Genomic DNA, 56,630 nt, shown 5'->3' with positions numbered 1-56,630 from the left:
GCGCATCGTCGTCGTCGCGCGCCAAGAAGCCGGAACCGGCACCCAAGAAGTACGTCGGCGACTCCGACCGGCCGCCCGTGATCGTGCGCGCCTGGCTCGGCCTCGCCCATGCGACGGGAGGGCTCTTCCGCGCCTTCGGCCCCGAGACGCTCGAGAAGGACCAGCGCCGCGACGGCTTCCCGTTCCTGCTCGTCCTGCTCGCGATCGCGGGCGCCGTCAACGAGTGGTTCTTCATCGGCAACGAGGTCGCCGCGACCATCAGCGCGTACACCGTCGGCGGTCTCATCGGCCGCGAGGCGTTCATCCTGCCGGTCCTGCTGCTGTTCCTCGCAGGGTGGATGTTCCGCCACCCGTCGTCCGTGCACGACAACGGGCGCATCGGCATCGGATTCGGTCTGCTCGTCCTCACGATCGCGGGCTTCTGCCACGTCGCCGGCGGCCGTCCGCAGCCCAGCGAGGGTCTGCCTGCGCTGAGCGAAGCGGGCGGCCTGTTCGGCTGGATGCTCGCCGAGCCGCTGGCGATCGTCCTCACCGACGTCGGCGCGTACATCGTGCTGTCGCTCCTGGCCGTCCTCAGCATCCTGATCATCACCAAGACGCCCCCCAATCGCATCGGCCGCCGCCTCGGCGAGCTCTACGCGTGGATGTTCGGCGCCGAACCGCGCCCCGAGCAGACGCCGGCGGATGCCGCGACTCCGGCTGCGGCCGACGACGGCGACCCCGCGCTGCCGTGGTGGCGTCGCAACAGGACGGGCCGGGAGGAGGATCCCGACGGCGGCCTCGCCTCCGACGACCTCACGTCGCTGCTGCCCCCGGGCTCCGTCGTGGGCGGGTTCGACCAGGTGCTCGAGCCGCCGACGCCCCCGGCGCCGGTCGCGACGGACGCGCTGACCGAGATCATCGACCCGACCGTCCTGACGGCTGCGAAGGCGGCGACGTCGTCGGGCACCTCGCTGCGCGACGACAGCGAGGATCCGCTGGAAGACGGGCTGCTGCCCGGACTGTCCGGCATCGGATCGGATGCCGCGCACTCGGCGCCGACGGCCCCGTACCGACTGCCCTCGGTGACCGCGCTCGCCCAGGGCACGCCGCATGTCGCGCGGTCACAGGCGAACGACGACACCGTCAAGGCCATCACCAGCGTGCTCGACCAGTTCTCGGTCGACGCCCGCGTCACCGGCTTCTCGCGCGGTCCGACCGTCACCCAGTACGAGATCTCGCTGGGCCCCGGTGTCAAGGTCGAGCGCATCACGGCGCTCACGAACAACATCGCGTACGCGGTCGCCTCGAACGAGGTGCGCATCCTCGCGCCGATCCCGGGCAAGAGCGCCATCGGCGTCGAGATCCCGAACACCGACCGCGAGATCGTCACGCTCGGCGACGTCCTGCGCTCGCAGAACGCCCAGCAGTCGACACATCCGATGACGATCGGGGTCGGCAAGGACGTCGGCGGCGGCTACGTGGTTGCGAACCTCGCGAAGATGCCTCACCTGCTCGTCGCCGGATCCACCGGATCGGGCAAGTCGAGCTTCGTCAACTCGATGATCACGAGCCTCCTGATGCGCGCGAAGCCGGCCGACGTGCGCATGGTGCTCATCGACCCCAAGCGCGTCGAGCTCACGTCGTACGCCGGCGTGCCCCATCTGATCACGCCCATCATCACGAACCCGAAGAAGGCCGCTGAGGCGCTCCAGTGGGTCGTGAAGGAGATGGACATGAGGTACGACGACCTCGCGTCCTTCGGCTTCCGGCACATCGACGACTTCAACCGCGCGGTCGTCGCCGGAGAGGTCAAGCTGCCGGTCGGCAGCGAGCGGGTCCTCAAGCCCTACCCCTACCTGCTCGTCGTCGTCGACGAGCTCGCCGACCTCATGATGGTCGCTCCGCGCGATGTCGAGGACTCGATCGTGCGCATCACCCAGCTGGCCCGAGCGAGCGGCATCCATCTGGTCCTCGCCACCCAGCGACCGTCGGTCGACGTCGTGACGGGCCTCATCAAGGCGAACGTCCCGTCGCGCCTCGCCTTCGCGGTGACGAGCGTCACCGACTCCCGAGTCATCCTCGACCAGCCGGGCGCCGATCGGCTCATCGGCCAGGGCGACGCCCTCTTCCTGCCCATGGGCGCCTCCAAGGCGCTGCGTGTCCAGGGCGCGTGGGTGAGCGAGCAGGAGATCGAGAAGGTCGTCAAGCACGTCACCGCCCAAGCCCGGCCGGAGTACCGGCCAGACGTGGCCGTCGCCGCCGAGAAGAAGGAGATCGACGCCGACATCGGCGACGACCTGGAGCTGCTCCTCGCCGCGACCGAACTCGTCGTGTCGACGCAGTTCGGCTCCACCTCGATGCTGCAGCGCAAGCTGCGCGTGGGCTTCGCGAAGGCCGGACGCCTCATGGATCTCCTCGAGTCGCGCGAGATCGTCGGCCCCTCCGAGGGCTCGAAGGCCCGCGACGTCCTGGTGACGGTCGAGCAGCTTCCCGCGATCCTGGCCCGCCTGCGCGGCGAGGACGTGCCCGGCGACGCGTCGACGGGCGGCGACCCGTACGGCGCCGACGCGGTCGACTCCCAGTTCGACGGCTACCCCGTGGTCGAGAGCGAGGGAGACGAGGACGCCTGGGGCTTGACGGGCCGCGACTGACCGCAGCCCAGCGATAGGCTCGGGCGCATGGCGATCCCGCGGCAGCTCCCCAACATCATCACCGTCGTGCGCATCCTCTGCGCGCCGGTGTTCCTGTGGATGCTGCTCGCCGACGGCGGAGCCGACGGACCGCTGCGATGGTGGGCGGCGGTGCTGTTCATCGTCGCGATCGCGACCGACGGGATCGACGGCTGGCTGGCCCGGCGCTACGAGATCGTCACCGACCTCGGCAAGCTGCTCGACCCGCTGGCCGACAAGATCCTGACCGGCTTCGCGTTCATCGGGCTGTCGATCCTCGGCGAGCTGGACTGGTGGATCACGATCATCGTGCTCGTCCGCGAGGTCGGCATCACCGTCCACCGTTTCGTCGTCGCGAGCGACCACGTGGTCGCGGCGGCCTGGATGGGGAAGCTCAAGACCCTGGCGCAGGGCGTCGCGCTCTCGCTCGCGCTGCTTCCGCTCTGGACGATCGTCGGCGACTGGATCTTCTGGGTGAACGGCGTCACGATGACGATCGCCGTCGTGCTGACGATCGCGAGCGGCATCGACTACGTCGTCACCGCGGTCCGCGCCGCGCGCAAGGCCAAGGGACCGGTGTGACCCTCGCCGCCGATGTCCTCGAGGCCCTCGGAAGCCGTGGCTGGACGATCGGCACAGCGGAATCCCTCACCGGGGGCCTGGTGATCGCGACGCTCGTCGACGTTCCCGGGGCATCGGCCCACGTCCGGGGAGGAGTGGTCGCGTACGCGACCGATCTGAAGGCGGCCGCGCTCGGCGTCGATCAGGACCTCCTCGACCGAGCCGGATCCGTCGACGCCACCGTGGCCCAGCAGATGGCGGAGGGTGCGCGGCGGGTGCTGGGCGCCGACGTCGGCGTCTCGACGACCGGCGTGGCGGGCCCGGACCCGCAGGACGGGCTGCCGGTCGGCACGGTCTTCATCGCGGTGTCCACGCCGTCGGGTGGTGCCGTCCGGGCGCTGCGACTGGCCGGCTCTCGCGGCGCGATCCGCGCATCGACGGTCGACAGCGCGCTTGAACTGGTTCTGGGCGAACTCCGAGCCGCGGCCGTGTGACGGCGGGAACAGACCGTGTTTCTTCTCGGTTACATTCGGTGATTCCCACCCATTCCCCAGTTCTCGGGATTAGATTGGCATCAACCGGTGCTGTACTGTTGTCCACCCGGACAGCGGCGGAATCAGAAGTGAGGAGGGGGCCCACAATGATCCTGGTACGTCAAGAAATCGGCGAAGTGCTTCGTGATTTCCGCCAGCAGAAGGGTCGCACCCTCCGTCAGGTCGCGAGCCGCGCGAGTGTCGCCCTCGGCTATCTGAGCGAGGTGGAGCGCGGCCAGAAGGAAGCGTCCAGCGAGATCCTCGCGTCAGTCGCAGAGGCGCTCGATGTGCCGATCTCGATCATCATGCGTGAGGTCGGCGACCGCATCTCGGTGCTCGAGGGGCTGCAGACCTTCCCCGATGTCGTCCCCGACGACCTCGTGGCCTCCGTCGACGCCGAGCTGTCGCTGCGCTGACACGCGGTTCCGACTTCCCATCGCTATGAGGCGCAGTGAGTTCGATCGCGCCGTGCGCGATGAGTTCGGAGCCGGCGCGGGAGGCCTCATCGTAGACCTCGTGCTGGCGAGTCTCGGTTCGCGAACGGCCGCTCAGGCGCTGGACGGCGGGGTTCCGCCGCGCGATGTCTGGCTCGCGCTGTGCGAGGAGATGGATGTCCCGGCCGAGCGTCGCTACGGCGCAGGACGCCTCGAGCCCAAGCGCGGCTGACGCCTTTTCGGTCCGGCGTGTCGTCGAAGATCTGTTCGACTACCGCGTAGGCTCCTGCACAGCAGGTGTCGAGAGCGTGTCTCTCCACGACGGGAGCGGAGCGAAGACGGATGTCGGAGCCCGCCCCTAGCGTGATCCACGTCGAACGACACCTCACGCCTTGTCGCAGCATCCGTCCCACCGGGGTCGGAGCGCGACAGCCTACAGGCGACGGAACGCGAGCATTAGGAGCACGTCATGCCCTCAGCAGTTGACCGCGAGAAGGCCCTGGAGTCGGCCCTCGCCCAGATCGACCGTCAGTTCGGAAAGGGCTCGGTCATGCGGCTGGGCAGCGATGAGCGTGCACCCGTCGAGGTCGTCCCCACCGGGTCGATCGCGCTGGACGTCGCCCTCGGCATCGGAGGCCTTCCCCGTGGCCGCATCATCGAGATCTACGGCCCGGAGTCGTCGGGTAAGACGACGCTCACCCTGCATGCGATCGCCAACGCGCAGCGCGCCGGCGGCATCGCCGCGTTCATCGACGCCGAGCACGCGCTCGACCCCGATTACGCGCAGAAGCTCGGCGTCGACATCGATGCCCTGCTCGTGTCGCAGCCCGACACCGGTGAGCAGGCGCTCGAGATCGCCGACATGCTCGTGCGCTCCGGCGCGATCGACCTCATCGTGATCGACTCGGTCGCCGCCCTGGTGCCCAAGGCCGAGATCGAGGGCGAGATGGGCGACTCGCACGTCGGTCTGCAGGCGCGCCTCATGTCACAGGCGCTCCGCAAGCTCACGGGTGGTCTCAACCAGACCAACACCACGATGATCTTCATCAACCAGCTGCGCGAGAAGATCGGCGTGTTCTTCGGCTCGCCCGAGACCACGGCCGGTGGAAAGGCGCTGAAGTTCTATGCGTCCGTGCGCCTCGACATCCGTCGCATCGAGACGCTCAAGGACGGCACCGACGCGGTCGGAAACCGCACGCGCGTCAAGGTCGTCAAGAACAAGATGGCGCCGCCGTTCAAGCAGGCCGAGTTCGACATCCTCTACGGGGTCGGCATCTCGCGCGAAGGAAGCCTCATCGACTTCGGCGTCGAGCACGGCATCGTGAAGAAGTCCGGCGCCTGGTACACCTACGACGGAGAGCAGCTCGGCCAGGGCAAGGAGAACGCCCGCAACTTCCTCCTCAAGAACGCAGATGTCGCGGCCGACATCGAGTCGAAGATCAAGGTCAAGCTCGGCATCGGGCAGCCCAAGGTCGTCGAGGTCCCGGCCTCCGACGAGCTGGCCGCGCGCCGCCCGGCCTGACATGAGCACGGAGAACGGGGGCGAGCGGGATCGCCTCGCCCCCGTCATCCCGCTGTTCGGCGGACCGGTGCCCGAGCGGCCGGAGACCGCGGCGCGGGCGCTGGAGACGCCCTACTCCAGGCCCCCGGAGTCCGTCCGGGACGACGATCCCGTTGTCGAGGCAGCCGTCGCCGAGATCACCGCGGCCATCGATCGGGCGCGCGAGCGTCGATCCGCCGCGCCCGACAGAGCGTCGCGCACAGGCGGCGAGGTCACGGCGCTCGCGTCCGATCACCTGTCCGCCGACCGGTCAGCGGACGAGCGGTGGCATCCGACCTGGGCCACGGATCGACGGGGAATCACAGACGACGCTGTCGCTGAAGCTCCGAACGTCGAGCTCGCGGAGAAGGCGCTCCTCAAGAAGCTGCGCACCCGATCGCTGTCGGTGTCCGAAGCGCGCGGCGTCCTGCGCGAGTTCGACCTCGATGCCGGCGCGACCGAGCACGTGATCGCGTCGATGGACGAGTACGGCTACCTCGACGACGCGGCGCTGGCCGATCAGCTCATCCACGCCGGCGTCGACCGCAAAGGTCAGGGCCGCCAGGTGATCGCACAGACCCTGGCGAAGCGCGGCATCCCGCGAGACATCGCCGACGCGGCATTGGCCTCGCTGCCCGACGACGACTTCGAGCGCGCCCTCGAGTTCGCACGCGGCAAGGCGCGTTCGCTTCGGAGCCTCGACCGCGACACGGCGCTGCGGCGCCTGAGCGGACAGCTCGCGCGTCGCGGGTACGGCGGATCGATCGCATCGTCGGCCGCGCGCGCGGCGCTCGACGAGAGCCCCGGCGGATCGAGCGGGGTCAGATTCCGCTGAGCGGACCGCCGCGGCGCAGGGAATCGCCCCGCGGTGCGGGCGCCACAGGCGTCCCGGTATGGCGCCGGGGCAGGCTGACGATATGGTCGGATCGGGAGCGGAGGGAGCCGGCATGGCGATCGAGGTCCAGGGTCTGACCAAGCGCTACCGCGAGAAGGTCGCCGTCGACGACATCTCGTTCTCGGTGGCGGACGGAGGTGTCTTCGCATTCGTCGGAACCAACGGCGCGGGCAAGTCGACGACGATCGGATGCCTCACGACCGTGCTGCCCTTCGACGCGGGGACCGTCGTCGTGAACGGCCACGACGTCCGCCATGATGGCGACCGCGTGCGCGAGTCGATCGGCGTCGTGTTCCAGGAGTCACTGCTCGATCCGCTGCTGACCGCGCGCGAGAATCTGCGGTTGCGCGGCCGCCTGTCGCGCATCGCGCGCGAGCCGCTCGACACCCGGATCGGCAGCGTGTCCGCGCTCATCGGGCTCGACGGACTCCTCGACCAACGGTACGGGCGGCTGTCCGGTGGTCAGCGCCGGCGCGTCGACATCGCACGCGCACTCCTCCACGAGCCCGCCGTGCTGTTCCTCGACGAGCCCACCGCGGGGCTCGACCCCGGCAGCCGTGCGCTCGTCTGGCGGACGCTCCACGAGCTGAGTGCCCGGGGCGATCTCACGATCTTCCTGACCACGCACTATCTCGAAGAGACCGAGGAGGCTGCCCGCGTCTGCATCATCGACGAGGGCCGCATCGTCGCCGATGACACCCCCGCACGACTGCGGGCTCGTCACAGCCGCAGCATCCTGAGCATCACCACGAACGATCCCGAGACGCTCGCCGCATCGGCCCATGCGGTCGGCGCCGACCCTGTGCGCCACCGCGACGTCGTGGTGATCGGCGTCCCCGATGCCGATGTGGCTCGCGCGCTGCTCGCCGCCCACGGTGACCGAGTCCGCGACTTCGAGTTCCGGCACGGTCGCATGGACGATGTCTTCCTGACATTGACGGGAAAGTCGACCGCGGCAGAGGACGCGGCATGAGCGTCGTCTGGGCGATCGTCCATCGCAATCTGCAGCTCTTCTTCCGCGATCGACTCAACGTCTTCTTCTCCCTCCTGGGCGCGGTCATCCTGTTCGGCCTCTACACGCTGTTCCTCGGCAACCTCCAGACCGCGGGCCTCGCCGACTCGCTGCCCGGCGCGTCGACGGCCGAGGTGCAGGCTTTCGTCGACAGCTGGATGTTCGCGGGCATCGTGCTCATCACGACCGTGACGACGGGGCTCGGCGGGCTCGCCGTGCTCGTCGACGACGACCAGTCCGGGCGATTCCGCGACTTCCTCGTCTCGCCGCTCCGGCGCAGTCAGCTCGTGCTCGGCTACCTGCTGTCCGCCGTCGCCGTCGCCCTCGTGCTGTCGGTGTTCGTCCTGGCGGTCAGCATCCTCTATCTCGGCGTGCTGCGCGGAACGTGGCTCGGCCCAGCGGCGATCGTGCGCAGCCTTGCGATCGTCGTGCTCTCGTGCGTCGCTTTCACGGCGATCTCGGCGCTGATCGTCTCCTTCGTCCGCACCAACGGCGCGTTCTCGGGGCTGGCTACGATCGTCGGCACGGTGCTCGGCTTCGTCGCGGCGGCGTACATCCCGATCGGCGTCTTCCCCGAGGGCGTCGCCAACGTGGTCGCGGCGCTGCCGTTCGCGCAGGCGGGGATGCTGCTGCGCCGAGAGTTCTCGGACCAGACGATGGCCGTGATCACCGCCGATGCCCCAGGCGCCGAAGAACCCCTGCGCGCCATGTACGGACTGGACCTCTCCATCGGCGACTGGGGTGTCCCGGGGTGGTTCGTGATCGTCGTGCTGGTCGGCATCTCCCTCGTGTGCACCGCACTGTCCGCCGGACGCATGCGCGGCCGCATCCGGTGAGACCGCGGACGGCGCGGGCCGGTCTCCCATCGTCGGCTCGTAGAATGACACTCATCATGACCACCCCGTCCAACATCCCGACGCTCATTGCGCCGTCCGAGGCCGCCGTCGGCGCCGACGGCCGGGCCCGCACCTACGAGGTGCGCACCTTCGGCTGCCAGATGAACGTGCACGACTCCGAGCGTCTCTCGGGATCGCTCGAGAGCGCAGGCTACGTCCGCGTCGAAGCCGGCGCCGAAGCCGATGTCGTCGTCATCAACACCTGCGCCGTACGCGACAACGCCGCGGGCAAGCTCTACGGCACGCTCGGCCACCTGAAGTCCCGCAAGGACAAGCACGACGGCATGCAGATCGCCGTCGGCGGCTGCCTCGCGCAGATGGACAAGGACGCGGTCCTCGACAAAGCGCCCTGGGTCGACGTCGTGTTCGGCACGCACAACATGGGTTCGCTGCCGAGCCTTCTCGAGCGCGCGCGCCACAACGGCGACGCGGAGCTCGAGATCCTCGAGTCGCTCGAGGTCTTCCCTTCGACGCTGCCGACCAAGCGCGACAGCATCTACAGCGGCTGGGTGTCGATCTCCGTCGGCTGCAACAACACGTGCACGTTCTGCATCGTTCCGAGTCTGCGCGGCAAGGAGAAGGATCGCCGGCCCGGCGACATCCTGAACGAGATCCGCCTGCTCGTCGACGACGGCGCGATGGAGGTCACCCTCCTCGGGCAGAACGTCAACTCCTACGGTGTCGAGTTCGGCGACCGTCAGGCGTTCGGCAAACTGCTGCGCGCCGCCGGCGAGATCCCGGGCCTCGAGCGCATCCGCTTCACGAGCCCCCACCCCGCCGCCTTCACCGACGACGTCATCGACGCCATGGCGGAGACCCCCGCCGTCATGCCTCAGCTGCACATGCCGCTCCAGTCGGGCAGCGACCGCATCCTCAAGGCCATGCGCCGGTCGTACCGCAGCGAGCGGTTCCTCGGCATCCTCGATCGCGTCCGCGACAGGATCCCGAACGCCGCGATCTCGACCGACATCATCGTGGGCTTCCCCGGCGAGACCGAAGAGGACTTCGAAGAGACGATGCGGGTCGTCGAGCAGGCCCGTTTCGCCAGCGCGTTCACCTTCCAGTACTCGATCCGCGAGGGCACTCCGGCAGCGACGATGCCGGATCAGGTTCCCAAGGCCGTCGTGCAGGCCCGCTATGAGAGGCTCGTCGCCCTTCAAGAGCGCATCTCGCTCGAAGAGAACCAGAAGCAGCTGGGCCGTGAGGTCCGGGTGCTCGTCTCCACGGGTGAGGGCAAGAAGGATGCCGAGACCCACCGGCTGACGGGTCGCGCCGAAGACAACCGCCTCGTGCACTTCGAAGTTCCCGAGGGGTCCGACCTGCCGCGTCCCGGTGACATCGTGTCGGTCGTCGTCACCCACGCGGCGCCCTTCCATCTGCTCGCCGACAGCGTCGACGGCGCACCGCTCCGCATCCGCCGCACGCGGTCGGGCGATGCCTGGGACCGCACGCAGGCCGAGTCCTGCGGCGTTCCCTCGCCCGCCGGCAAGGCCGGCGCACCTCGCGCTGTCTCGCTCGGCCTCCCGACGCTGCGCATCGGGGTGTGACCGCGTCCGTCCCGTCCCGGCCGCCCCGGCTGTGGGCGGTCGTCGGCGCGACCGGGACCGGCAAGACCGCCCTCTCGCTCGATCTCGCCGAGGCGCTCGGCGCCGCCGGGCGACCGGCCGAGATCGTCAACGCGGACGCCATGCAGCTGTACCGCGGCATGGACATCGGCACGGCGAAGCTCCCGGAGGGCCAGAGGCGAGGCATCCCGCACCATCTCTTCGACGCGCTCGACGTCACAGACGACGCCGCCGTCGCGTGGTATCAGGATGCCGCGCGCCGCACGATCGCCGAGATCCACGCGCGCGGAGCCGACGCCGTACTGGTCGGCGGCTCGGGCCTGTACGTGTCGAGCGTGCTCTTCGACTTCCGCTTCCCGCCGCGCGACGCCGAAGTGCGCGCGCGACTCGAGGCCGAACTCGACGAGCACGGTCCCGGTACCCTGTTCGCGCGCCTGCGCGACCGTGATCCGGTGACCGCCGCACGGGTCGACCCGCGCAACGGGCGCCGCGTCGTGCGCGCGCTCGAGGTGCTGGAGCTGGGGGAGCGGACGCACGGCGCCGTCCTGCCCGAGGTGCCGGTGCTCTGGCACGACCCGACCACGGTGATCGGCGTCGCCGTCGCGCGTGAGGAGCTCGTCGCGCGCCTCGACGAGCGCGTGACCGGGATGTGGCGCGACGGACTGCTGGCCGAGGTCGAGGCGCTTCGCAGTGCGGGCATCGAGGACGGCGTCACCGCGCGCCGGGCGATCGGGTACGCCCAGGCGCTCGCCCAGCTCCGGGGCGCGCAGACCGAGGCCGAGGCGATCGCCGAGACCCAGGCGCTCACGCGGCGCTATGCCCGTCGTCAGGTCTCGTGGTTCAAGCGCTACGACGATGTCACCTGGGTGGCGCCGGGGCATCCCGTGGCCGAACTGCCGGACGTGCTCTGAGATCCGCTCCGAGCTCGTCGTAGACGGGTACACGCCTGATCCCGGACGGATCGGACGCCTCTAGACTGTGGGGATGCCGCAGACCGTCTCCTTCACGAAAGGGCACGGCACGGGCAACGACTTCGTGATCGTGCCCGACCCCGACGGCGAACTCGACCTCTCCAACGACCAGGTCGCGGTGCTGTGCGATCGCCGCTTCGGAATCGGCGGCGACGGGATCCTCCGTGTGGTGCGCACGACCGCGATCGACGAGGGAGCGGATGCCGCGGCATCCGGTGTCGAGTGGTTCATGGACTACCGCAACGCCGACGGCTCGCGCGCAGAGATGTGCGGCAACGGCATCCGTGTGTTCGCCCGCTACCTCGCGGACGTCGGCTGGGCCTCGCTCGACGGCGAGCCGCTCGCGATCGGCACGCGCGCCGGTGTGAAGACGATCACCCGCAGCGATCTCGGCTTCGAGGTCGACCTGGGCCCCTGGCGCGTCGAACAGGACGACGTGCTCGTGCGCGCACGGGGCATCGGCGCTCCGCGGCCCGGGCTCGGCATCGACGTCGGCAATCCGCACATCGTCGTCGCCCTGCCCGATCACCGCGAGCTCGAGGGCCTCGACCTCTCGGTGCTGGCGCAGCTGCATCCGGAGCCCGTGAACGGCGCGAACGTGGAGTTCGTCGTGCCGAGCGATCCGCTGGTGCACGAGGGCGTCGGATCGATCCGCATGCGGGTCTTCGAACGGGGCGTCGGCGAGACGCTCAGCTGCGGCACCGGCGTCGCGGCGGCCGCGCTCGCGGTGCGTCACTGGGCCGGTCCGGCCGCGCCCGATCATTGGAGCGTCGAGGTCCCCGGCGGGGTCCTCGGGGTGCGGATGCCGGAGGTCGGCGGCGAGCGGCACGTGCTGCTCTCCGGCCCGGCGACGCTGGTCTACTCGGGCGAGGTCACTCTCGCCTGACGCCCCCGGCCGATCAGGGCAGGTCGATCGGCTCGCTGCGCGGAGAGCCGTGGCGTCGCACCTTCAGCACGCGGAAGCCTCGACCGGTCGCGGCGCGATGGACGCTGTAGCCGTGCTCGAACGTCGCCGCGAGCCATCGCTGCAGCGAGTCCGAGCCGAGGTTGCGCTGCACGACGAGCCAGGCGTCGGCGCGTTCGTCGAGTCGCGGGATCCAGCGCTCGAGCAGACCGTGCAGCTCGTTCTTGCCGACGCGGATCGGCGGATTCGAGCGGATGCCGCGGAACACGACGTCGTCGGGAACATCGTCGGGCAGGGCGGCGTTGACATTGTCGAGCCCGAGCGCGGCCGCGTTGCGGCGGACGAGGTCGAGTGCACGCTCGTTGACGTCCACCGCCCAGACGGTCGCGTGCGGCGATTCGATCGCGAGTGTGAGCGCGATCGGCCCCCAACCAGAGCCGAGGTCGAGCAGGTTCCCGCCGGGTGGCGGCGGGGGAGTGTTGGCGAAGAGCACCGCGGTGCCCGTGTCGACATGATCGGGGCTGAACACCCCGCCTGCGGTCGTCACCTCGACGTCACGCCCCGCAAGGGTGACACGGATGCGACGCAGATTCTCGGCGCTTGCGGGGGAAGCGCTGAAGTAGTGGTCGCTTCCCATGGCTGTCGAGCGTAGCGGAGGTCCTCCCCGTGTGGGGAGCACGTCGGCATGCCGGAGTTCGGGGCAGGGGCGCATCGAGCAGGACTAGAATTCACGGATGCCTCGGAAGCCGCAGATCACTCGCGGAAACGAGGATCTCGAAAGGAACACATGACGGATACGACAACACCCCAGAGCACGGACGAGACGCCGGTCGACCAGGTCGACCCGGTGGATCGCGTGCTGGCGCGCGCCGAAGCGCGCTCCGGGGTGCGCGTGTTCGGCGCCGCTCAGGCGCTGCAGGACGACGCCACGATCGGACGCGCCGAGACCGACGGCGACCAGTGGGACCGCGAGGAGCGTGCCGCGCTGCGTCGCGTGCCCGGCCTCTCGACCGAGCTCGAAGACGTCACCGAGGTCGAGTACCGGCAGCTGCGGCTCGAGAACGTCGTCCTCGTCGGCGTCCACCCGCAGGGTGCGCAGGAGGACGCGGAGAACTCGCTCCGCGAGCTCGCCGCCCTCGCCGAGACCGCCGGCGCCGTCGTCCTCGACGGTGTGCTGCAGCGACGGCCCCACCCCGATGCCGCGACGTACGTCGGCCGGGGCAAGGCGCAGGAGCTGAAGGACATCGTCGCGGCGGTCGGCGCCGACACCGTGATCGCCGACACCGAGCTCGCACCCAGTCAGCGCCGTGCGCTCGAAGACGTCGTGAAGGTCAAGGTGATCGACCGCACGACCGTGATCCTCGACATCTTCAGCCAGCACGCCAAGAGCCGCGAGGGCAAAGCCCAGGTCGAGCTCGCCCAGCTCGAATACCTCCTCCCGCGCCTGCGCGGCTGGGGCGACTCGATGAGCCGCCAGGCCGGCGGCCAGGTGGGCGCCGGCGGCGCGGGCATGGGCTCGCGCGGACCCGGTGAGACCAAGATCGAACTGGACCGCCGTCGCATCCGCACGAAGATGGCCCTGCTGCGCCGTCAGATCCGCGACTTCGCGCCCGCGCGCGACGCCAAGCGCGCCGAGCGCAAGCGCAACACGATCCCGTCCGTCGCGATCGCCGGCTACACGAACGCCGGCAAGTCGAGCCTGCTCAATCGCCTCACGAGCGCGGGCGTGCTGGTCGAGAACGCGCTGTTCGCGACGCTGGATGCCACGGTCCGCCGGTCCGAGACGACCGACGGCCGGGTCTACACCCTGACCGACACGGTCGGCTTCGTCCGCAACCTGCCGCACCAGCTCGTCGAGGCGTTCCGCTCCACTCTGGAGGAGGTCGGCGGCTCCGACGTCATCGTCCATGTGGTCGACGGCTCGCACCCCGACCCCGCCGCCCAGCTGGCCACGGTTCGCGATGTCATCGGCGACGTCGGGGGACGCGACATCCCGGAGCTGGTGGTCTTCAACAAGGCCGACCTCGTCGACGAGGACACCCGCCTGCTGCTGCGCGGTCTCGAGCCGAAGGCGCTCTTCGCCTCGTCCCGCACAGGCGAGGGCATCGACGAGCTGCGCGCGGCGATCGAGGCGGCGCTGCCGCTTCCGGCCGTCGAGGTCGACGTTCTCGTCCCCTACGACCGCGGCGACCTCGTCTCGGCCATCCACGAGCACGGCATGATCCTGTCGCAGGCGCACGAGGAGGGCGGCACGGCGGTGCACGCCCGCGTCGGCGAGCACCTCGCCGCGCGTCTCGCGCCGTTCGCGCGCTGACGGCGGGGCCTAGTCGAGCTCGAGCGTCGGGATTCCCGGCGGCTCGAACCCGAACACCCGTCCGAGGAAGGCCACTTCCGCTTCGAGCTGGCGCACCACGGTCTCGGCACGGCGGAACCCGTGCCCCTCGCCCTCGAACGCGAGGTACGCGTGGGGAATGCCGTTCGCGGCCAGGGCGTCGCGCAGCGCCTCGGCCTGCGAGGGCGGCACCACGAGGTCGTCGAGACCCTGCTCGATGAGAAGCGGCGTGCGCAGCCGATCCAGCCGTGACAGCGGAGAGCGCGCGACGTAGAGCGCCTCGGCCTCGGGCAGCGGCCCGACCATGCTGTCGAGGTAGCGTGCCTCGAAGTCGTGCGTGTCCTCGGCGAGTCGCCGGAGGTCGGCCACGCCGTAGCGGCTGATGCCGGCGGCGAAGGCATCCGACAGCGTCAGCGCGCACAGCACCGTCCAGCCGCCGGCCGACCCGCCCGCGACCGCGAGCCGTTCGGGGTCTGCGGCGCCGGCGGCGGCGTGCCCCTGCGCGGCGGCGATCACGTCGTCGACGTCGACCACGCCCCACTGGCCGAGCAGGCGTTCGCGATACGCGCGGCCGTAGCCGCTCGACCCGCCGTAGTTCACGTCGAGCACGCCGATCCCTCGGCTGGTGAAGTACGCGATCTTCGCGGATGCCGCGCCTCCGACATGGGTGGTCGGGCCACCGTGCACGAACACGACGTACGGCGGAAGCTCCCCGTCGGGCCCGGTGGCGTCGGGGTTCGTCGGAGGATAGTCGAAGGCGTGAACGGCTCCGCGCGGTCCGTCGACGGTCACCGCGCGTGCCCGGGGCATCCACTCGGAACCCCAGGGCGATATCCCGCCGACCACCGGCTCGGCCCCGGACGGATCGTCGACGTCGACCGCCCAGAGGCCGGTGCCGTCGGCCCCGGCGCCGCTCAGCAGCAGGCGGGTGCCGCGGACATCCTGGATCGACAGCCCCCAGAAGGGCTCCACGGGCACCGGGGTGACCGAGCCGTCGGTGTCGATCACGACGAGCTCGTCCGTTCCGTTGGTGCGCACCGCGGCGGTCCGGCCGTCGTCGAGCCGCGCGAACCAGCGATCGCCGAGCACCCACAGCGGTCCGCCGGTGTCGGCGTCGGCGGGCGCGACCGCGTCGTGGCGCAGGTCTGCGGTGAGACGGAGTCGCGTCAGGTTCCACCGTCCTGTCGGATCGTCGCTGTAGAGGATGTCGACGTCGTCGATCCAGACGGGCTGCAGCGGGGCGGTGGTGCCGCCTGCGACGGTGGTCCACTCGGCGACGAGCCCGCCCTCCAGCCGGCCGACCCGCAGCTCTGAGCGGTCCCACGGCATGTCGGGATGGTTCCACGAGATCCAGGCGAGGTGAGAGCCGTCAGGCGACAGCGCGAGGTGGGCGAAGAAGTCGCTGTCCTCGACGAGCGACGGGAGGGTCGCGGCATCCCACGCGCCCGCCCCGTCGATGGGGATCTCGACGATGTCCCGGTGCGGGGGCGCGTCGTCGCGATGCGTCTCGCGGACAGCGAGGAGGCGTCCGCCCTGCCACGTCAGACCGCCGAAGCGCATGTCGCCCGCCATCGGGGTCAGCGGTCGCGGCTTCTCACCCGGCTCCACCCGCCACACGCGCTGGTCGGCCTTCTCGACGAAGACGAGGGCGTCGCCCGCGACCGTCGTCCACGCGCCGCCGCCGTACTCGTGCACCCGGGACCGTGCGCTCCACGGCGCCGGAATGACATCGACGACTTCGCCGGATGACGTTCTCCGGCGCACCGTGGTGCGGCCGCCCTCCTCGGGCACCGACTCGCCCCACCACACCTCGTCGCCGACGAATCGCGCCCCCTCGAGTCGCAGCGATGCCGCCGACACCGCCTCGGCGGAGAGCGGGGAGGGCCAGGTTCCGTACGGGAGCGAGGTCGTCACGACACCAAGGTACGGCGAAACACAAGGTCACAGGGAGGGGGTTGCGGACGGGCCTCCGCTAGCTTGGACCCATCGTCGCCCGGTTGTCCCACGCGGACGGTCCTCGAGAGCAATCCCGGGGCCGGGCAGGGAGCGACAGCCGAGCCCGGCACCCGCCCGCGATGACACCGCGCCGCCGGTTACCCCGTGCGCGCGCCGTCCGCGGCCGCCCGGCCATTCGTCCGTACCCGATCCGAGAATCACGACATGTCGATCGACCTCAGTACCCCTCCGGTGCCGTTCTCGTTCGAGGTCTACCCGCCCAAGTCCGAAGCGGGGGACCTCGCCCTCCACGAGACGATCCGGCAGCTCGCCGCGGCCCGGCCGCGCTTCATCTCGGTCACCTACGGGGCCGGCGGATCGACCGGCGGGCGCTCGCTCGACCTTCTGCGCCACATCCTCCGTGAGACCGATGTGGCGCCGCTGGCCCACCTCACATGCGTCGGGAGCACGTACGCCGGTGCGAACGCGCTGATCCGAGAGTTCCTGGATGCCGGGATCACGAGCTTCCTCGCCCTCCGTGGCGACCCGCCGGCGGGAGCGTCCGAGGGCGAGCAGTTCCTCGGCGACCTCGAGAGCTCGGCCCAGCTCGTCCAGCTGATCGACCGGGTGCAGGCGGAGCGCGCGCCCTACAGCGAACGCACGATCCCCGGTGTCCCGGGCGCTGTGCAGGTGGAACCGCGCCCGAAGGTCGACATCGCGGTGGCGGCGTTCCCCAACGGGCATCCCCGATCGCGGCATCCGCGCGAGCACATCGACGCGCTGCTGGCGAAGCAGGCCGCCGGCGCGACCCTCGCGATCACGCAGCTGTTCTTCCACGCCGACGACTATCTCGCCTTCGTGCAGCGCTCGCGCGAGGCAGGCGTGAGCATCCCGATCCTCCCCGGCATCATGCCGATCACCTCGCCCTCGCGTCTTCGTCGCGTGCTCGAGCTCAGCGGCGAGGAGCTGCCCGCCGAGCTCGCCATCGCACTCGAGGTCGAGCCCACCCCGGAGGGCCAGCGTGCGCTCGGCATCGAGTACGCGGCCGAATTGGCCCGCGACGTCGTCGCCGGCGGTGCACCGGGGGTCCATCTGTACGCGTTCAACAGCCATGAGACGGTGCTCGCGGTCCTCCGCGACGCCGGAATCCTCACCCACCCCCTCGAGAAGGAAGCCGCACGATGACCGAAAACACCCCCGACTTCCCCCGCGGAACGATCCTCGGCTACCCCCGCATCGGACGTCGCCGCGAGCTCAAGCGCGCCGTCGAGTCGCACTGGGCAGGACGTTCCGACGAAGCCACCCTCGAGGCGACCGCGGCCGACCTCCGCCGTGCGACGCGTGAGCGCCTGGCCGAGCTCGGCCTCGGTCGCACGGACTCGTCGATCCCCGAGTCGTTCTCGTACTACGACCAGGTGCTCGACGCGGCCGTCGCCGTCGGCGCGCTGCCCGAGCGGTTCGCCGATCTCCGTGACGAGGACGGCACCGTCGGACTCGGCGCCTCCTTCACCGCTGCACGCGGCGCGGGCGAGAACGCCCCGCTCGAGATGACGAAGTGGTTCGACACGAACTACCACTACCTCGTGCCCGAGATCGGCCCCGAGACGTCCTTCGCGCTGTCGAGCGACCGCTTCGCCCGCCAGGTCGCCGAGGCGAAGGCCGACGGCTTCACGGTCCGCCCGGTCGTCGTGGGCCCGGTCACGCTCCTCGCCCTCGCGAAGGCGACGGATGCCGCACCGGAAGGGTTCGACCCGCTCAGCCGTCTGGACGACCTGCTGCCCGTGTACGCCGAGCTCCTCGCCTCGCTGCGCGCCGCCGGTGCCGAGTGGGTGCAGCTCGACGAGCCCGCCCTCGTGAGCGAGAGCCTCCCCGCGACGGCTGCGTCGCTGGCGGAGGCTGCTTCGCGCGCCTACGCCGCGCTCGGCGGAGCGGCCGACCGCCCCTCGATCCTCGTGACGGCCGGCTATGCACAGCTGTCGGCCGAGGCCTGGGCGGCGCTCGCCGCCGCTCCGGTCGAGGCGCTCGCGATCGACCTCACGCGCGGTTCGGTGCCTGCGGCCGCTGAGGGCCTCGCGACCAAGACGCTCGTCGGCGGCGTGATCGACGGACGCAACATCTGGCGCGGCGACCTCGCCGGCGCGTGGGCGAAGCTCGAGGCGCTCGAGGAGCTCGGTGCGGCGAGCATCTCCGCCGGCACGTCGACGTCGCTGCAGCACGTGCCGCACGACGTCGCCGACGAGAGCGAGCTCGACCCCCGCCTGGCCTCGTGGCTGGCGTTCGCCGACCAGAAGACCGCCCAGGTCGTCACGCTCGCCCGCGGCCTGGAGGCCGGCGCATCGGCCATCGAGACGGAGGTGGCCGCGGCATCCGCTGCTCTCGCCGACCGCCAGAGCGCGCCCGGTGTCCGCGACGGCGCTGTGCGCGAGCGCGCGGCGGCGCTGACCTCGGACGACTTCGACCGCGGGGACTACGAAGCCCGCGTCGCTGCGCAGGAGCTCGCCCTCGGGCTCCCGGTGCTGCCGACCACGACGATCGGGTCGTTCCCGCAGACGGGCGACATCCGCCGTGCGCGCGCCCGCCACGGCAAGGGCGAGATCACGACCGAGGAGTACGAGCAGTTCCTCCGCGACGAGATCGCGCGCGTCGTGACGCTGCAGGAGGACCTCGGACTCGACGTCCTGGTGCACGGCGAGGCCGAGCGCAACGACATGGTGCAGTACTTCGCCGAGAACCTCGACGGATTCGACGTGACGCAGAACGGATGGGTGCAGTCCTACGGCTCGCGCGCGACGCGCCCGTCGATCCTGTGGGGCGACGTGTCGCGCCCGGCGCCGATCACGGTCGCCTGGTCGACGTTCGCGCAGTCTCTCACCGAGAAGCCCATGAAGGGCATGCTCACGGGACCGGTGACGATCCTCGCCTGGTCGTTCGTGCGCGACGACCAGCCCCTCGCCGACACAGCGAACCAGGTCGCCCTGGCGCTGCGCGACGAGATCGCCGACCTCGAGGCCGCCGGCATCGGCGTGATCCAGGTGGACGAGCCCGCTCTGCGAGAGCTCCTGCCGCTGAAGAAGGCGGACCAGCCGGCGTACCTCGAGTGGTCGGTCGGCTCGTTCCGGCTGTCGACGGCCGGCGCCGCCGAGCAGACACAGGTGCACACCCACCTCTGCTACTCGGAGTTCGACGTCGTGATCGATGCGATCGCCGCTCTCGACGCGGATGTCACCTCGATCGAGGCCGCCCGCAGCCGTGGGGAGGTCATCGGCGACATCGCCGCGTCGGGCTTCACCCACGGCATCGGCCCGGGCGTCTACGACATCCACTCGCCGCGCGTGCCGTCGGTCGCCGAGGTCGCCGACCTCCTCGACCGCGCCGCCACCGAGCTGCCGCTGCGTCAGGTCTGGGTCAACCCCGACTGCGGGCTCAAGACGCGCGGCTACGACGAGACGGTGGAGTCCCTCCGCAACATCATCGAGGCCACGCGTTCGATCCGCGACAAGGTGGGCGCGGCGGTCTAGCCCTTCGGGGACTTCTTCGAGTCGGATGCCGCGGCCCCCACGGTCGCGGCATCCGTCGCCTTGACAGGCTCGATCTCGATGACCTCGGACTCCTCGACGACCTCGACGGGTGCGGCGGCGTCGTCCACGACAGCTTCGACGACGACGTGCTCTTCGGCACGGCGCTGGAGCAGCTCGAGGATCCAGGCGACGCCGAACGCGACCACGATCACGAGCACCACGTCGCCGATGGACAACGGGCGCAGCGCGAACAGCCACAGGACGGCGAGCACGGCGATGATCGTGCGCACGAGCACCTTGTGGCGGGCAAGCCATCCGCCGAAGCCTCCGGTGTCGAACCCGCGCGACGCGAGCTGCCGTCGAGCGGCGGAGTTCATGCCGTGGACGGCGCCACGCGCGCCCTGGGCGGGCGACGAGCCGCCCATCGCCCAGCCGAGCACGGCGACGAAGACGCCGAGCAGCGAGAGGACGATGGCCGTCTGCGCCATGGCGGCGACCAGCTGACCGTAGATGACCTCGATCGCGGACGGCGAGAGCGCGAGGTCGGTCGCGACGATCTGCATCGCGGTGTTGCCGATGGACAGCGTCGCGGCGAGGGCTCCGGCCCCGATCGCGATGCCGAGACCTGTGCCGAGCACGGCGACGCTGCGGCGACGTGCGATGGCGATGCCGAGCCCGAACAGCACGAGGGTGATGACGGGCAGCCACCATCCGAGCGTCGTGGCCAGGGCGTATCCGGTGCGGATGAGCGCGAGGTTCTCTCCCGTGCCGATGATGACGACGTGGTCGATCGCGGGGATGAGCTGCGCCGCGCTGACCCCTCGGTCCGTGAGGCGCTGCTTGACGGTCTCGACGATGGCGCCGAGCTGGATGCCGACACCGTCGTCGGTGCGGACGACGAGGCCGCCGCCGTCGGAGGTGGCCGCGGTCGTGAGCGCCCGGTGCGCGGCGCGCGTGGCGGTCGCCCAGACATCGGAGAAGGCATCCGACTCGACGACGCGCGTCACCGCCTGGTGGACCAGGTTCTCGAGGCCGTCCGCGGCGGGCGCCTCCAGCATCTGGAGCACCTGCGCGGCGCGCGGCGGCATGCCGTCGATGTCGGCCAGCCCCCCGAACAGGGAAGACGTGAGCTCGTGGAAGTCGACCTGCGCGGTGACGGCGTCCATCGTCTCGTCGATGACGAGCGCCTGGACGGCGGGGTCGTCGACCAGCGGTGCGAGGGTGGCGACGAACGCGTCCTCCTCGACCAGCTGGACGCGCGCCCACGCGCTGACGATGGAGACCGGCACGAGGATGGCGGCGACCACGATGCAGATGGCGGACACGGCCGTGCGCCATCGGCCTCCGGCGGGGCGGGAGCGCGGTGCGGGTGCAGCCTCCGCGGCGAGACGGGCGTTCTCGGACTCCAGCTCGCGGACGCGGTCTGCGAGCGCCTGGGCGTCCGCCGTGTCGATGTCGCTCATGCCGCCCATTCTGGCGGACGGCGACGACGTTGCGGGAAGTTTCACCCGCGAGGGGTGATCAGACGGCGCGGAGGACGGCGACGACCTTGCCGAGCACGACGGCCTCGTCGCCGAGGATCGGCTCGAACGCGGAGTTGCGGGGGAGGAGCCAGGTGTGGCCGTCGCGCTGGCGGAATGTCTTCACCGTCGCCTCGCCGTCCAGCATCGCGGCCACGATCTCGCCGTTGTCGGCGGTCGCCTGCGAGCGGACGACGACCCAGTCGCCGTCGCAGATCGCGGCGTCGATCATGGACTCGCCCGACACCTTCAGCATGAACAGGTCGCCCTTGCCGACGAGCTGACGGGGGAGCGGGAAGATCTCTTCGACCTGCTGCTCGGCGGTGATCGGAACGCCGGCGGCGATGCGCCCGACGAGTGGGACCAGAGCCGCGTCGCCGACGGAGGGCGCCGTGTCGGCGGGGTTCTCGGTCGCGGTGCCCGGCAGGTCGATGAGGACCTCCATCGCGCGGGTCTTGCCGGCGTCACGCCGGAGGTAGCCGCTCAGCTCCAGCTGGTTGAGCTGGTGCGTCACGCTCGACAGGGACTTGAGCCCGACGGCGTCGCCGATCTCACGCATGCTCGGCGGATAGCCATGGCGGGCGATCGACCGCTGGATGACCTCGAGGATCGCCAGCTGCTTGTCGCTCAGGCTCTTGCGCCGCCGCGTCTGCGGCCTGTCGCGCCCGGTGGCGTCGCTCATGTCCGGCTCCTGTCTCGCTGCGCTCGGGCTCTCGAGAGTGCAGCGGTCTTCGAATGTCGGAGGCCCGTGGTGGGGTTCTCGTATCGAAACCGTATCCGGATTCGGTGCTCTCGGGGAACACCGCGACCGCGTGTCGCGTTCGAGAGATCGTCTCCCGAAACGTCCCTTGACATCGCCATAGTTCGAAGATAACTTCGGTACAGAGATTCGCATCCCCCACTCCCGGCCGAGCGGCGGGTGCGAATCTCTCCCCAGCAGGAGGAGCAGATCATGACCGCGATCGGCATCACGACACCCGCACTGACGGGCGCATCCTTCCGGAGCGCCGCGCGTCCGGCGACGCGACTGCGGCTGACGGTGCGCGGTCGCCGCGTGCTGGCGGTCCTCGCCGCGCTGCCCGCCGCGCTGGCCGTCTGCTTCGCGATGATCTCGGGCGGCTCCGCACTCGCGTCGCGCGACGCCGGAGCCCCGATCGAGTCCTTCACGACGATCACGGTCTCGTCGGGCGACACGCTGTGGTCGATCGCGGAGGCGGTCGCGCCCGCAGCCGATCCCCGCGACGTGGTCGATGCGCTCGTGCGTCTCAACGCACTCGACAGCGTCTCCCTGCAGGCCGGACAGAGCCTGGCGATCCCGGCGGAGTACCACACCGCTCCCTGAGTCGGCCTCGCGCCGCGCGTCGACACACCGCCGATCCGCCCGTGCTGCGCCTCTACCATGGGAGAGGTGAGTCCACGCCTCGAAGACCTCCCCCTGCGCGACGACCTCCGCGGAATGACGCCGTACGGCGCTCCGCAGGCTCCGCTCCCCGTCGCGCTCAACGTCAACGAGAACACGCATCCGGTGCCGCAAGTCGTCGCCGACGACATCATGGACTCGATCGCGCTCGCGCTCCGCGACGTCAACCGGTATCCCGACCGCGAGTTCACGGCCCTTCGCGAGGGCTTCGCCGAGTACCTCGGTCACGGGCTGACGCGCGACCAGATCTGGGCCGCGAACGGCTCGAACGAAGTGCTCCAGCACGTCCTGCAGGCGTTCGCCGGGCCGGGGCGCACCGCGTTCGGCTTCGGGCCGACCTATTCGATGTACCCGCTGCTCACCCGGGCGACCGGGGCCGGGTGGGTGGCCGGCTCGCGCGCGGCCGACTACACCGTCGATGCGGCGGACGCGGCATCCCAGATCGCGGATGCCTCACCCGACGTCGTCTTCCTGTGCGCGCCCAACAACCCGACGGGCACGCCGCTCGGCCTCGACGTGATCGAGGCCGCCTATGACGCGACCGACGGGATCGTCGTCGTCGACGAGGCGTACTTCGAGTTCGCTCCGCGCGACGAGCGCTCCGCCCTCACGCTGCTCCCCGGGCGCGAGCGCCTCGTGGTGTCGCGGACGATGAGCAAGGCGTTCGCGTTCGCGGGCGCGCGCGTCGGCTATCTCGCGGCCGACCCCGCCCTCGTCGACGCCCTCCGGCTGGTACGACTGCCGTACCACCTGAGTGCCCTGACGCAGGCCGCGGCATCCGCTGCCCTTCGTCACGCTCCGACGATGCTGCGCATGGTCGACGAGATCGTCGCGCAGCGCGACCGCATCTCGGCGACGGTCGAGGCGCTCGGCTTCACGCCCCACGAGTCGTGGACCAACTTCGTGCTCTTCGGCGGCGTCGACGATCCGGCGGCCACCTGGCGCGGGCTCTACGACCGCGGTGTGCTGATCCGCGATGTCGGGATCCCGCATCACCTCCGCGTGACCGCGGGCACCGAGGAGGAGACCACCGCGTTCCTCGACGCCCTCGCGTCGATAGAATCGGCCTCATGAGCGCCGCATCGCGTACCGCCTCCCTCCGACGCTCCACGAGCGAGTCCACCGTCGAGCTCGAGCTCGACCTCGACGGCACCGGACGCAGCCGCATCGACACGACGGTCCCCTTCTTCGACCACATGCTCACGGCCTTCGCGAAGCACTCGCTGACCGATCTCACCGTGCGCGCGTCGGGCGACACCGACATCGACGCGCACCACACGGTCGAAGACATCTCCATCGTGCTGGGGCAGGCGATCCGCGAGGCGCTGGGAGACAAGTCGGGCATCTCGCGGTACGGCGACGCGCTGGTGCCCCTCGACGAGGCTCTCGCGCAGGCCGTGGTCGACATCAGCGGCCGGCCCTACCTCGTGCACGAGGGCGAGCCTGCCGGCTTCGAGCACCACCTCATCGGCGGGCACTTCACGGGGTCGCTCGTGCGGCACACGTTCGAGGCGATCTCCTTCAACGCCGCACTCACCGTCCACGTGCGCGTGATCTCGGGCCGCGACCCTCACCACATCGCCGAGGCGGAGTACAAGGCGTTCGCCCGTGCGTTCCGCCAGGCGAAGTCACTCGACCCCCTGGTCGAAGGCATCCCCAGCACGAAGGGCGCTCTGTGAGCTCCAGACCCGTCGTCGCGGTCCTGGACTACGGATCGGGCAACGTCCACTCGGCGGTGAAGGCGCTCGACGCCGCGGGGGCGGACGCCCGCCTGACGTCCGACCGGGCGCTCGTTCTCGAAGCCGACGGGCTCGTGGTCCCCGGTGTCGGCGCGTTCCGCGCGGTGATGGAGGCGCTCCGGGCGAGCCGCGGCGACGAGCTCATCGGCCGTCGCCTCGCGGGCGGACGACCGGTGCTGGGCATCTGCGTCGGTATGCAGGTGCTCTTCGAACGCGGCGTGGAGCGCGGCGTCGACACCGAAGGCATGGGCGAGTGGCCCGGCGTGGTCACCGAGCTCGATGCGCCTGTGCTGCCCCACATGGGCTGGAACACGGTCGAGCCCGGCGAGGGGTCGAAGCTGTTCGCGGGCATCGAGGACGAGCGGTTCTACTTCGTCCACTCCTTCGGGGCGCAGAAGTGGCTCCTCGACGTGCAGCCGCCCTTCCCCGAGCCGACGCTCACGTGGTGCGACTACGGGCAGCCCTTCCTCGCGGCGGTCGAGAACGGCCCCCTGTCGGCGACCCAGTTCCACCCCGAGAAGTCGGGCGACGCCGGCATCCGGCTTCTCACGAATTGGATCGACGGCCTCGGCGGGGCTACCCTCTGAATTCGTGCCGTCTGCGGGAGCGCATCCCTCCCGAGACCTTCCCGCACGAGGAGCCATGAACGATTTCGCCTCAATGCCCGAACTGATCCTGCTGCCCGCCGTCGACGTCGCCGACGGCAAGGCCGTGCGCCTCACCCAGGGCGAGGCCGGCACCGAGACCAGCTACGGCGACCCCGTCGACGCGGCCCTGGACTTCGCTCGTCAGGGCGCGCAGTGGATCCACCTGGTCGACCTCGACGCGGCCTTCGGCCGGGGCAGCAACGCGGGCATCCTGCGCAAGGTGATCAAGCAGGTCAAGGGCGTGCAGGTCGAGCTGTCGGGCGGAATCCGCGACGACCGCACGCTCGAGGCCGCTCTCGACAGCGGCGCGGCGCGCATCAACCTCGGCACCGCGGCGCTCGAGAACCCCGAATGGGCCGCAGACGTGATCGGCCGCTACGGCGACGTCATCGCGGTCGGCCTCGACGTGCGGGGCACGACCCTCGCCGCACGCGGATGGACCCGCGAGGGCGGCGATCTGTGGACCGTCCTCGATCGTCTCGAGTCGGCCGGCTGCAGCCGGTACGTCGTCACCGACGTCACCAAGGACGGCACCCTCCAGGGCCCCAACGTCGAACTGCTGCGCGAGATGACGTCGCGCACCCCCAAGCCGATCGTCGCCTCGGGCGGAGTCTCGAGCCTCGACGACATCGCCGCGCTGCGCGACCTCGTTCCACTCGGCGTCGAAGGCGCGATCGTCGGCAAGGCGCTGTACGCGGGCGCCTTCACGCTCGCCGAGGCGCTGGATGTCGCCGGACACTGACCCGCACGACCACGGCGGTCATCAGGCCGACTCGGCGGGGGTGCCGTGGGAGGGCCGCAGCTTCCACGCGAACCCCCACTCGGCGGACGACGGCTCCGCCGATCCGGCGCTCCTCGCCGCGCTCCTCTCATTCCGCGACGGCAGCGGCGGTCAGACGGCGGTCGTCGACGCGTACCGGTCCGCGCGCCTGCTGATCCCGCTCGTCGCCGAGAAGGGCGACGAGGGGATCGGCGCCCACGGTCTCGCAGTCGACAAGACTCAGGAGCTCTCCATCGTCACGGTGGCCGCGCCCGACGGCCGGCGCGTGCTCCCGGTGTTCACCTCCGTGGAGACGATGGGGCGATGGGATGCCTCGGCCCGTCCGGTGCCGGCCGACGGCGTGCGCACGGCGGTCGCGGCGTCCGCCGACGACACCGACCTCATCGTGATCGACCCCGGATCGCCGACCGAGTTCGTGATCCGGCGGCCCGCGGTGTGGGCGATCGCGCAGGGCCACCCGTGGGAGCCGAGCTTCACGTCGCCCGAGGTGTTCGCCGGGCTTCAGCAGAGCATAGGCGGCGAGCTCGCCGTCATCGACCTCGCAGCCCTGCCGGGCGATCCCGATGCGCGGCTGCGCGGGCCCGAACTGGTCGTCCGGCTCGAGCTCATCCACGGTCTCGAGCAGGGCGAGCTCGACGCGGTGCTCTCACGGCTCGCATCGCGGTGGGCGGCCGATCATCGCATCGCCGTCCTGGTCGACTCGCTGACGGTGAAGCTCGTCCGCGCCTGACCTCGCGCGTATCGGCCGCGGGATGCGCGCCTCTTGGGTGGCAAGACCACGCCGCCGCCGTCGGCCGCCCGGAAGGGGCCTTGCGACCGACGTCCCGGCGGCGGATGATCGGCTCCGCGGAGGTGGCCACCATGGACGACGGCATGAGGCAGTACCGGCAGGCGCTCGACGCGGCACATCGCCATGCGCTGGAGTGGCTCGAGTCCGTGGCTGAGCGACCGATCCGGCCCGAGCTCGACGTGGACGGGATCCTGGCGAGGCTCGAGCGCACGCTGCCCGAGGACGGCGCCGACGCGGCGGCCGTCGTGGAGGAGCTGGCGGAGGCATCCGCACCGGGACTGATGGCGATGGGATCTCCGCGCTTCTACGGCTTCGTCATCGGCGGCACGTACCCGGCCGCTCTCGCGGCGGACTGGCTCGTCTCCGCGTGGGACCAGAACACCGGGTCCCGCCAGCCCACGCCCGCCACCGCGGCGGTGGAGGAGGTCGCGGCTGCCTGGCTCGTCGAACTCCTCGGACTGCCGCCCCGCAGCGGCGTCGGGTTCGCGACGGGCGCCACGAGCGCGAACCTGTCGTGCCTCGTCGTCGGGCGCGATGCCGCGCTGCGGGCCCGCGGGTTCGACCCGGTCGCCGACGTCGCGCAGGCCCCGCGCGTCCGGTTCCTCGCGGGCGGTGCCGTGCACACGTCGGTGGTGCTGGCCGGCCGCATTGCGGGGCTCGGGGCTCCGACGGCCGTCGGCGCCGACGCGGAGGGCCGCATCGACGTCGCCGGACTCGAACGCGCGCTGGGCGCCTCGGACGCGCCCACGGTGGTGGCGCTGCAGGCCGGCGACGTCCATTCGGGCGCCTTCGACGACTTCACGTCGGCGATCGCGGTGGCCCGCGCCGCCGGTGCGTGGATCCACGTGGACGGCGCCTTCGGGCTGTGGGCGGCCGCCAGTCCACGCCTGGACCATCTCACGGCGGGGCTCGCCGACGCCGACTCGTGGGCGACCGATGCGCACAAGACGCTCAACGTGCCCTACGACTGCGGGGTCGCCATCGTGCGCGACGAAGCGGCGATGACGGCGTCCCTCGGCGCCCACGCGGCGTACCTGCCCGCCGTCGCGAGCGTCTCCGATCCCTACGACCGCGTGGCCGAGCTGTCCCGGCGTGCGCGCGGGGTGCCGGTGTGGGCTGCCCTGCGGTCGCTCGGACGCCGCGGCGTCGTCGATCTGGTCGACGGGCTGGTGGATGCCGCGACCGCCCTCGCCGCGGGATTCCGGACTGTTCCCGGCCTGGAGGTGCTGAACGAGGTCGTTTTCACCCAGGTCTGCCTCGCCGCCGAGGAGGACGCCGACACGGCCGCGCTGGGGGAGTGGCTGCGCAGCGAGGGCACGGTATGGGCGTCGTCGTCATCCTGGCGCGGCCGCACCGTGGTGCGGTTCGCCGTGAGCAATCACGCGACCGATGCCGAGGCGGTCCGCCGCACGGTCGACGCGGTCGCCCGCGGCGCGGCCGCGATCGGCATCGGGGGTCGACCGGTCAGTTGACCGGACCGGTCCACTTCTCGCCCGGGCCCTTGCCGATCGGATCGGGGATCACCGACGCCTCGCGGAACGCGAGCTGAAGCGACCGGAGGCCGTCGCGCAGCGAGCGCGCGTGCATGTCGCTGATCTCCGGCGCACCCGCCGTGATGAGACCGGCGAGGGCGTTGATGAGCTTGCGCGCCTCGTCGAGGTCGGTCTGGGCCGCAGGGTCGTCGGCGAGGCCCACCTTGACGGCCGCGGCGCTCATGAGGTGCACCGCTGCGGTGGTGATCACTTCGACGGCGGGAACATCGGCGATGTCGCGGGTCGCGGCCGAGGCGGCGCGCTCCTGCTCCTCCCAGCGTGCGTGGCGGTCGTCGTCGGAGGCCGGAATCGTGGTCACGCGCTTCTCTCTGCTAGACTTGTGCGGGCTTCGGTGCGTTCTGCACCGGACCGAAAGAGGATCACATCCCACCCGCGCTTGCCGTTCCAGGCTACCGGGTCACGCACTCCGCCCCGACCGCACTGCGATCGGGGTAGGCGATCGCGAGCGGGGAACCGCGAACGACGACAGGGTGCAGAAGCCGGCGCTCGAGCGCCGAGCGGGTGGAATGACTCCTCTTTCAGCCCGCGTCACGCCCCATGTGTCGCGGTGGCCGACATCCGCATGAAAGAGGAGTTCCGCATCAGCGATCCCCGCACCAACGACCGCATCCGCGTCCCCGAGGTCCGCCTCGTCGGACCCGCGGGTGAGCAGGTCGGCGTCGTCCGCATCGAGGTGGCGCTGCGCCTGGCCCAGGAGGCCGACCTCGATCTCGTCGAGGTGGCCCCCAACTCGAAGCCGCCAGTGGTCAAGATCATGGACTACGGCAAGTTCAAGTACGAGGCTGCGCAGAAGGCCAAGGAAGCGCGTCGCAATCAGGCGAACACCGTCCTCAAGGAGGTCCGGTTCCGTCTGAAGATCGAGGCCCACGACTACATAACCAAACTCAAGCGCGCCGAGGGCTTCCTCCAGTCGGGCGACAAGGTCAAGGCCATGATCCTGTTCCGAGGCCGCGAGCAGTCGCGTCCCGAGCAGGGTGTGCGTCTTCTCCGCAAGTTCGCGGAGGACGTGGCCGAGTTCGGCACCGTCGAGTCGAATCCGACGATCGACGGCCGCAACATGGTGATGGTCGTGGCTCCCCACAAGAACAAGTCCGAGGTGAAGACCGAGCAGAACGCTCAGCGCGCCGCGAACAAGGAAGCCGCCCGGTCCGCCCGCGGCGGCACGGCTCCGGCCGACACCGACACCGAGTCCGAGCCGGCAGCCGCCGAGTAGGACCCCACAGACTCCCGCTCCGCGGGACACCGACTCCCGCCTGGGCGGGAAGTGAAACGAAGGAAGAAGAGATGCCGAAGCAGAAGACCCACTCGGGTGCCAAGAAGCGCTTCAAGCTCACCGGTAGCGGAAAGCTGATGAAGCAGCAGGCCAACATGCGCCACAACCTCGAGGGCAAGTCGTCGCGCCGCACGCGCCGCCTCAACCAGGAGCAGGTCCTGGCCCCGGGTGACGCCAAGGTCGCCAAGAAGCTCCTCGGCCTCTGAGCGCCGACGCACGATAGGAAACAGAAGAAATGGCTAGAGTCAAGCGGGCAGTCAACGCCCACAAGAAGCGTCGCGTCATCCTCGAGCGCGCGTCCGGTTACCGCGGACAGCGTTCGCGCCTCTACCGCAAGGCGAAGGAGCAGGTCACCCACTCGCTCGTCTACGCGTACCGCGACCGTCGCAAGCGCAAGGGCGACTTCCGTCGTCTGTGGATCCAGCGCATCAACGCCGCGAGCCGCCAGAACGGCATCACGTACAACCGCTTCATCCAGGGCCTCGGCCTCGCGGGTGTGCAGGTCGACCGCCGCATGCTCGCCGAGCTCGCGGTGAACGAGCCCGCCACGTTCGCCTCGCTCGTCGAGACGGCCAAGAAGGCGCTGCCCGAGAACGTCAACGCCCCCAAGAGCGTCTGACGCCGGCATCCGGTTCTCGAAAGGGACGCCCTCCTCACGGAGGGCGTCCCTTTTCCCATTCCTGCGCGTCGCATGAAGGAGCGGCCCCGACCCTAGACTGATGGTGTGCTCGAGAACCCTCGCTCTCCGCGCGTTCGCGCCGTGGCGAAACTGACGAAGCGGAGCGCTCGTCAGGAGACCGGACTGTTCCTCCTCGAAGGCCCTCAGGCGGCCCGCGAGGCACTCGCGTACCGCCCCGACACCCTGGTCGAGGTGTACGCGACGCCGACCGCCATGGAGCGGCACACGGACGTGCGCGATGCAGCTCGGGATGCCGGCCTCGAGGTCGTCTTCACGACCGAGGCCGTGCTCGACGCCATGGCCGACACCGTGACGCCGCAGGGCATCGTGGCTGTCGCGCGACAGTCGCCGACCTCGCTGCGCGACGTGTTCGCGTCGTCGCCGCGTCTCGTCGCGATCTGCGAGGAGGTGCGCGACCCCGGCAACCTCGGCACGATCATCCGGGCAGCGGATGCCGCGGGCGCCGACGCCGTCATCCTCACCGGCCGAACGGTCGATCCGTACAACCCGAAGGTCGTACGCGCCACGACGGGTTCGCTGTTCCACCTGCCTGTCGCGGTGGGGGTCGACCTCGCGACGGCGGTGGAGCGGGCACATGCCGCCGGGGTGCGCGTGATCGCCGCCGACGTCGGCGGCGGCGACTTCCTCGCGGCGCGCGGACTCCTCGCCGAGCCGACCGCGTGGCTGTTCGGGAACGAGGCGCGCGGGCTCGACGACGACGCGCTCGCCCTCGCCGACCTGTCCCTGCGCCTGCCGATCTACGGTGCCGCCGAGTCGCTCAACCTCGCCACCGCGGCGAGCGTGTGCCTGTACGAGACGGCGTTCGCGCAGCGCGCGGCGGGCTGAACACAGCGCATTCCGGGGCTGTTACAACACGGTAAAGACGCGGCGTTGCAGTGGCAGAGGGGTCTGCCGCCGCCATAGGGTGGCGCTATGACGACCGCCGATGACAGCGCTCCGAAGACGTCGAACATCAACGTCCGCCGCGGCGACCCCCTGGTCGAGATCACCGATGTCCAGAAGCACTATGGCGAGTTCCAGGCGCTGAAGGACATCGATCTGACCGTGAACCGCGGCGAGGTGGTCGTGGTGATCGGTCCATCCGGCTCCGGAAAGTCGACCCTGTGCCGCACGATCAATCGGCTCGAGACGATCACGAGCGGCACCATCTCGATCGACGGCAAGGAGCTCCCCAAGGAGGGGAAGGACCTGGCCGCGCTGCGCGCAGACGTCGGCATGGTCTTCCAGTCGTTCAACCTCTTCTCGCACCTCACGATCCTCGACAACGTGACGCTCGGGCCGATCAAGGTCAAAGGCATGAAGAAGGCGGAGGCCGAGAAGCTCGGCACGCAGCTTCTCGAACGCGTCGGCGTCGGCCACCAGGCCGCGAAACTGCCCGCCCAGCTGTCGGGCGGCCAGCAGCAGCGCGTCGCGATCGCCCGCGCGCTCGCCATGCAGCCCAAGGTCATGCTCTTCGATGAGCCGACGAGCGCGCTCGACCCCGAGATGATCAACGAGGTGCTCGACGTCATGGTCGGCCTCGCGCAGGACGGCATGACGATGATCGTCGTGACCCACGAGATGGGGTTCGCCCGCAAGGCGGCCGACCGCGTGGTGTTCATGGCCGACGGGCAGATCGTGGAGGAGGCGACTCCCGAGGAGTTCTTCACGAACCCGCAGAGCGATCGCGCGAAGGACTTCCTCTCGAAGCTCCTCACCCACTGACCCTGACCGACCCTCGCACCCCCGGGAGGGAAACGAGCACCACCACCGCACGACTACTCCGCACGACCCGAACGTCGGACATACGGAACCAGCACACACACAGCAACCAGGAGGAAACCATGCGAAAGTCACGGATCATTACGGGGATCGGCATCTCCGCCATCGCCCTGCTCGCGCTCACCGCGTGCAACAGCGGCACGCCCGGCGCCGACCCGAGCGAAGGCGGAGACGGCGGCGAAGAGACCACCGCGCTTTGGGAGGTCGCGAGCGACGTCTCGCTCGAGGGCAGCCCCACGTTCGAAGCGATGACCGCGCGCGACGGCGTCGTCGTCGGCGTCAAGAACGATCAGCCCGGCCTCGGTTACGAGGACGCCGCGACCGGTGAGCGGACCGGGTTCGATGTCGACATCGCCCGCTGGATCGCCGCTTCGCTCGGCTACGACGAAGACCAGATCGAGTACGTCACCATTCCGTCGGCCAACCGTGAGCAGGCTCTCGTGAACGGCGACATCGACTACTACGTCGGCACGTACTCGATCACCGACACCCGCAAGGAGCTGATCGACTTCGCCGGTCCGTACTTCCTCACGGGTCAGGGCCTGATGGTCGCCGCCGACAACACAGACATCAATGGTCCGGACGATCTTGAGGGCAAGATCGTGTGCTCCGTGACGGGTTCGACGCCGCTGCAGCGCATCCGCGACGAGTACAACCCGGGTGACACCGTCGAGTACGACACCTACTCGCAGTGCGTGGAGCAGCTCAAGGCCGGTTCGGTCGACGCGATCACCACGGACGAGGCGATCCTGGCCGGCTACGTCGCGCAGGAGCCCGACGCTCTCAAGATCGCGGGCGAGCCGTTCAGCGAGGAGCGCTACGGCGTGGGCGTCGCCAAGGGCGACACCGTCATGGTTGAGCACATCAACACGCTGTTCACCGATGGCGGCGACGTCTGGACCGCGCTCTTCGACGAGCACCTCGCGCCGGCGGGCATCACGGGCACGCAGCCCGAGGTCGACCCGGTCATGTGACCTGTGGCGGTGGTGGGCGCCGAGCGGCCCCACCACCGCTGCCGCTCACCGCAGCACGAAGGAGGAGACCGCTGAACGTCATCACCGACAACTGGGATGTCTGGGCCGAGGGGCTGATCGGAACGCTGATCCTGTTCTTCGGGGGCGGACTGCTGGCGCTCATCCTCGGCATCATCGTGGGCGCGATGCGCGTCTCGCCGATCCCCGTCGCGAGAACGATGGGGACGCTGTACGTGAACACGATCCGCAACACCCCGCTCACACTGGTGTTCTTCGCGTTCGCGTTCGCACTTCCGCCGCTGCTCGGGCTCCGGCTCACCGCCGACGTGTCCCTCACGCTGGCGGTGTGCGCGCTCGGCATCTACACGGCGACGTATGTCGCCGAGACGATCCGCTCTGGCATAAACACCGTCCCCGTCGGTCAAGCCGAGGCGGCACGGGCGGTCGGGCTCACCTTCGGGCAGGTGATGACCCTGGTCGTCATGCCGCAGGCCTTCCGATCGGTCATCCCGCCGATGATGAGCGTCTTCATAGCCCTTCTGAAGAACACCACCGTGGCGGCAGGCTTCGGTGTGGTGAACCTCGGTGCCGCGCGCAACTACCTGAGTGAGCGCGGCGCGAACCAGATGCTCGTGATCATCTGGGTCATGATCATCTTCGTCGCGCTCGTCCTGCTGCTCTCTTGGGCCCAGCGCGCGCTCGAGAACAAGTGGAGGGTCGCCCGATGACTTCCGTCCTGTACGACGTCCCCGGGCCCCGCGCGATCGTCCGCAACCGCATTCTCGGCGTCCTCACGGTCGTCGTGGTCGCCGCGATCCTGGGCTTCTTCCTCTGGCGGCTGATCGACACCGGCCAGTTCACGGCTGAGAAGTGGCAGGCCTTCACCTATACGAACGTGTGGGTGCAGATCGGCCTGGCCACGCTCCGCACGCTCGCCGCGTTCGCCGTCGCCGCGATCGGTGCACTCATCCTGGGCTTCGCGCTCGCGATCGGCCGGATGTCCGATCACTCGTGGATCCGCGTGCCCGTCGGCGCGATCGTAGAGTTCCTGCGCGCCGTGCCCGTGCTCGTCTTCATGTTCCTGCTCTACTACGGGCTCCCCGTCATCGGCGTGCGGATGGCGCCGTACTGGGCAGTCGTGATCGCACTCATCGCCTACAACGGCTCGGTGCTCGCCGAAGTCATCCGAGCGGGCGTCGAGTCGCTGCCGCGTGGCCAGCAGGAAGCGGGCTACGCGATAGGGCTCCGCAAGTACGGAGTGATGCAGCTCGTCCTGCTGCCGCAGGCCATCCGGGCGATGATGCCTGTGATCATCGCACAGCTGGTTGTCACACTGAAGGACACCGCGCTCGGCTTCATCATCACGTACCCGGAGCTGCTGTTCTACGCCCGCTACATCGGGTCTCAGTCGGCCCTGGACTCGCCGATCGTGCCCGCCACGATCGTCGTCGGGGCGATCTACATCAGCCTCTGCCTGATCCTGTCGTTCATCGCGAACACCGTCGAGAAGCGGCTGCGACGGTCGTCGAGCGGCGTGCGGATCGCGCAGGCGGAGCAGCCGACCCAGGAGATCACCGACACCGAGCTCATCGTGACGCAGCGCGGAACGGACTCGGCTCGCACGTAGGACCAGGGCGGGAGCGCGTCGGCGGCATCCGGTGACCGCAGCGGCGAGGCGGGGCATCCGCCCTCGGTAGACTCGGGTCTCGTGTCTGACGTTCCTGAAATCACGCCCGAGGCGGTGGATGCCGCGGTCGAGGCCGCGCTCGAAGCCGTCGCCGCGGCCGGCGACACGGCCGCTCTGAAGGCCGCGCGCTCCGCTCACAGCGCCGAGGGCGCGCCCCTCGCGAAGCTGAACGCCCGCCTCCGCGAGGTTGCGCCCGAGCGCAAGGCCGAGTTCGGCAAGCTCGTGGGCCAGGCCCGCGCGCGCGTGAACCAGGCGTTCGCCGCCCGCGAGGCGGAGCTCGCCGAGGCGGAGACCGCCGCGCGGCTCGAGGCCGAACGCGTCGACATCACAGCGCTCGCGCAGCGCGCACGCGTCGGGGCGCGGCATCCGATCTCGCTCCTGCAGGAGCAGGTGGCCGACATCTTCGTCGGCATGGGGTGGGAGATCGCCGAGGGGCCCGAGCTCGAACACGAGTGGTACAACTTCGACGCCCTGAACTTCGACGTCGACCACCCGGCGCGTCAGATGCAGGACACGTTCTTCGTAGACCCGGTCGATCGCCATCTCGTCATGCGCACGCACACGAGCCCCGTGCAGGTGCGGTCGATGCTCGAGCGCGACCTCCCGATCTACGTGCTCTGCCCCGGCCGGGTGTACCGCACCGACGAGTTCGACGCGACGCACCTCCCTGTGTTCACGCAGTTCGAAGGTCTCGTGATCGACAAGGGCATCACGATGGCCCACCTCAAGGGCACGCTGGACCACGCCGCGAAGGTGCTGTTCGGGCCGGAGGCGAAGACGCGCTTCCGCGCCAACTTCTTCCCCTTCACCGAGCCCTCCGCCGAGCTCGACCTGTGGCACCCGACCTTCAAGGGCGGTGCTCGCTGGATCGAGTGGGGCGGCTGCGGCATGGTCAACCCGAACGTGCTGCGCGCGGCCGGGATCGACCCCGAGGAGTACTCGGGCTTCGCCTTCGGCATGGGCATCGAGCGGACGCTCATGTTCCGCAGCGACGTCCAGGACATGCGCGACATGGCAGAGGGCGATGTCCGCTTCAGCGAACAGTTCGGAATGGTGGTCTGATGCGCGTCCCGCTCTCCTGGTTGCGTGAGTTCGTCGATGTCCCGGCGGATGCCTCGCCCGAGGACATCCTCGAGGCGCTCGTGCGCGTCGGGTTCGAAGAGGAGGACGTGCACCGCTTCGAGCTGCAGGGCCCGATCGTCGTCGGCGAGGTGCTCGAGTTCGTCGAGGAGCCGCAGTCCAACGGCAAGACGATCCGGTGGTGCCAGGTACGCGTCGCGCCCGAGGGCGAGGTCGCGGCCGACGGCGGCGACGCCGTCCACGGGGTGGTGTGCGGCGCGCGCAACTTCTTCGTCGGCGACAAGGTCGTCGTGACGCTGCCCGGCGCCGTGCTGCCCGGTCCGTTCCCCATCGCCGCACGCAAGACCTACGGCCACGTGTCGGACGGCATGATCGCCTCGGCGAAGGAACTCGGCCTCGGCGACGAGCACAACGGCATCCTGCGCCTGGTCGAGCTCGGCATCGACGCACCGGTCGGCACCGACGCGATCGCCCTCCTGGGTCTCGACGACGTCGCGATCGACATCAACGTCACCCCTGACCGCGGCTACGCCCTGTCGGTGCGCGGTGTCGCCCGTGAGTACTCGCACGCCACCGGCGCGGCCTTCCGCGATCCCGGCGACCGGGAGTGGGGCGAGCTTCAGCACCCGGCGGCCGGCTTCGCCGTGGCCGTCGAGGACGCCGGCCCCATCCGGGGACGGGTCGGGGCATCCGAGTTCGCCGTCCGCATCGTGCGAGACGTCGACCCGACCAAGCCGACGCCCGCATGGATGGTCGCGCGGCTTGCGCTCGCCGGCATCCGCTCGCTCGGCATTCTGATCGACATCACCAACTACGTGATGGTGGAGCTCGGCCAGCCGATCCACGGCTACGACCTCGACAAGCTGCAGGGCGGCATCACCGTGCGCCGTGCGACGCCGGGGGAGCAGCTGGAGACGCTCGACGGCAAGGTGCGCACCCTCCATCCGGAGGATCTCCTCATCACCGACGAGTCCGGTCCGATCGGCCTCGCCGGCGTCATGGGCGGCGGCACCACGGAGATGTCGGGGAGCACCCGCAACGTGCTCATCGAAGCGGCGATCTTCGACACCGTGACGATCGCGCGCACGGCGCGCCGGCACAAGCTGCCCTCCGAGGCTTCCCGTCGCTTCGAGCGCGGCGTGGACCCGCTGATCCCCTTCGTCGCCGCCCGCCGCGTCGCCGACCTCATGGTCGAGTACGCGGGCGGCACCCTCGACACCGAGGTGGGAGGCGCGCTGTTCGCCACCGTCGAGATCGCCGGGATCGACCTGCCCCGCGGCTTCGTCGAGGGACTCATCGGCGTCGACTACACGACCGGCGAGATCGTCGCCGCACTCGAGATGATCGGGTGCGAGGTCTACGACAGCGGTGATCACTGGTCGGTGCATCCGCCGTCGTGGCGTCCCGATCTGACCGACAAGTGGACGCTCGCCGAGGAGGTCGCCCGCATCGAGGGCTATCACCGCATCCCGTCGATCCTGCCCACGCCGCCGTCGGGTCGCGGCCTGACCGTCGCGCAGCAGGGCAGGCGTCGGGTCTCCAACGCCCTCGCGGCGGCCGGGTACGTCGAGACGCCGTCGTTCGCGTTCACGACCGACGAGCTCAACGACCTCCACGGCTCGCCGTCGGGCGAGCGGCTCCCGAGCATCCGGATCGCGAACCCGCTCGACGGGCAGGCGCCGTTCCTGCGCCGCTCGCTCGTGCCTGGACTGCTCCAGGTCGCGCACCGCAACGTCGCGCGTGGGTTCACCGACCTCGCCCTCTTCGAGACGGGTGTCGTCTTCCTGCCGAAGCCGGGTGTCGCGTATGGCACGTCGCACGTCCCGCCGCTGGCCGTGCGACCGGATGCCGCGACCCTCGCCGAGCTCGACGCATCGATCCCGCCGCAGCACCGTCATGTCGCGGTCCTGCTCTCGGGCAGCGTCGTCGCGAAGCAGCCCGGCGTCCAGCCCGTGCCCGCCGACCTCACCGACGCCCTCGACGCCGTCCGTTCCATCGGTGCCGCCGCCGGTGTCACCATCGAGGTCGCCCAGGCGCAGCGCGCCGCGCTGCACCCCGGACGCACCGGCGTGCTGTGGGTCGGCGACATCGAGGTCGGCTACGTCGGCGAGGTGCTGCCCGCGGTGGCGGAGGCATCCGATCTCCCCGGGCGCGTGATCGTGGCCGAGCTCGATCTCGACCTCGTGCTGTCGCTGGCCGGAGAGAAGGTCGTCGCAGCGTCCCTGTCGGGCTTCCCCGCGGCGACGCAGGACGTGTCGCTGGTCGTCGGCGCGGACGTTCCGGCAGCCGACGTGCGCTCAGCGCTCATCGAGGGTGCGGGTGACCTCCTCGAATCGCTTCGCCTGGTCGACGACTATCGCGGTCCGGGCGTGCCCGAGCGGTCGAAGAGCCTCACATTCGCCCTGCGCTTCCGCGCGCCCGACCGCACGCTGACCGCCGCCGAGGCGACCGACGCCAAGCTCGCCGGGGTCGCGGTGGCCGCGCAGCGGTTCGGCGCGACGCTGCGCGAGTAGCCGCTCGAGAAGCGACCAAGATCGATTCCGCGATTCCGCGTAACGGATCGGTCCGATCGTCCTCTCATCGGTTGAGGGAATCGACTCCCTTCCGTCGCGCCGCTCAGTGCAGCGCGACGGACCGCCGGTCCGGGGGGATTCTGGCGGCCGGCAGCCCCACCCGTAGAGTCCCCAACTCTTTCCCCCGGGCGGGGCTGCCCCTTCCCATGACGCGCCGGACTGTGGGAACGACGGTCAGCGATTGCCCCAGTTCCACGCCGGGCGATCGAGCATTCCCTGGCCCGCGATCACCGTGCCGTCCGCATGAGCCTCCAGCCGGTGGGTCAGTGCTCCCGCCTGGGCGAGCGGTCGCGACAGCCGCTCGGCATGGGTCACCACGACGACCTGCGAGCGGGCGGACGCCTCGACGACGAGCGCCGCGAGGGGCTCGAGCAGATCGGGGTGCAGGCTCGCCTCGGGCTCGTTGAGCACGATCAACGGCGCCGGTCGTGCCGGGAGAAGGGCTGCGCACAGCAGCAGATAGCGCAGTGTGCCGTCCGACAGCTCCGCGGTCTCGAGCGCCCGGAGCAGTCCGGGCTGGCCCATCACGAGGCGGAACCGTCCGTCGGCCGCCTCGACCCGCACTTCGGCGCCGGGAAAGGCGCCGCCGACCGCGCCCTCGAGCGCGGCGCCGTGCCCGGCATCCTGGATCGTCGCCCACACCGCCGCGAGGTTCTCGCCGCCGTGGGCGAGCGTGGGGGAGCGCGTGCCCACCTGAGGCTGACGCGCGGGAGCATCGGCGTCGACACGGAAGTGGTCGTAGAAGCGCCAGCCGCCGAGCGTGCGACGCAGCGCGAGCAGCTCCGGCGCCGTGTCTCCGTCGGCCAGATCGGTGACGATGCTCTCGAATGTCGCGAGCTGCTGGCCGAGCGTCGTCCACGCTCCGTCGCGTACTCGTGTCACGCCTCGGAGGCGGTCGATGAGCAGTGTCGCGGGCTTCGCGATGGGCCCGGCGAACACCTGCTCGCGCTTGAGCTCGGGATCGCGGGCGAACAGGCTCCGCTGATCGACCTGAGGGATGCCGAGATCGACCAGGTAGCCCAGCTCGTCGGAGGCGAACCCGAGGCGCACCGCCACCGGCCCCTTGCGCACCGTGCCCTGCTCGCCGCCGAACTCCGGGCCCGCCCACAGGAGCGACGGGAGCCCGCCCTCGCGCGCGACGGAGGACACGAGCGACCCCGTCGCCGAGGCCGCGAGCAGCCGGAGTGCGCGATACACATTGGACTTGCCCGATCCGTTCGGCCCGGTGACGACCGTCAATGCGCCGAGCGGCAGCACGACATCGCGGAGCGAACGGTAGCCCGAGACGGCGACGGTGGTGAGCATCCGCCCATCCTGTCAGGGGGCGGTGACAGCCTCGCCGGCGTGCTCGGCGATGATCTGCGAGAGGAGGTCGATCGCCTCGACGAGCGAGTCGTCGTCGATGTTCCCGAAGCCCAGCACGAGCGCCGGGGGCAGATCGTCGCGACGGCGGACCGTCGACCCCATCCCCTCGACGAGCAGCGAGCGGTCCGCCGCCGCCGCGACGACCGCCGCCTCATCGCTCCCCGGAGGAAGCGCCAGGACGCCGTGGAAGCCTGCGGACAGCCCCGTCAGCGTCAACGGGCCGCCTGCGCGCGCCAGGGCGGCGACGGCAGTGCCGCGCCGTGCGGAGTACACGGCGCGCATCGTCCGCACATGGCGATCGTGTCGTCCTGACTGCACGAGAGCCGCGAGCGCGAGCTCGTCGAGCACCGCGCCGCCCCGGTCCGTCGCGCGCCTCGCCGCGGCGAGCTCCTCGACGAGGTTCGCGGGTGCGGCCATCCAGGCGAGCCGCACCGCCGGCGCGTGTGTCTTGCTGGCCGATCCGATGAGGATGACACAGTCGGGTGCCAGCCCTTGGACGGCTCCGATCGGCTGGCGGTCGTAGCGGAATTCGGAGTCGTAGTCGTCCTCGACGATCCAGCCGCCCGTCCGCGCCGCCCACTCGACCAGCTCGCGTCGACGGGTCGCCGAGAGCACCACCCCCGAGGGGGACTGGTGGGCAGGTGTCACGATCGCCGCGTGAGCGCCGGACACGGCGAGAAGGTCGGTGCGCATGCCGCTCTCGTCGACAGGTACGGGGACGAGCTCCACGTCGGCGTTGCGCGCGGGTCCGTCGACGGAGCGGTCGCCAGGGTCCTCGACGGCGATTCTCCGGACGCCTCGCGCGGCGAGCACTCCGATCGTGAGGGCCACGCACTGCGCGAACCCGTTGCCCATCACGATGCGATCGGCCGAGGTCGCGGCGGCTCGCACGCGCCGAAGGTGGCCGGCCAGCACCTCGCGGACGAGCGGGTGGCCGCGGCCGTCGCCGTAGTCGAGGTCGGGGCGGCCGACCCGGCGCGCGGCCTCCGCGTGGGCCCACGCCCAGTCCGCAGCCGGGAACCGCCGGAGATCCGGGATTCCCGGACGCAGATCGTAACGCGGGCGCGGCTCAGGGCGGTGCTGATCGGAGCGCGCCTCCGTGCCGCCGGCAGTCATCGACACCCTTGTCCGGCCGCCCGGCTGCGTGATGAGGTACCCCTCGGCGGTGAGCTGCTCGTAGACGGCGACGACAGTGCCGCGGGCAAGGCCGAGCTGCGCGGCGAGCGCCCTCGTCGAGGGGAGGGCGTCGCCGGGCGGCAGCACACCCGTCCGCACGGCGTCGCGGAGGGCGCCTTGGAGCCGCGCGGCGGGTCGGCCGCCCGGAGGCAGTTCGAGCGCGAGCGAGAGGTCGAAAGTGGTCCATGTTTCCGCCATCGATCTGGACCATAGCACTGGACCGCTTTCGATCTAGCGTTCACAGTGGGCCGGATGGGCCGGCCCGATCTCCGAAGGGTGGTTTTCCATGGGATCGACAGTGATCTTCGTCTCCGTGTCCGTCGACGGCTACGCCACCGGTCCGCACGGCGATCTCACGCGGCTGCATCGCTGGCTGTCCGCCGACGCCCGCGCGGACGATGACGCCGCCGTGGATCTGACCGCCCGCTTCCGCTCCGCCGGCGCGATCGTCTTCGGGCGACGCACGTGGGATTCGGGACAGGAGCCCTGGGGCGACGACGACGTCTTCGACAGCCCTGTGTTCGTCATGACCCATGAGGAGCGTCCGCCCGAGGCCAAGAACGGCACGGTGTTCACCTTCGTCTCGGGTGCGCCGGCCGACGCGCTCGAGCTCGCCCGCGCAGCCGCGGGGGACCGCGACGTGGTGATCATGGGCAGCCCGGACGTCGCCGGTCAGTTCCTCCGGGACGGGCTCGTCGACGAGCTGCTCCTGCATCTCGTGCCGGTGCTCCTCGGGGGCGGTACGAGGCTGTTCGGCGAGCTGCCGAGCGCGAGTGAGCTCGAGCTGCGCTCGTGGGTGCCGGGAGACGAGGTGTCGGCGCTCGGGTACGCGGTCGTCCCGAGGGCGTGATCCGCCGGCGCGGGTGCGCGACGCTGTTCCGCTGACGGCGGAGAGGGATGCCGCGCTCCGGCGGTGTCTGATGTCATGGGTGCATGACCGACGTACTGGTGCTGGGCGGAACGGGCTGGCTGAGCGGGCGCATCGCGGAGAAGTGGGCGGATGCCGGGGCATCCGTGACGTGTCTGGCCAGGGGCGGGCGCGCCGCTCCGTATGGAACGGTGCTCGTGAGCGCGGACCGCGACGACGCCGGTGCGTACGAGAAGGTCGGGGGGCGTGACTGGGACGAGGTCGTCGACATCTCGTCGAACCCCGTCCACGTCGCCGCCGCCGTGGAAGCGCTGGGCGAGCGCGCGAAGCACTGGACGTACGTCTCGACCGTGTCGGTGTACGCGGCGAACGACGTCCCCGGCGCCGACGAGTCCGCGGAGCTCCTGGCCCCGGCGGGGCCGGACGAGGAGGACGACTACGGGCGTGCGAAGGCGAGGGCCGAGGCATCCGTCCGCTCGGTGCTCGGGTTCCGCGCGGCCGTCGTGCGACCGGGACTCATCGTCGGGCCGGGTGACCCGACGGACCGGTTCGGGTACTGGGTCGGGCGGCTGGCCCTCGCCGCGCAGGGAGACGTCCTCGTCCCGGAGATCGCGGACCGCGGTGCCCAGGTGATCGACGTGGACGATCTCGCCGGGTTCGTCCAGGCGGTCGGTCGTGAGCGCTGGACGGGCGTGGCGAATGCGGTGGGCGACCCCGTCGACTTCGGGACGCTGCTGGCGGAGGCCCGCCTGGTCGCCGGTCACACCGGAGCGCTCGTTCCCGCGCCCGACGACTGGCTCGAAGCCCACGACGTCGCGTACTGGGCTGGGCCGCGGTCGCTGCCGCTGTGGCTCCCGGCCGACATGCCCGGGTTCTGGACGAGGTCCAACGCCGCGTACCGGCTCCTCGGCGGCCGGCTGCGCCCGCTGGGCGAGACCCTGCGGCGCACGCTCGAGGACGAGCGCGACCGGGGTCTCACGCGGGAACGGCGATCGGGCCTGTCCCGCCCCGACGAGCTCGCCCTGCTCGCCTCCTGACGCGCTCTCGCGAGATGACGGGCCGATTTGCGGATGCCGCAGCCCGCCCGCTATCGTCGGCGCATGCCTTCGGCGACCCAGGGACTCTCGACGCTCGTACCGAGCGTCGTTCCCGCGCGCCGACGCCGTCTGGGCGACCGCCGACTCTAGGCGACCCTGCGCACCTTCTGAGGAGGGCAGCTGCGGGCGTCGCCGTCTCCGGCCCCTGCACCCAGACTCTAAGGTGGAATCCATGACATATTCGGTCGCCGTCTCCGGCGCATCCGGCTATGCGGGCGGCGAGATCCTGCGGATCCTCGCCGCGCATCCCGACGTCGAGATCCGCACCGTGACCGCGCACTCCAACGCGGGACAGCCGCTCATCCAGCACCAGCCGCACCTGCGGTCGCTCGCACACCTCACCCTGTCCGAGACGACCCCCGAGCTCCTCGCCGGCCACGACATCGTGTTCCTCGCGCTGCCGCACGGCCAGTCCGGCCAGTACACCGACGCCCTCGGCGACACGGCGCTCGTGATCGACGCCGGCGCAGACCACCGGCTCGAGTCGGTCGCCGACTGGGATCGGTTCTACGGCGGCGACTTCCACGATCCGTGGGTGTACGGCGTGCCCGAGCTGCCCGTCGCCGGCTCCACGCAGCGCGAGCGGCTGGTCGGAGCGTCCCGCATCGCCGCGCCGGGCTGCAACGCGTCGACGGTGAGCCTGAGCCTCGCCCCGGGCGTGGCGGCGGGGGTCATCGATCCGGGCGACATCGTGACCGTGCTCGCCGCCGGCCCGTCCGGTGCCGGGAAGGCGCTCAAGCCGCATCTGCTCGGCAGCGAGATCCTCGGATCGGCCAATCCCTATTCCGTCGGCGGCGTGCACCGGCACATCCCCGAGATCCGGCAGGCGCTCGCCGCGGCGCGGCGCGACGCGACCGATCCTGCCCAGACCACGCCTGACGAAGGCATCCGCATCTCCTTCACGGCGGTGCTCGTGCCCATGGCACGCGGGATCCTCGCGACGTCGTCGGCGCCGATCGCGAACGGCGCGACGGATGCCGAGATCCGCGCGGCGTGGGAGGCCGCGTACGGCGACGAGACGTTCGTGCAGTTGCTCCCCGCAGGAGACTTCCCCCGCACGGCCGACGTGCTCGGCGCGAACACCGCGCTCATGGGACTCGCGATCGACCGGGCGGCGAACCGTGTGACCGTCGTGACCGCGGTCGACAACCTCGTGAAGGGGACCGCCGGCGCGGCCGTGCAGTCCATGAACATCGCGCTCGGCCTCGCAGAGGGCACGGCGCTCACCGTGAACGGAGTCGCGCCGTGAGCGTCACCGCGCCCCAGGGATTCGAGGCGGCCGGCGTCGCCGTCGGACTCAAATCGACCGGCAAGCCCGATGTCGCCGTGGTCGTGAACCGCGGTCCGCTCAAGGTCGGTGCCGCGGTCTTCACCTCGAACCGTGCCAAGGCCAACCCCATCATCTGGTCGCAGCAGGTCGTCCAGGACGGCGTCGTCGAGGCGATCGTGCTCAACTCCGGCGGCGCCAACTGCTTCACCGGGTCGTTCGGCTTCCAGACCACGCACCAGACCGCCGAGAAGGCGGCCGAGCTCCTCGGCATCGGCGCCGGCGACGTCCTCGTCTGCTCGACCGGCCTGATCGGCACCGGCGACGAGGTGTTCCGCGCGAAGGTGCTCGCCGGCACCGAGCAGGGCATCGCCGGCCTGTCCGCCGACGGCGGGGAGGCGGCATCCCTCGCGATCATGACGACCGACTCGATGCCCAAGCGCTCCATCGCCTCGCGCGACGGCTGGTCGATCGGGGGCATGGCGAAGGGCGCCGGGATGCTGGCCCCCGGCCTCGCCACGATGCTCGTCGTGATCACCACCGACGCGGTCCTCGACGCAGCCCAGGCCGATGCGGCGCTCCGGGCCGCGACCGCGCGCACGTTCGACCGGCTCGACTCGGACGGCTGCATGTCGACCAACGACCAGGTCACCCTCATGGTCAGCGGCGCGAGCGGCATCGCGCCCGACCCCGAGGAGTTCGCCGCCGCGCTCGCCGAGGTGAGCCAGGATCTCGCGAAGCAGCTGCAGGGCGACGCCGAGGGCGCGAGCCACGACATCACCATCGAGGTGCGAAACGCGCAGTCCGAGGCGGACGCCGTCGAGGTCGGGCGCTCGGTGGCCCGCAACAACCTCTTCAAGGCCGCGATCTTCGGAAACGACCCCAACTGGGGGCGCGTGCTCGCGGCGATCGGCACGACCGGCGCGGCGTTCGACCCGTACGACGTCGACGTCTGGATGAACGGCATCCGCGTGTGCACCGCCGGAGGCCCCGACGCCCCGCGCGAGGACGTCGACCTCACCCCCCGCGCCACCGACCTCGTGATCGACCTCAAGGTCGGCGGCGCGACGGCGACGATCCTCACGAACGACCTCACGCACGACTACGTCCACGAGAACAGCGCGTACTCCTCATGACCCAGATCCAGGACACCGATCCCGGCGAAGCCAGCGTCAAGGCGGCCACCCTCATCGAGTCGCTGCCGTGGCTGCAGCGCTTCAGCGACCAGATCGTCGTCATCAAGTACGGCGGCAACGCAATGGTGTCCGACGAGCTGCAGGATGCCTTCGCCGCCGACATCGCCTACCTCCGCTACGTCGGGGTCAAGCCCGTCGTGGTGCACGGCGGAGGGCCGCAGATCTCATCGATGCTCGACCGGCTCGCGATCCCGAGCGAGTTCAAGGGCGGATACCGCGTCACCTCGACCGAGGCGATCTCGGTCGTGCGCATGGTGCTCACCGGCCAGATCAATCCCCAGCTCGTCGCGAAGATCAACGCACACGGCCCCCACGCGGCGGGCCTGAGCGGTGAGGACGCCGGCCTCTTCGGCGGCCGCCGCCGCGGAGTCGTCATCGAAGGCGTCGAGCACGACCTCGGCCGCGTCGGCGATGTCGTCGAGGTCGATCCGCAGCCCGTGCTCGACCAGCTCGCCGCGGGGCGCATCCCGGTGGTGTCGAGCATCGCGCCCGACCTCGACCGCCCCGGACACTCGCTGAACGTGAACGCGGATGCCGCGGCATCCGCGCTCGCCGTCGCCCTGGGCGCCGCCAAGCTCGTCGTCCTGACCGACGTGCCCGGCCTGTACGCCGACTGGCCCAACCGCGACTCGCTCGTGTCCCACCTGACCTCGACCGAGCTGAAGGCGATGCTGCCCTCGCTCGAGTCGGGCATGATCCCGAAGATGCAGGCGTGCCTGGAGGCCGTCCAGGGCGGCGTCGAGACCGCCGCCATCATCGACGGGCGGGTGCCGCACTCGGTGCTCGTGGAGATCTTCACCAGCAAGGGAATCGGAACAGAGGTGGTGCTCGGATGACGTGGCAGGATGACGCGGGGCGCGATCTCGTCCGGAGCTTCGGAGAGCGGATGGCGATGTTCGTCCGCGGCGAAGGCTCGTACCTGTGGGATGCCGACGGCAAGCGGCACCTCGACTTCCTCGCGGGGATCGCGGTCGACTCGCTCGGTCACGCCCACCCCGTGTTCGTCGAGGCGATCGCGTCGCAGGCCGCGACGCTCGCCCACGTCTCGAACTACTTCGCGACCCCGCCGCAGCTCGCGCTCGCGGCGCGCCTGAAGCGCCTCGCGGGCGCGGGTGACCAGGGCCGCGTGTACTTCGGAAACTCGGGGGCCGAGGCCAACGAGGCCGCGTTCAAGCTCGCCCGCCTCCACGGCGGCGCGGACAGGCCGCGGATCCTCGCGCTGAAGGATGCGTTCCACGGCCGCACGATGGGCACGCTGGCGCTCACCGGCAAGCCCTGGATGCAGGAGCCGTTCCTGCCGATGACGCCGGGTGTCGAATTCCTCGACTCCACCGCCGAGGCGCTCGAGGCCGCGATCGACGACCGGGTCGCCGCGCTCTTCGTCGAGCCGGTCAAGGGCGAGGCGGGGGTCATCGACCTGCCCGAGGGCTACCTCGAGGCGGCGCGCGAACTCACCCGTCGCCATGGCGCGCTGCTGATCATCGACGAGATCCAGACCGGCGCCGGGCGCACCGGCGAGTGGTTCGCCTTCCAGCACGCCGGCATCACGCCCGATGCGATCACGGTCGCCAAGGGCATCGGCGGCGGGTTCCCGATCGGAGCGATGATCACCTTCGGTGCCGCGAGCGAGCTGTTCTACCCCGGCACCCACGGCTCGACCTTCGGCGGGAACGCGCTGGGCACGGCCGTCGCCGGTGCCGTGCTCGGCGAGATCGAGCGGGCGTCGCTCGTCGAGAACGCGGCCGAGCGCGGCGAGCAGCTCCGCGCAGCGATCCTCGGCATCGACTCCGAGCTCGTCGGCGCCGTGCGCGGGCGCGGCCTGCTGCTGGGCGTCGGGCTGACGCATCCGGTGGCCAAGGCCGTCGTCGCCGCCGCTCAGGAGCACGGTCTCGTGATCAACGCACCCAACGACGACACCATCCGGCTCGTGCCCGCCCTCACGATCGGCGACGTGGAGGTCGACGCGTTCGTCGACCTGTTCACGGCGTCGCTGCGCACCGTGGAGGACGCCCTGCTTCTCGAGACTCCGACGGAGGTCCCCGCATGACCCGCCACCTGCTGCGCGACGACGACCTGACCCAGGCCGAGCAGGACGAGATCCTCGACCTCGCGGTCGCGCTGAAGAAGGACCGCTGGAAGCTCAAGACGCTCGAGGGTCCGCAGACCGTCGCGGTGATCTTCGACAAGTCCTCCACGCGCACGCGCGTGTCGTTCGCGGTCGGCATCGCCGACCTCGGCGGCTCTCCGCTCATCATCTCGACGGCGAACAGTCAGCTCGGAGGCAAGGAGACGCCGGCCGACACCGCGCGCGTGCTCGAGCGTCAGGTCGCCGCGATCGTCTGGCGCACCTACGCGCAGGCCGGACTCGAGCAGATGGCCGAGGGCACACGCGTTCCGGTGATCAATGCACTCAGCGACGACTTCCACCCCTGCCAGCTGCTGGCCGACCTGCTCACGATCAAGGAGCACAAGGGCGACCTGAAGGGTCTGACCCTGGCCTTCTTCGGCGACGGCATGTCGAACATGGCGCACTCCTACGTGCTCGCCGGCGTCACCGCGGGCATGCACGTGCGCGTCGCATCGCCCGAGGCGTACGCTCCGCGGGACGACGTGATCGCCGACGCCGATCGCCGCGCCGCCGAGACCGGCGGGTCGGTCACGCTCTACACCGACGCCAATGAGGCCGCGGCCGGTGCCGACGTCGTCGTCACCGACACCTGGGTGTCGATGGGCAAGGAGGAGGAGAAGCTCGCGCGCCTGCGCGACCTCGGCGCCTACAAGGTGACGCAGGAGCTCATGGCCCTCGCGAAGGACGACGCGATCTTCATCCACTGCCTGCCCGCCGACCGCGGCTACGAGGTGGACGCCGAGGTGATCGACGGTCCGCAGAGCGTGGTGTGGGACGAGGCCGAGAACCGGCTCCACGCCCAGAAGGCGCTCCTCGTCTGGCTCCTCCGGCAGGGCTGACCGGGCGCATCGGGCCGTCGAGAGTGCATGCGAACGTGGCCCGGGCGGTGAGCGAACGCGACGGGACGAGGCAGCCCGCCTCCGCACCGGAGGGCTGGATCCGATCCCGCTGGACGCGCCTCAACGGGCCGCGGCGCATCGCGGGGGTCGACCTCGCGCGCGGGCTCGCCGTGATCGGCATGTTCGCCGCGCACCTGCTGTGGATCGACGAACCCTTCGACTGGGGGGATGCCTCGACCTGGGTCGCGGTGGTCGAGGGACGCTCCTCGATCCTGTTCGCCACCCTGGCCGGCGTGTCGATCGGGCTGGCGACGGGCGGACGGACCCCGCCCGTCGGCGATGCGCTCACGACAGCCCGGCTGCGCCTGCTCGTGCGCGCCATCCTGCTGTGGGTGATCGGCGTCCTCCTGATCCTCACGGGCGTGCCGGTGTACGTGATCCTTCCGGCCTACGCGCTGCTGTTCTTCCTCGCCGTCCCGCTCGTCCCGCTCGGCGCCCGCATCCTCCTCCCGCTCGCCGGCGTACTCGCCGTGGTCCTGCCCGTGATCCAGGTGGCGCTGGACGATCTGCCGATGTGGCGCACCGCGTCGGGCAACGCCCTCTCGCTCGCGATCGGCTACCACTACCCGTTCACGACGTGGATCGTGTTCGTCGTCGCCGGGCTGGGTGTCGCCCGCGCCGGCATCCTGAGGCTGCGCGTGCAGCTGTCGATGCTCGCAGCGGGCACTGCGCTCGCGCTGGTCGGGTACGGACTGGAGGCCGCGACCGGCGTCGCGGAGGAGAACGAGCGCGCGTCCTACGTCGGCGCCCTGTGGACGGCGCGTCCCCACTCGACGGGTCTGCTCGAGGTCATCGGCTCCGGCGGGTTCGCGCTCGCCGTGATCGCCGCATGCCTGCTGGTGTGCCGGACCGTCGTCGTCTGGCCAGTCCTGCCGCTGCGCGCTGTGGGCGCGATGCCGCTCACCGCGTACGTGGGGCAGATCGTGGTGTGGGCGCTGATCGCGACGGAGGTGCTGGGCGCCCCGGGCGACCTCGCCGCCTTCCGCGACCTCGAGCCGTTCTGGCCGCTCGCCCTCGTGACGATCGCGGTGTGCACCGCGTGGGCGCTCCTCGTCGGTCGGGGGCCGCTGGAGTGGGTGGTCGACACGTCGTCGAAGCTCGTGACCGCCGGGCGTGCGAGGCCGGCCTCGCCAGGACCGGTCGACTGAGCCTCTTCGCGTCGCACGGCCGGTCGGGCACCCGGGCCCTCGGTAGGCTGGTGCGGTGAGCGACAGCAAAGGCGACGGGACCAACGAGGGCGCGCTGTGGGGCGCCCGCTTCGCGACGGGGCCGTCGCCCGAGCTCGCGGAGCTGAGCCGCTCGACGCACTTCGACTGGGATCTCGCACTGTACGACATCGCCGGCTCGCACGCCCATGCGAAGGCGCTCGGCGCGGCGGGATACCTCACCGCCGACGAGGAGCACGCGATGCATGACGGCCTCGATGTCCTCGCGCAGTCCGTGACGGACGGCACGCTGCGACCCGCGGACTCGGACGAGGACGTCCACGGTGCCCTCGAGCAGGCGCTGATCCGCGTCGTCGGGCCGGAACTGGGCGGCAAGCTCCGCGCCGGCCGAAGCCGCAACGACCAGATCGCGACCCTGGTGCGGATGTATCTCCTCGACCACTCGCGCACGATCGCCCGCGAGATCCTCCGACTCGTCGACGCGCTGGTCGCGCAGGCGGAGGCGCACCCGGATGCCGTCATGCCCGGCCGGACGCACCTGCAGCACGCGCAGCCCGTCCTTCTCGCGCACCACCTCCAGGCACACGGGTGGCCGCTGGTGCGCGACCTCGAGCGCCTGCGCGACTGGGCGTCGCGCTCGTCGGTCTCGCCCTACGGCGGCGGCGCGCTGGCCGGCTCGACCCTCGGGCTCGACCCGCTGCTGGTGGCACGCGAACTCGGGCTCGCGCGCCCCGCGGAGAACTCCCTGGACGGCACATCGGCGCGCGATGTGGTGGCGGAGTTCGCATTCATCACGGCGATGATCGGGATCGACGTCTCGCGGCTGGCGGAGGAGATCATCCTGTGGAACACGCGCGAGTTCCGCTTCGTGACGCTCGACGACGGCTACTCGACCGGCTCTAGCATCATGCCGCAGAAGAAGAACCCCGACATCGCCGAGCTCGCGCGCGGCAAGGCGGGTCGTCTGATCGGCAACCTCACGGGCCTGCTGGCCACGCTCAAGGCGCTGCCGCTCGCGTACAACCGCGACCTCCAGGAAGACAAGGAGCCGGTCTTCGACTCGGTGCGCACGCTCGAGACGGTGCTGCCCGCGTTCGCCGGAATGGTCGCGACGCTCACCTTCCACACCGATCGGATGGCCGAACTGGCCCCGCAGGGCTTCTCCCTCGCGACCGACGTCGCCGAGTGGCTCGTCAAGCGCGGCGTGCCCTTCCGCGATGCCCACGAGATCTCCGGGCACCTCGTGCGCGTGTGCGAGGAGAACGGGATCGAGCTGCACGAGGTCACCGACGCGCAGCTCGCCGAGGTGTCGCCGTCGCTCACCCCCGACGTGCGCGAAGTCCTGACCGTCGCGGGATCGGTCGCGAGCCGTACGGGCGCCGGGGGCACCGCGCCGGTCCGCGTCGCCGAGCAGCGTGCTGAACTCGTCCAGCGGGTCCAGTCCGCTGCGCACTCGCTCGGGCTCTGACCCGGGCGTCTGCCCGCCGCGGCGGTCGGCCGCCCTCGGTCACCAGATCGCGAGCCTCACGACGCCGCCCACGACGCATGCCCAGAGCAGACTCGCCAGGGTGCCGATGATGAACCGCTCGCGGGCCTCGGCGGCAGCGAGCTCGGAGAACCGGCCGATGCCCTTCACCGCCACCACGACGGCGATCGCCTCGGGGAACCCGACGATGATCGCGATCACGACGCCGAGTCGCTCGAGATAGCCGATCGTGGTTCCCCCGCGCAGGACCTCGCGCGCGGGGGCGTCGTCGGCCACGAGCCCCGGGACGGCGGCCGGCCGCAGCATGATTCCCCCGTTGTCGCCCTCGGGCACGCGGCCGTGCGTCGCGACTTCCAGCACCCGCCTGGTGACGGGGCTGCCCCCCATCGCGGCCAGCGCGGTGCCGAGCAGCGCGATGACGACGGCCACTACCGCGGGGACGCCGACGGGGAGAACCACCACCACGAGGAGCGCCACCAGCACGAGGCCGGCGGCGATCAGCAGGGGGATCTCGCGCGGGCGGCGGCTGCTCACGACGACCAGGACGAGGGCCGCACCCAGGGTGAGGAACAGGAACAGGGAGAAGGCGGCGGCCAGCAGCACATCGGGGGGGATGACCATGGCGATCAGTCTGACATGCGCCCCCGACGCGCCGTGGGCGCGCGGAACCTCTCTGGCGATCCGGGCGACGCCGGCATGCGCGTCCGCGGGGGAGTCTCGAGATCCTGCAGGCGCTCTCGGGCGTGTTCTCCGAGCTCGAGCCGGTGGCGACCTCCGCTCAGACCGCCGAGATGCGGAGCTTCGCGCGGTGCCGGCGGGCCTTCATCCTCGTGCGCGGGGCGGCGGGCTGAGGACGTCGTCGGCCCTTGCCAGCACGCGTTCCAATGCGGGGAGGGCGGCCTCTTCGGCGCGGAGCCCGGCGTTGCGTGCCCGGAGGCTGACGGCACCCTCGGTGATCCCCAGCCGTGCGGCGGCTGCCCGCTGGCTGAGCCCCTCGGCGAGCAGGTCGTGGATCTCCCAGCCCTCGGGCGTGCGCCGGTCGCGCAGCTCGATGAGCAGCCGCAGGAGCGCCTCGGCATCCGATCCCTCCTGGCCGCCCGCCATCGCGACTCGAGTCGGTGCCCGCTTGGCGCGCTCGACCGCGTCGCGCGCGTGGAGGAATGCGGCTCCTCGCGCGGCGCGGACGTTCGCAGGCAGCGGCTCTTCGACGGATCCGACGCCGATGCCCACGCTCCATGTTCGCAGGCGGGTCAGGTGCAGCACGATCTCGAGCGTTGCGCCCGCGTCGGGGAGCGCGACCTGGATCTCGTCACCGGCCGTGCGCTCGGGCGCGAGTGCGAGCCGGGACCCCGCGAGCGCCGAGACGGCGTCGAGCCCTGCGGGGACGAGGTCGTCGTTGATGCGGCTGTCTCGCTGGTCGGCGGTCACCACGAACATGCCAGGTCCTTTGGTCTAGAGAATCAAGCTCTTGCAGTTTAGTTCAGAAGCTTGAATGATATAAGCGTCAGAGCTGAAGATGCCAAGATTTAGCTTTGAGGCTCGATCTAGGTCGGTCTTCCCCTGCCCACGCGTGCATGGAAGCGTGGGTCCATGGCAAAGATGGAGCACTTCGAGATCCCGGTCGACGACATCGGCCGGGCGCAGTCGTTCTACAGCAACGTCCTGGGGTACGAGTACGAGCCCTGGGGCGATGAGATGGGGATGCTCCGGCAGCCGCAGGGCGAGGGCGTCAACGGCGACCTCCATATGCGCGGCCCGACACCCCACCCGACGATGGTGTTCACCGTCGACAAGATCGAGGACACGGTGGCGGTCGCCGTCGCGAACGGCGGAGAGCAGCTCGGCGAGATCGAGCCCATGGGGGAGACCGCGCGCTACGTCTACCTCAAGGACTCGGAGGGCAACATCATCGGGCTCTACGACGAGATCGCCGCGGCCTGACGCGCTGCGAGCTCTCCGCGGTACCACGCGAGCTTGTCGTCGAGCTTCGCCTGCTGCGCGAGGAGCGCCTCGAGCTCGGCCCGGACAGCGGTCGCGTGCTCCTCGAGCAGCGCGACGCGGTCGGGGAGCGTGCCATCGTCGCGACAGAGCTCGCCGTAACGACGCAGCTTCTCGATCGGCATCCCGGTCTCGCGGAGGCACTTGAGGAAGCCCAGGGTGCCGAGATCGGCCTCGGTGAACGACCGGTGCCCCCCGGCGGTGCGCGCGACCGGGGGGAGGATGCCCTCCCGCTCGTAGTAGCGGAGGGTGTCGAGGGAGAAGCCGGACAGTTCTGCGGCCTCAGCCGGAGTGTACGTCGCCATGATCCGAGGATAGAGCTTGACCTGGAGCGAACTCCAGGTTGCACAGTGGATCCATGACCACTGCGACACCCCCCACGTCCCCGCTCGTCCTCGGCGCGATGATGTTCGGCACCGCCGTCGACGAGACCACCTCGTTCGCCCTGCTCGACCGGTTCGTCGAGCGCGGCGGCGTCTGGATCGACACCGCCGACTGCTACAGCTTCTGGGCGTCCGACGACGGCCAGGGCGGTGCCAGCGAGCGCCTGCTCGGCCGCTGGCTCGCGGAGCGGCCCGGCGTGCGCGATCGGGTGAGGATCGCCACGAAGCTCGGCGCCGAGCCGCTGTGGGCGGAGTCGTTCCCCCACAAGCGCGCCGGCCTGTCGGGCCGCGCCGTGCGTCAGGCCTTCGCCGGCAGTCTCGAACGGCTCGGCCTCGAGTCCGTCGACCTCCTGTGGCTGCACATGGAGGACCGCACGACGCCGATCGAGGAGACCGTCGAGGCGCTCGCCGAGCTCACCGCGGCCGGGCTCACCGCGCGGGTCGGGGCATCCAATCACCCGGCCTGGCGGGTCGAGCGGGCGCGCGCTCACGCCCGCCGCCTCGGCGCGACCCCGATCGACGCGCTCCAGCACAACAGCACCTACCTCCGCCCGCGCCCGGGCACGAATCCGACGAACCACGCGTTCGGCGTGCTGAGCGACGAGCAGGGCGACTACGCCGAAGCCCACGGACTCGAGGTGTGGGCGTACACCCCGCTGCTGTCGGGCGCGTACGACAACCCGGCCAAGCCCATCCCCGACATCTACGACCACCCCGGGAACGCCGGCCGGCTGGCCGTGCTCGACGAGGTCGCCGCCGAGCTCGGGGCCACGCGCGGTCAGACCGTGCTCGCCTGGCACGTCGCCCGCGGCATCCGCCCGATGCTCGGCGGCAGCAAGCTCGACCAGCTCGACGCCGCGCTCGACGCCGTGCGCCTCCCGCTGACGGCAGACCAGCGCCGCCGTCTCGACGAGCCCGCATGAGGGAGCGGATGCCCCGGCCCGCCCGGTCCGCGTGGACCGGGGCATCCGAATCCCGCTGATAACCTGGCACGCGTGTCGAACAGCCCCGTGAGTGCGACCGCGCCCGCCAACGATCCGACGTTCGAGAACGTCTGGGACGAGATCGTGTGGCGCGGACTCGTGCATGTGTCCACCGATCAGGAGGCGCTGCGCGCGCTGCTCGCCGGCGACCCGATCACGTACTACTGCGGCTTCGACCCGACCGCTCCGAGCCTGCATCTGGGCAACCTCGTGCAGCTGCTCACCATGCGCCGGCTCCAGCTCGCCGGCCACAAGCCGCTGGGCCTGGTGGGCGGATCGACCGGACTCGTCGGTGATCCGGGCGGCCGCGACTCCGAGCGCGTGCTCAACCCCGTCGAGACCGTCGAGGAGTGGGTCGGCTACCTCCGCGCGCAGGTCGAGCGCTTCCTGAGCTTCGAGGGCGACAACGCCGCGAGGATCGTCAACAATCTCGACTGGACAGCTCCGCTGAGCGCGATCGACTTCCTGCGCGGGATCGGCAAGCACTTCCGCGTCGGCACGATGATCAAGAAGGACGCCGTCGCCGCGCGGCTGAACTCCGAGGCCGGCATCTCGTACACCGAGTTCAGCTACCAGATCCTGCAGGGCCTGGACTACCTCGAGCTGCACCGGCGCTACGGCTGCGTGCTGCAGACGGGCGGCAGCGACCAGTGGGGCAACCTCACCAGCGGCACCGACCTGATCCACCGCGTCGAGGGCGCCTCGGTCCACGCGATCGGCACGCCGCTGATCACCAACAGCGACGGCACGAAGTTCGGCAAGAGCGCGGGCAACGCGATCTGGCTCGACCCGGAGATGTGCAGCCCGTACCGGATGTACCAGTTCTGGCTCAACACCGACGATGCCGATGTCGTGACCCGCCTGAAGGTGTTCACGTTCCTCACGCGAGACGAGATCGAGGAGTACGAGCGGCTGGTCGCCGCCGAGCCGTTCCGCCGCGAGGCGCAGCGCCGGCTCGCCCGCGAGGTCACCGCGTTCGTGCACGGAACGGATGCCACGGCCGCGGTGATCGCGGCATCCGAGGCCCTCTTCGGCCAGGGCGACCTGACGGCGCTCGACGCGACGACGCTGCGGCACGCCCTCGACGAGCTGCCGCACGCAACCGTGCCGGCCGGCACCGGCGTGCTGCAGGCGCTCGTCGAGACCGGGCTCGTCGCGAGCCTGTCCGAGGGCCGCCGCGCGGTGGCCCAGGGCGGCGTCTCCCTCGACGGCCTCAAGGTCGACGACGAGTCGGCGATCGTCTCGGGGTCCCTGCCGGGCGGCGTGTCCGTGCTCCGGCGAGGCAAGAAGACGCTCGCCGGCGTGTTCGTGACCGCCTGATCGATCCGGACCGCAGCCGCCGGTCGCCGATCCCGACGGAGGGCGAGCATGCCGTTCACGCCGAGCCACGCGGTCGTCGCGCTGCCGTTCATCCGGACGCCGCTCGTGCCGGCGGCGATCGCGGTCGGTGCGATGGCCCCCGATCTGCCGCTGTTCGTGCGGGGCCTTCCGCTGCACTACGGGCGGACGCACGACTTCGCCTGGATCCCGGTGACGGTCGTGCTCGCCCTCCTGCTCCTGCTGGTGTGGCGCTCGGTGCTGCGCCCGGCGACGCGCGAGCTGTCGCCGACCTGGCTGGCCGGCCGGCTGCCGGGGGAGTGGGACCGGGATGCGCTCGCCGCAGCACGCGAGACGCTGGCGATCTCCGCGCGCCCCCGGCGAGGAGCGCCTCGGCGGGTGTCATGGGGTGGAATGCTCCTCCTCCTCGTCTCGCTGACCCTCGGAGTGGCGAGTCACATCGTCTGGGACCTCTTCACGCACGAGGGCAGGTGGGGGGTCGCCGCGATCCCGGCGCTCGGCGAGGAGTGGGGGCCCCTGCTGGGGGTCAAGTGGCTGCAGCACGGATCGAGCGCACTGGGGCTGGTGATCATCGGCGTGTGGGCGATCGTCTGGCTGGCGGGGAGGGATGCCGCGGCCTCCGTCGACCGCGTCCTGCCGCGCGCCGTGCGCTGGGCGTGGTGGATCTCTCTGCCGGTGGTGCTCGCGACCGCCTGGGTCGGAGGCCTGGTGGCGCTCGGTCCGCTCGACGCGGAGTTCACCGTCGCTCACCTGGCGTACCGCGTGCTGCCGCCGGCCTGCGCGGTGTGGGGTGCGGCGACCCTCGTGCTCTGCGTCGTCGTCCAGGTGGTGCGCGCACGACGCGTGACCCGTCCACGCGGCGACGGCTGAAGGCCGACGCGGGTCATCTGCGTGACCTCGCCCTCGAATTCTCGGTCGATCAGGTGTTCTCGGCGTCGGCTTGGGGGTGCGCGTGGGTGCGACACGCCCGGGCGGCGGCGCGGATTCGACGAGCGGGCGGGTGCCGGGTAATGTTCTTGTTGTTGCCCCACAGGG

General features: G+C 70.8%; 55 protein-coding genes (1 of these 55 running past the window's edge). 45 read left to right on the top strand and 10 right to left on the bottom strand.

Going from position 1 to position 56,630, the window contains the following annotated elements; all coding sequences use genetic code 11:
• The 12 genes from EER34_RS00275 to dapF form a co-directional block, all read left to right on the top strand.
• On the top strand, window positions 1–2,633 hold the 3' portion of the coding sequence (locus EER34_RS00275; protein WP_127472600.1) for an FtsK/SpoIIIE family DNA translocase. 46 nt of this gene lie to the left of the window's left edge; only the last 2,633 of its 2,679 coding nucleotides appear in the window; its start codon lies beyond the left edge, outside the window; it ends in the stop codon at window positions 2,631–2,633.
• A gap of 27 nt (window positions 2,634–2,660) precedes the next feature.
• The gene (pgsA, locus tag EER34_RS00270; RefSeq protein ID WP_127472599.1) at window positions 2,661–3,233 is read left to right on the top strand and encodes a CDP-diacylglycerol--glycerol-3-phosphate 3-phosphatidyltransferase; all 573 of its coding nucleotides are present in this window, start codon (window positions 2,661–2,663) and stop codon (window positions 3,231–3,233) included.
• A complete protein-coding gene (locus EER34_RS00265; protein ID WP_127472598.1) occupies window positions 3,230–3,706 on the top strand; it encodes a CinA family protein in 477 nt (158 codons plus the stop codon). Before pgsA ends, EER34_RS00265 begins: the two co-directional genes overlap by 4 nt.
• Before the next feature lie 146 nt (window positions 3,707–3,852).
• On the top strand, window positions 3,853–4,161 hold the full coding sequence (locus tag EER34_RS00260; RefSeq protein ID WP_018172206.1) for a helix-turn-helix domain-containing protein: 309 nt from the start codon (window positions 3,853–3,855) through the stop codon (window positions 4,159–4,161).
• 25 nt (window positions 4,162–4,186) lie between these two features.
• Entirely contained in the window at window positions 4,187–4,411 is a 225-nt protein-coding gene (locus tag EER34_RS00255) for a DUF3046 domain-containing protein (RefSeq protein ID WP_127472597.1), read from the top strand.
• Between the two features lie 237 nt (window positions 4,412–4,648).
• Complete coding sequence (gene recA / locus EER34_RS00250) at window positions 4,649–5,701, top strand: recombinase RecA (protein WP_127472596.1); 1,053 nt, start codon at window positions 4,649–4,651, stop codon at window positions 5,699–5,701.
• Window position 5,702: 1 nt separating this feature from the next.
• Window positions 5,703–6,554: a regulatory protein RecX gene (locus tag EER34_RS00245; RefSeq protein WP_127472595.1), complete on the top strand. Its 852-nt coding sequence runs from the start codon at window positions 5,703–5,705 to the stop codon at window positions 6,552–6,554.
• Between the two features lie 112 nt (window positions 6,555–6,666).
• A complete protein-coding gene (locus tag EER34_RS00240; protein ID WP_127472594.1) occupies window positions 6,667–7,587 on the top strand; it encodes an ABC transporter ATP-binding protein in 921 nt (306 codons plus the stop codon).
• Complete coding sequence (locus tag EER34_RS00235) at window positions 7,584–8,462, top strand: ABC transporter permease (protein WP_127472593.1); 879 nt, start codon at window positions 7,584–7,586, stop codon at window positions 8,460–8,462. The genes EER34_RS00240 and EER34_RS00235 overlap by 4 nt, the downstream gene beginning before the upstream one ends.
• Window positions 8,463–8,518: 56 nt before the next feature.
• The gene (gene miaB, locus EER34_RS00230) at window positions 8,519–10,069 is read left to right on the top strand and encodes a tRNA (N6-isopentenyl adenosine(37)-C2)-methylthiotransferase MiaB (RefSeq protein WP_127472592.1); all 1,551 of its coding nucleotides are present in this window, start codon (window positions 8,519–8,521) and stop codon (window positions 10,067–10,069) included.
• Complete coding sequence (miaA, locus tag EER34_RS00225; protein WP_127472591.1) at window positions 10,066–10,998, top strand: tRNA (adenosine(37)-N6)-dimethylallyltransferase MiaA; 933 nt, start codon at window positions 10,066–10,068, stop codon at window positions 10,996–10,998. Before miaB ends, miaA begins: the two co-directional genes overlap by 4 nt.
• Window positions 10,999–11,071: 73 nt before the next feature.
• Window positions 11,072–11,944 (top strand): diaminopimelate epimerase, encoded by an 873-nt coding sequence (gene dapF / locus EER34_RS00220; RefSeq protein WP_127472590.1) that lies wholly within the window; start codon window positions 11,072–11,074, stop codon window positions 11,942–11,944.
• 13 nt (window positions 11,945–11,957) lie between these two features.
• Here the strand turns inward: dapF and EER34_RS00215 are convergent, their stop codons facing one another.
• A complete protein-coding gene (locus tag EER34_RS00215) occupies window positions 11,958–12,599 on the bottom strand; it encodes a class I SAM-dependent methyltransferase (RefSeq protein WP_127472589.1) in 642 nt (213 codons plus the stop codon).
• A 150-nt stretch (window positions 12,600–12,749) separates the two neighbouring features.
• Between EER34_RS00215 and hflX the strand changes: the two genes are divergently transcribed.
• On the top strand, window positions 12,750–14,276 hold the full coding sequence (hflX, locus tag EER34_RS00210; RefSeq protein WP_127472588.1) for a GTPase HflX: 1,527 nt from the start codon (window positions 12,750–12,752) through the stop codon (window positions 14,274–14,276).
• Window positions 14,277–14,285: 9 nt separating this feature from the next.
• On the opposite strand, the gene EER34_RS00205 is transcribed toward hflX, so the two are convergent.
• Window positions 14,286–16,208 carry a S9 family peptidase gene (locus EER34_RS00205; RefSeq protein ID WP_127472587.1) on the bottom strand — a complete coding sequence of 641 codons (1,923 nt, stop codon included), beginning with the start codon at window positions 16,206–16,208 and terminating at the stop codon, window positions 14,286–14,288.
• Window positions 16,209–16,454: 246 nt separating this feature from the next.
• Between EER34_RS00205 and EER34_RS00200 the strand changes: the two genes are divergently transcribed.
• Together EER34_RS00200 and metE are read left to right on the top strand one after the other, a co-directional pair.
• Complete coding sequence (locus EER34_RS00200; RefSeq protein WP_127472586.1) at window positions 16,455–17,414, top strand: methylenetetrahydrofolate reductase; 960 nt, start codon at window positions 16,455–16,457, stop codon at window positions 17,412–17,414.
• On the top strand, window positions 17,411–19,747 hold the full coding sequence (metE, locus tag EER34_RS00195; RefSeq protein ID WP_127472585.1) for a 5-methyltetrahydropteroyltriglutamate--homocysteine S-methyltransferase: 2,337 nt from the start codon (window positions 17,411–17,413) through the stop codon (window positions 19,745–19,747). The genes EER34_RS00200 and metE overlap by 4 nt, the downstream gene beginning before the upstream one ends.
• On the opposite strand, the gene EER34_RS00190 is transcribed toward metE, so the two are convergent.
• Both EER34_RS00190 and lexA read right to left on the bottom strand, forming a co-directional pair.
• On the bottom strand, window positions 19,744–21,210 hold the full coding sequence (locus EER34_RS00190) for a hypothetical protein (protein WP_127472584.1): 1,467 nt from the start codon (window positions 21,208–21,210) through the stop codon (window positions 19,744–19,746). The two genes, metE and EER34_RS00190, sit on opposite strands and share 4 nt — an antisense overlap.
• Before the next feature lie 58 nt (window positions 21,211–21,268).
• Window positions 21,269–21,949: a transcriptional repressor LexA gene (gene lexA / locus EER34_RS00185; RefSeq protein WP_127472583.1), complete on the bottom strand. Its 681-nt coding sequence runs from the start codon at window positions 21,947–21,949 to the stop codon at window positions 21,269–21,271.
• 270 nt (window positions 21,950–22,219) lie between these two features.
• Here lexA and EER34_RS00180 point away from each other — a divergent pair, with 270 nt between their 5' ends.
• The 7 genes from EER34_RS00180 to EER34_RS00150 all read left to right on the top strand — a co-directional run bounded on the left by EER34_RS00180 (window position 22,220) and on the right by EER34_RS00150 (window position 28,116).
• Window positions 22,220–22,609, top strand: a complete 390-nt coding sequence (locus EER34_RS00180) for a LysM peptidoglycan-binding domain-containing protein (protein ID WP_164743407.1) — start codon at window positions 22,220–22,222, stop codon at window positions 22,607–22,609.
• A 57-nt stretch (window positions 22,610–22,666) separates the two neighbouring features.
• On the top strand, window positions 22,667–23,761 hold the full coding sequence (locus tag EER34_RS00175; RefSeq protein ID WP_127472582.1) for a histidinol-phosphate transaminase: 1,095 nt from the start codon (window positions 22,667–22,669) through the stop codon (window positions 23,759–23,761).
• On the top strand, window positions 23,758–24,366 hold the full coding sequence (gene hisB, locus EER34_RS00170) for an imidazoleglycerol-phosphate dehydratase HisB (protein ID WP_127472581.1): 609 nt from the start codon (window positions 23,758–23,760) through the stop codon (window positions 24,364–24,366). The genes EER34_RS00175 and hisB overlap by 4 nt, the downstream gene beginning before the upstream one ends.
• On the top strand, window positions 24,363–25,013 hold the full coding sequence (hisH, locus tag EER34_RS00165; protein WP_127472580.1) for an imidazole glycerol phosphate synthase subunit HisH: 651 nt from the start codon (window positions 24,363–24,365) through the stop codon (window positions 25,011–25,013). Before hisB ends, hisH begins: the two co-directional genes overlap by 4 nt.
• 55 nt (window positions 25,014–25,068) lie before the next feature.
• Window positions 25,069–25,815: a bifunctional 1-(5-phosphoribosyl)-5-((5-phosphoribosylamino)methylideneamino)imidazole-4-carboxamide isomerase/phosphoribosylanthranilate isomerase PriA gene (gene priA, locus EER34_RS00160; RefSeq protein WP_127472579.1), complete on the top strand. Its 747-nt coding sequence runs from the start codon at window positions 25,069–25,071 to the stop codon at window positions 25,813–25,815.
• Entirely contained in the window at window positions 25,799–26,584 is a 786-nt protein-coding gene (locus EER34_RS00155; RefSeq protein ID WP_127472578.1) for an SseB family protein, read from the top strand. Before priA ends, EER34_RS00155 begins: the two co-directional genes overlap by 17 nt.
• A 131-nt stretch (window positions 26,585–26,715) precedes the next feature.
• Complete coding sequence (locus EER34_RS00150; RefSeq protein WP_127472577.1) at window positions 26,716–28,116, top strand: pyridoxal phosphate-dependent decarboxylase family protein; 1,401 nt, start codon at window positions 26,716–26,718, stop codon at window positions 28,114–28,116.
• Here the strand turns inward: EER34_RS00150 and EER34_RS00145 are convergent.
• A complete protein-coding gene (locus EER34_RS00145; RefSeq protein WP_127472576.1) occupies window positions 28,109–28,495 on the bottom strand; it encodes a DUF1844 domain-containing protein in 387 nt (128 codons plus the stop codon). The two genes, EER34_RS00150 and EER34_RS00145, sit on opposite strands and share 8 nt — an antisense overlap.
• A gap of 264 nt (window positions 28,496–28,759) precedes the next feature.
• Between EER34_RS00145 and infC the strand changes: the two genes are divergently transcribed.
• The 10 genes from infC to pheT all read left to right on the top strand — a co-directional run bounded on the left by infC (window position 28,760) and on the right by pheT (window position 38,185).
• The gene (gene infC / locus EER34_RS00140; protein ID WP_127474208.1) at window positions 28,760–29,410 is read left to right on the top strand and encodes a translation initiation factor IF-3; all 651 of its coding nucleotides are present in this window, start codon (window positions 28,760–28,762) and stop codon (window positions 29,408–29,410) included.
• Window positions 29,411–29,481: 71 nt separating this feature from the next.
• Window positions 29,482–29,676 carry a 50S ribosomal protein L35 gene (rpmI, locus tag EER34_RS00135; protein WP_127472575.1) on the top strand — a complete coding sequence of 65 codons (195 nt, stop codon included), beginning with the start codon at window positions 29,482–29,484 and terminating at the stop codon, window positions 29,674–29,676.
• A gap of 29 nt (window positions 29,677–29,705) precedes the next feature.
• On the top strand, window positions 29,706–30,089 hold the full coding sequence (gene rplT / locus EER34_RS00130; protein WP_127472574.1) for a 50S ribosomal protein L20: 384 nt from the start codon (window positions 29,706–29,708) through the stop codon (window positions 30,087–30,089).
• A gap of 105 nt (window positions 30,090–30,194) precedes the next feature.
• Window positions 30,195–30,995: a TrmH family RNA methyltransferase gene (locus EER34_RS00125; protein ID WP_127472573.1), complete on the top strand. Its 801-nt coding sequence runs from the start codon at window positions 30,195–30,197 to the stop codon at window positions 30,993–30,995.
• 87 nt (window positions 30,996–31,082) lie between these two features.
• Entirely contained in the window at window positions 31,083–31,874 is a 792-nt protein-coding gene (locus tag EER34_RS00120) for an amino acid ABC transporter ATP-binding protein (protein ID WP_127472572.1), read from the top strand.
• A gap of 119 nt (window positions 31,875–31,993) precedes the next feature.
• The gene (locus EER34_RS00115) at window positions 31,994–32,905 is read left to right on the top strand and encodes a glutamate ABC transporter substrate-binding protein (protein ID WP_127472571.1); all 912 of its coding nucleotides are present in this window, start codon (window positions 31,994–31,996) and stop codon (window positions 32,903–32,905) included.
• Between the two features lie 71 nt (window positions 32,906–32,976).
• A complete protein-coding gene (locus tag EER34_RS00110; RefSeq protein WP_127474207.1) occupies window positions 32,977–33,633 on the top strand; it encodes an amino acid ABC transporter permease in 657 nt (218 codons plus the stop codon).
• Entirely contained in the window at window positions 33,630–34,532 is a 903-nt protein-coding gene (locus tag EER34_RS00105; protein WP_127472570.1) for an amino acid ABC transporter permease, read from the top strand. Before EER34_RS00110 ends, EER34_RS00105 begins: the two co-directional genes overlap by 4 nt.
• Window positions 34,533–34,613: 81 nt before the next feature.
• Window positions 34,614–35,654, top strand: a complete 1,041-nt coding sequence (pheS, locus tag EER34_RS00100; protein WP_127472569.1) for a phenylalanine--tRNA ligase subunit alpha — start codon at window positions 34,614–34,616, stop codon at window positions 35,652–35,654.
• The gene (gene pheT / locus EER34_RS00095; RefSeq protein WP_127472568.1) at window positions 35,654–38,185 is read left to right on the top strand and encodes a phenylalanine--tRNA ligase subunit beta; all 2,532 of its coding nucleotides are present in this window, start codon (window positions 35,654–35,656) and stop codon (window positions 38,183–38,185) included. The genes pheS and pheT overlap by 1 nt, the downstream gene beginning before the upstream one ends.
• A gap of 234 nt (window positions 38,186–38,419) precedes the next feature.
• Here pheT and EER34_RS00090 read toward each other — a convergent pair whose 3' ends face one another.
• Both EER34_RS00090 and pdxR read right to left on the bottom strand, forming a co-directional pair.
• The gene (locus EER34_RS00090) at window positions 38,420–39,550 is read right to left on the bottom strand and encodes an AAA family ATPase (RefSeq protein WP_127472567.1); all 1,131 of its coding nucleotides are present in this window, start codon (window positions 39,548–39,550) and stop codon (window positions 38,420–38,422) included.
• A gap of 12 nt (window positions 39,551–39,562) precedes the next feature.
• Window positions 39,563–40,984, bottom strand: a complete 1,422-nt coding sequence (pdxR, locus tag EER34_RS00085) for a MocR-like pyridoxine biosynthesis transcription factor PdxR (RefSeq protein ID WP_127472566.1) — start codon at window positions 40,982–40,984, stop codon at window positions 39,563–39,565.
• A gap of 88 nt (window positions 40,985–41,072) precedes the next feature.
• On the opposite strand from pdxR, the gene EER34_RS00080 reads away from it, so the two are divergent.
• The 9 genes from EER34_RS00080 to argH all read left to right on the top strand — a co-directional run bounded on the left by EER34_RS00080 (window position 41,073) and on the right by argH (window position 50,875).
• Window positions 41,073–41,636, top strand: a complete 564-nt coding sequence (locus tag EER34_RS00080; RefSeq protein ID WP_127472565.1) for a dihydrofolate reductase family protein — start codon at window positions 41,073–41,075, stop codon at window positions 41,634–41,636.
• An 83-nt stretch (window positions 41,637–41,719) separates the two neighbouring features.
• Window positions 41,720–42,691 carry an NAD-dependent epimerase/dehydratase family protein gene (locus tag EER34_RS00075; protein WP_127472564.1) on the top strand — a complete coding sequence of 324 codons (972 nt, stop codon included), beginning with the start codon at window positions 41,720–41,722 and terminating at the stop codon, window positions 42,689–42,691.
• Between the two features lie 232 nt (window positions 42,692–42,923).
• On the top strand, window positions 42,924–44,000 hold the full coding sequence (gene argC, locus EER34_RS00070; protein ID WP_127472563.1) for an N-acetyl-gamma-glutamyl-phosphate reductase: 1,077 nt from the start codon (window positions 42,924–42,926) through the stop codon (window positions 43,998–44,000).
• Window positions 43,997–45,154: a bifunctional glutamate N-acetyltransferase/amino-acid acetyltransferase ArgJ gene (argJ, locus tag EER34_RS00065; protein WP_127472562.1), complete on the top strand. Its 1,158-nt coding sequence runs from the start codon at window positions 43,997–43,999 to the stop codon at window positions 45,152–45,154. Before argC ends, argJ begins: the two co-directional genes overlap by 4 nt.
• A complete protein-coding gene (argB, locus tag EER34_RS00060) occupies window positions 45,151–46,050 on the top strand; it encodes an acetylglutamate kinase (protein WP_127472561.1) in 900 nt (299 codons plus the stop codon). The genes argJ and argB overlap by 4 nt, the downstream gene beginning before the upstream one ends.
• Window positions 46,047–47,261 carry an acetylornithine transaminase gene (locus EER34_RS00055; RefSeq protein ID WP_127472560.1) on the top strand — a complete coding sequence of 405 codons (1,215 nt, stop codon included), beginning with the start codon at window positions 46,047–46,049 and terminating at the stop codon, window positions 47,259–47,261. The genes argB and EER34_RS00055 overlap by 4 nt, the downstream gene beginning before the upstream one ends.
• On the top strand, window positions 47,258–48,181 hold the full coding sequence (gene argF, locus EER34_RS00050) for an ornithine carbamoyltransferase (RefSeq protein WP_127472559.1): 924 nt from the start codon (window positions 47,258–47,260) through the stop codon (window positions 48,179–48,181). The genes EER34_RS00055 and argF overlap by 4 nt, the downstream gene beginning before the upstream one ends.
• A gap of 47 nt (window positions 48,182–48,228) precedes the next feature.
• The gene (locus tag EER34_RS00045) at window positions 48,229–49,389 is read left to right on the top strand and encodes a heparan-alpha-glucosaminide N-acetyltransferase domain-containing protein (RefSeq protein WP_127472558.1); all 1,161 of its coding nucleotides are present in this window, start codon (window positions 48,229–48,231) and stop codon (window positions 49,387–49,389) included.
• 55 nt (window positions 49,390–49,444) lie between these two features.
• Complete coding sequence (argH, locus tag EER34_RS00040) at window positions 49,445–50,875, top strand: argininosuccinate lyase (protein ID WP_127472557.1); 1,431 nt, start codon at window positions 49,445–49,447, stop codon at window positions 50,873–50,875.
• Between the two features lie 39 nt (window positions 50,876–50,914).
• On the opposite strand, the gene EER34_RS00035 is transcribed toward argH, so the two are convergent.
• The gene (locus EER34_RS00035; RefSeq protein ID WP_127472556.1) at window positions 50,915–51,514 is read right to left on the bottom strand and encodes a hypothetical protein; all 600 of its coding nucleotides are present in this window, start codon (window positions 51,512–51,514) and stop codon (window positions 50,915–50,917) included.
• 201 nt (window positions 51,515–51,715) lie between these two features.
• Window positions 51,716–52,330, bottom strand: coding sequence for a DNA-binding protein (locus tag EER34_RS00030; RefSeq protein ID WP_127472555.1), 615 nt, complete (start codon window positions 52,328–52,330; stop codon window positions 51,716–51,718).
• Between the two features lie 153 nt (window positions 52,331–52,483).
• Between EER34_RS00030 and EER34_RS00025 the strand changes: the two genes are divergently transcribed.
• The gene (locus tag EER34_RS00025; RefSeq protein ID WP_240642050.1) at window positions 52,484–52,834 is read left to right on the top strand and encodes a VOC family protein; all 351 of its coding nucleotides are present in this window, start codon (window positions 52,484–52,486) and stop codon (window positions 52,832–52,834) included.
• Here EER34_RS00025 and EER34_RS00020 read toward each other — a convergent pair.
• On the bottom strand, window positions 52,810–53,196 hold the full coding sequence (locus EER34_RS00020; protein ID WP_127472554.1) for a MerR family transcriptional regulator: 387 nt from the start codon (window positions 53,194–53,196) through the stop codon (window positions 52,810–52,812). The two genes, EER34_RS00025 and EER34_RS00020, sit on opposite strands and share 25 nt — an antisense overlap.
• 53 nt (window positions 53,197–53,249) lie before the next feature.
• On the opposite strand from EER34_RS00020, the gene EER34_RS00015 reads away from it, so the two are divergent.
• The 3 genes from EER34_RS00015 (at window position 53,250) to EER34_RS00005 (ending at window position 56,465) form a co-directional block, all read left to right on the top strand.
• A complete protein-coding gene (locus EER34_RS00015; RefSeq protein WP_127472553.1) occupies window positions 53,250–54,197 on the top strand; it encodes an aldo/keto reductase in 948 nt (315 codons plus the stop codon).
• Between the two features lie 72 nt (window positions 54,198–54,269).
• Entirely contained in the window at window positions 54,270–55,577 is a 1,308-nt protein-coding gene (gene tyrS, locus EER34_RS00010; RefSeq protein WP_240642048.1) for a tyrosine--tRNA ligase, read from the top strand.
• A 48-nt stretch (window positions 55,578–55,625) separates the two neighbouring features.
• Window positions 55,626–56,465 (top strand): DUF4184 family protein, encoded by an 840-nt coding sequence (locus EER34_RS00005; RefSeq protein WP_127472551.1) that lies wholly within the window; start codon window positions 55,626–55,628, stop codon window positions 56,463–56,465.
• Window positions 56,466–56,630: the final 165 nt, after the last annotated feature.

It is taken from the genome of Microbacterium sulfonylureivorans (assembly GCF_003999995.1).
In the GTDB taxonomy this organism is placed as follows: domain Bacteria; phylum Actinomycetota; class Actinomycetes; order Actinomycetales; family Microbacteriaceae; genus Microbacterium; species Microbacterium sulfonylureivorans.
Note: the sequence above shows the minus strand (reverse complement) of the source record. Positions and strands in the feature narration are given on the sequence as shown.

Coding starts and splice junctions, on each gene's coding strand:
- EER34_RS00120 (WP_127472572.1), top strand. CDS start 31,083: ATGACGACCGCCGATGACAGCGCTCCGAAGACGTCGAACATCAACGTC.
- EER34_RS00105 (WP_127472570.1), top strand. CDS start 33,630: ATGACTTCCGTCCTGTACGACGTCCCCGGGCCCCGCGCGATCGTCCGC.
- pheT (WP_127472568.1), top strand. CDS start 35,654: ATGCGCGTCCCGCTCTCCTGGTTGCGTGAGTTCGTCGATGTCCCGGCG.
- EER34_RS00025 (WP_240642050.1), top strand. CDS start 52,484: ATGGCAAAGATGGAGCACTTCGAGATCCCGGTCGACGACATCGGCCGG.
- infC (WP_127474208.1), top strand. CDS start 28,760: ATGAAAGAGGAGTTCCGCATCAGCGATCCCCGCACCAACGACCGCATC.
- EER34_RS00235 (WP_127472593.1), top strand. CDS start 7,584: ATGAGCGTCGTCTGGGCGATCGTCCATCGCAATCTGCAGCTCTTCTTC.
- EER34_RS00020 (WP_127472554.1), bottom strand. CDS start 53,196: ATGGCGACGTACACTCCGGCTGAGGCCGCAGAACTGTCCGGCTTCTCC.
- EER34_RS00075 (WP_127472564.1), top strand. CDS start 41,720: ATGACCGACGTACTGGTGCTGGGCGGAACGGGCTGGCTGAGCGGGCGC.
- EER34_RS00005 (WP_127472551.1), top strand. CDS start 55,626: ATGCCGTTCACGCCGAGCCACGCGGTCGTCGCGCTGCCGTTCATCCGG.
- rpmI (WP_127472575.1), top strand. CDS start 29,482: ATGCCGAAGCAGAAGACCCACTCGGGTGCCAAGAAGCGCTTCAAGCTC.
- argF (WP_127472559.1), top strand. CDS start 47,258: ATGACCCGCCACCTGCTGCGCGACGACGACCTGACCCAGGCCGAGCAG.
- EER34_RS00155 (WP_127472578.1), top strand. CDS start 25,799: ATGTCGCCGGACACTGACCCGCACGACCACGGCGGTCATCAGGCCGAC.
- lexA (WP_127472583.1), bottom strand. CDS start 21,949: ATGAGCGACGCCACCGGGCGCGACAGGCCGCAGACGCGGCGGCGCAAG.
- EER34_RS00090 (WP_127472567.1), bottom strand. CDS start 39,550: ATGCTCACCACCGTCGCCGTCTCGGGCTACCGTTCGCTCCGCGATGTC.
- EER34_RS00115 (WP_127472571.1), top strand. CDS start 31,994: ATGCGAAAGTCACGGATCATTACGGGGATCGGCATCTCCGCCATCGCC.
- argB (WP_127472561.1), top strand. CDS start 45,151: ATGACCCAGATCCAGGACACCGATCCCGGCGAAGCCAGCGTCAAGGCG.
- miaB (WP_127472592.1), top strand. CDS start 8,519: ATGACCACCCCGTCCAACATCCCGACGCTCATTGCGCCGTCCGAGGCC.
- EER34_RS00015 (WP_127472553.1), top strand. CDS start 53,250: ATGACCACTGCGACACCCCCCACGTCCCCGCTCGTCCTCGGCGCGATG.
- EER34_RS00240 (WP_127472594.1), top strand. CDS start 6,667: ATGGCGATCGAGGTCCAGGGTCTGACCAAGCGCTACCGCGAGAAGGTC.
- EER34_RS00180 (WP_164743407.1), top strand. CDS start 22,220: ATGACCGCGATCGGCATCACGACACCCGCACTGACGGGCGCATCCTTC.
- EER34_RS00245 (WP_127472595.1), top strand. CDS start 5,703: ATGAGCACGGAGAACGGGGGCGAGCGGGATCGCCTCGCCCCCGTCATC.
- hflX (WP_127472588.1), top strand. CDS start 12,750: ATGACGGATACGACAACACCCCAGAGCACGGACGAGACGCCGGTCGAC.
- EER34_RS00030 (WP_127472555.1), bottom strand. CDS start 52,330: ATGTTCGTGGTGACCGCCGACCAGCGAGACAGCCGCATCAACGACGAC.
- recA (WP_127472596.1), top strand. CDS start 4,649: ATGCCCTCAGCAGTTGACCGCGAGAAGGCCCTGGAGTCGGCCCTCGCC.
- pgsA (WP_127472599.1), top strand. CDS start 2,661: ATGGCGATCCCGCGGCAGCTCCCCAACATCATCACCGTCGTGCGCATC.
- EER34_RS00175 (WP_127472582.1), top strand. CDS start 22,667: ATGGGAGAGGTGAGTCCACGCCTCGAAGACCTCCCCCTGCGCGACGAC.
- metE (WP_127472585.1), top strand. CDS start 17,411: ATGACCGAAAACACCCCCGACTTCCCCCGCGGAACGATCCTCGGCTAC.
- EER34_RS00260 (WP_018172206.1), top strand. CDS start 3,853: ATGATCCTGGTACGTCAAGAAATCGGCGAAGTGCTTCGTGATTTCCGC.
- dapF (WP_127472590.1), top strand. CDS start 11,072: ATGCCGCAGACCGTCTCCTTCACGAAAGGGCACGGCACGGGCAACGAC.
- EER34_RS00150 (WP_127472577.1), top strand. CDS start 26,716: ATGGACGACGGCATGAGGCAGTACCGGCAGGCGCTCGACGCGGCACAT.
- EER34_RS00190 (WP_127472584.1), bottom strand. CDS start 21,210: ATGAGCGACATCGACACGGCGGACGCCCAGGCGCTCGCAGACCGCGTC.
- pdxR (WP_127472566.1), bottom strand. CDS start 40,984: ATGGCGGAAACATGGACCACTTTCGACCTCTCGCTCGCGCTCGAACTG.
- priA (WP_127472579.1), top strand. CDS start 25,069: ATGAACGATTTCGCCTCAATGCCCGAACTGATCCTGCTGCCCGCCGTC.
- rplT (WP_127472574.1), top strand. CDS start 29,706: ATGGCTAGAGTCAAGCGGGCAGTCAACGCCCACAAGAAGCGTCGCGTC.
- EER34_RS00255 (WP_127472597.1), top strand. CDS start 4,187: ATGAGGCGCAGTGAGTTCGATCGCGCCGTGCGCGATGAGTTCGGAGCC.
- EER34_RS00035 (WP_127472556.1), bottom strand. CDS start 51,514: ATGGTCATCCCCCCCGATGTGCTGCTGGCCGCCGCCTTCTCCCTGTTC.
- hisB (WP_127472581.1), top strand. CDS start 23,758: ATGAGCGCCGCATCGCGTACCGCCTCCCTCCGACGCTCCACGAGCGAG.
- EER34_RS00215 (WP_127472589.1), bottom strand. CDS start 12,599: ATGGGAAGCGACCACTACTTCAGCGCTTCCCCCGCAAGCGCCGAGAAT.
- EER34_RS00200 (WP_127472586.1), top strand. CDS start 16,455: ATGTCGATCGACCTCAGTACCCCTCCGGTGCCGTTCTCGTTCGAGGTC.
- EER34_RS00080 (WP_127472565.1), top strand. CDS start 41,073: ATGGGATCGACAGTGATCTTCGTCTCCGTGTCCGTCGACGGCTACGCC.
- EER34_RS00055 (WP_127472560.1), top strand. CDS start 46,047: ATGACGTGGCAGGATGACGCGGGGCGCGATCTCGTCCGGAGCTTCGGA.
- argC (WP_127472563.1), top strand. CDS start 42,924: ATGACATATTCGGTCGCCGTCTCCGGCGCATCCGGCTATGCGGGCGGC.